The organism is Olivibacter sp. CPCC 100613 (genome assembly GCF_036959255.1).
Taxonomy (GTDB): Bacteria; Bacteroidota; Bacteroidia; order Sphingobacteriales; family Sphingobacteriaceae; genus Olivibacter.
This window is the reverse complement of record NZ_JAWMTI010000002.1, coordinates 634,388-692,058: the sequence shown is the minus strand read 5'-3', so window position 1 is coordinate 692,058 and position 57,671 is coordinate 634,388. Positions and strand designations below refer to the sequence as shown.

Sequence of the window (57,671 nt, the reverse complement as noted above, 5' to 3'; positions counted from 1 at the left end):
AAAAGCTGCTCGCAACATAAAGCCACCAGCTTCGTTTGTTAAATAGTTTGGGATAGAGGAAATAGGCATTTCCATAGAATATGACAATATGAATGATACCGGTTAATGTAAATAACAATCCGGGAATCGCGCCAATTTGGTAATTGCTCTCCGGTGAGCCAATAAGATAAGGCAAAAAAAGTAACGCACTCCAAATGAGGATATGAAGGCCTATATGTATTTGTCTAGCAGTTAAATTTGTCAACATCTGGTCATTTAACAAATCAAAATGAATGTAAGTAAATAGTTTCTTTTATGCAATGCCTGAACAGCACATTGCTACCCACCCTCTTATTTGTGTAGACCGTTTTGTTATTTTTATAGACAAAGAAGTTAAGACTTGCCTACACAGGTTAATGTAGTATTCCTCGCGTTCGCATTTATTTTAAAAAAAGTCTATCTTTGTCGCTACAAACCACAACCTGAGGAGCGTTCGGTCTATATAAACACTCCGCTAAAAAAAATAACCCTTTGTCTACTAAGTCTATCTAGAATTTTCTGAAAGGTGTTCTTTTCTTAACCTATAATTTAATACAATGAATTTTATTACAAAAGAAGAAGTGTTAAGCGCCTGTCTTTCTCCCGAATTGGACAGCCGATTCAAGCATTTATGGCATTTAGTAGGTAATACGCCGATGTTGGAATTGCACTATAGCTACCAGGGAAAAGCCAGTAAGATTTATGTCAAATGTGAGCATTATAACCTAACCGGAAGCATTAAAGATCGAATGGCCCTGTATATTATGTATCAAGCTTATTTGGGATGCCAACTAAAACCAACGGATACCATTATTGAAGCGACGAGTGGTAATACCGGCATTGCTTTTTCAGCCATAGCTAAGGCATTGGGGCACCCAGTTAAGATTATTATGCCGAATTGGCTTAGTCGGGAGCGTATTGATATTATAAAAAGTATGGGAGCCGAAATTGTTTTGGTAAGCAAAGAGGAGGGGGGCTTTTTAGGGAGTATTAAACGTAGTGAACAAATGGCTGCTAAAGGAAATGTGTTCTTACCTCGACAATTCGAAAACCGTTATAACTGCGAAGCACACGAACGGACAACCGGACGTGAAATTTGGGAACAATTGAAAAGCAAAGGTCTGCAACCGGACGCATTTGTTGCCGGTGTAGGTACCGGAGGAACGGTTATGGGCGTTGGAAGCTTTCTGCGCAGCGTGTGTCCACAGGTAAAAATTCACCCATTGGAACCTGCGGAAAGCCCTACACTTTCAACTGGATATAAGGTGGGGTCGCATCGAATACAAGGAATATCAGACGAATTCATACCGGCCATTGTTCAACTCGATCAATTAGACAAGGTTGTTCAGGCGAATGATGGGGATGCGATTTTGATGGCCCAAAAATTAGCTCAACAGCTAGGTTTGGCGGTTGGGATATCTTCCGGCGCGAATGTGATTGGGGCCATCAAGTTAAAGGAGGAATTAGGCAAAGATGCGGTTGTAGTTACCTTGTTATGCGACGACAACAAGAAATACTTGAGTACAGATCTGGTTAAAGAAGAACCGATAAGAGAAGCTTATGTATCTCCGGGAACTGATTTTAGTGGATATCATCCTATTTGCCGTTTAAAAGAACCCATTTTTGGCGCTTACTGAGATAGAAAAGCTAAGGGTTCATGGGGGCTCAGATTTAGATAAGGTATAGGGGAGATTACCCTATACCTTATATCTCCATTTCTACCATACGCGAACTCGTTCGTTATCCGGTTTATAGAGCTTGTCGCCTTCTTTTATATTAAAAGCCTTATACCAACTATCCATATTGACCAATGGACCGATTGTTCGTGCAGTTGCGGGTGCATGTGGATCAACCAAAATCAACTGGGCTGCGGTTTCAGGTGTCGTATTCATTCGCCATACTTGAGCCCAGGATAAAAAGAACCGTTGATCGGGCGTGAGTCCGTCAATTTTTTCATCCGATTGCCCTTGAGGGGTCTTTTTAAACGCTGCATAAGCCATTGCCAAGCCACCTAAATCAGCTAAATTCTCACCTAACGTGAGCTTACCTTTGACGTGTAAGGTGTCGAGCACGGTGTAGCCATTATATTGTTCTACTACCTTATTGGCTAAAGCCTTGAAATTGTCCGCATCCTCTTTTGTCCACCAATCTTTTAAATTACCATCTGCAGCATATTGTCTTCCCTGATCATCGAAGCCATGTGTCATTTCATGACCAATTACTGCACCGATTCCACCGTAATTGACGGCGTCGTCCGCAGCGAAATCGAAGAATGGAAATTGCAAAATACCCGCAGGGAAGGCAATCTCGTTATTTGCGGGATTATAATAAGCGTTGACTGTCGGAGGGGTCATACCCCAGCGGGTCCTATCTACTGGTTTGCCAAGTTGACTCACCATGTCGTTATAATTCCAGATCTTGGCACGACGGATGTTTCCAAAATAATCATCTTTCTTTATTTCAAGACCATCATAGGTCTCCCACTTATCAGGATAACCGATTTTTGGTGTAAAAGCATGGAGTTTTTCAATGGCCTTTTTCTTGGTCGTTTCACTCATCCAATCCAAGGTCTTGATCCGTTCCTCATAAGTTTCAGATAAGTTCTTTACCAGTTCCACCATCCGTTTTTTTGCTTCCGGCTTGAAATATTTGGCCACATATAACTGGCCTAACAAATCGCCGATCGAACGATCGATTACCTCAAAGCTACGTTGCCAGCGCGGCGTCATTTCCTTTTGACCCGTCAGCGCTTGCGTGAAAGCAAAATTGGCATTAACGAATGGTGTACTTAAATAAGGCGCTGCGGTTTTGAGCATATTCCATTGTAAATACGTTTTCCATTCTTCAACGGATTTACTTGTAAGTAACTTAGCAGCTTCTACAAAAAAGGAAGGATTGTTAACGATCACACTATCGACATCGTTCATTTTTAGTGTGCTAAAAGTCTCTTCCCAATTGAGCTCACCAGCCTTCTTCTTCAAGTCGGCTAAGGTAAGTTTGTTATACGTTCTGTAAGGGTCGCGCATATCCTCACGGCTCCACTGTGCTTTAGCGAGCGCAGTTTCCACATCCCATATTTGCTCAAACTTTTTAACGGTTTCCGTATCACTGGTGCCGGCCAACGTAAATAATTGCTGAACATAAGTCTCGTAAGCCTGCTTAATGTCGCGGTTTCGGGTATTATTGACCAAATAGTAGTCACGATCCGGTAAAGTAAGTCCACCTTGCCCGAACTGAGCGATGTTGGCTGCCGTATTTTTTTCGTCCTGATCAATGTAAAAATTATAAAGGGGAGAGCCTATGCCGGCTGTTCTCTGGAAGGCAATTTCCTTTACCACTCCGTTGATATCCTTTATACCATTAATACGCGCAAAATCATCTTTAATCGGATCCTTATCGGCAGAATCGATCCCGACGCTATCCATAGCACTCGAAAAAAAGTCACCCACGCGTTGCTCTACGCTGCCTGTTGCTGCCTCTTTTTTGCTCGATACCTCTTCCAGAATACTCTTAACTGCTTTTGCGTTAAAATCTCGTAATTGATTGAAACTGCCCCAGCGTGTTTCCTTTGCAGGAACCGGGTTGTTTTTTAACCAAATACCACTTGCATAATGAAAAAAATCGTCCCCGGGTTTAAAGGTCGTATCCATGTTGGCTGGATCGATCAGTTTTTCGGGAGTATTACTGAGCGTTTTGCTCTTTTCAGCTTGCGAGCAGCCCTGAAAAGCAGTGAAGGCCAAACTGCAGTACAGTAAAGGAAAATAGTACTTCATGTGTGTTGAATTAATTGTTGTAGAAATTTGGCAAATTGAATCATTAAGTTAAAAATAAATCATTCTATTTTATAGATGCCCAAATGTTTGTTGCTTATTTGGATGATTGCCGATCCTGTGGGTCGACCGATTTTTATGAACGAAGGTAAAATTTTTGTTTTTGATAATGTGTGTATTGGTGTAACAATATTGTAAGGGAGCAAGTGCATGCGTTAATTAGCCGATGTGATGATTAGCGAATGTGATAATGTATGTCTGTGCTAGTTTAACGCTTGGCGCATAGCCCAGAGCTTTCCGGGTAACTCAAAACGAGCAACCGGTAATTCAGGGAAACCAATGTGACAATCAGCCGATGGGTCCATAAACCGTGCTGTTTTCGGGCCAATAGTAAAAAAGCTAAAAAATATTTGTAAATATTAACAGTGTTAACTATGTTTGCGGTGTTATTTGATTGATTTGGAAAAATGGGAATTAAAGAACGCAAAGAGAGGCATAAAGAAGATTTGAGGCAGCGTATTCTGGATGCTGCAAAAGTATTATTCTTAAAGGAAGGTTATGAAGCGACTTCGATCCGGAAAATAGCATCGGCCATCGAGTTTAGTCCAACTACCATTTATCTTTATTATAAAGATAAAAACGATATTATTTATACCTTACAGAAGGAAGGATTTAAGGTGTTGCGTACGAAATTTTCTGCCCTTACTAATGTAGATGACCCCTTTGAGCGCTTGAAAGCGATGGGACGAACCTATCTGCAGTTCTCTATAGAAAATCGTGAATTTTATGAGCTTATGTTTATCATGAAGGAGCCTTTAGAGTATCTTCAGAAAGTTTGCGGTATTGAAGCTGAGCAGTGGGACGATGGGGTGGAAGCATTTAACTTTCTGGTTTACACCATTGCGGAATGTCAACGGGCGGGCTACTTTAAGGGGCACGATACCAAGATGTTCTCCTTGCTGGTTTGGTCGACCGTACATGGCTTATCTACTCTTAACATGCATGGGCATATAACACATGTTGTTGAAAAGCAATTGATTGAATTAAAGGATGGGGCGCAAATTCTTGATGCAGCTTTTGATAGCTACATTAAATTTTTGGAACAGATAAAGGGTTAAATTTTTTATTTATTAAAGAACACTGTTAATAATGAAAACACTGTTTATAATAATTTTTTCTTTGCTCAGCTGCTCTTTATTGAGAGCGCAGACAAGTGCCTTAGCTGCTTATATTGAAGAAGGTATGCATAACAACCTGGTATTAAAGCAGAAAAACATCTCGTTGGATAAGGCAATGTTGGCACTTCAGGCAGCAAAAAGTATGTATCAACCAAGTGTGGCGCTACAGGCAACCTATAGTACGGCTTCCGGTGGTCGGAATATATTGTTGCCTTTGGGTGATTTGATGAACCCCGTTTATACAACCTTGAATCAGCTGACAAATTCACAGAATTTCCCTCAGCTCGAAAACGAATCCATTAATTTCCTGCCAAAAAATTATTACGATGCACGTGTTAGGACAACAGTACCTATCATTAATACCGATATCGGTTACAATAAACGGATTAACGAACAGCAAGTTACTTTACAAGAGTTTGAAGTGCAAACCTACGAACGTGAGTTGATAAAGAACATAAAGTCCGCTTATTTTAATTTTTTAAACGCACATCAAGCTGTCAAAATTTATGAATCAGCGTTGAAGTTAGCAGAGGAGTCGAAGCGGGTTAACGAGCGTTTGTTGGAAAGTGGTAAGGGCTTGCCCGCCTATGTGCTCCGTGCGAACAGTGAAATTGAGCAAGTAAGGGCACAGGTTACGCAAGCAGAACAACAGCAGATAAATGCCCGATTGTATTTTAACGCATTGCTTAACAGGCATGGAGAAACCGCTATCGATACGGTTTATAATGCGGATGATGCGTTGGGGAAAGCAGCTGTGTTGCTTCAATCTGCTCCAGATATCCAGTCGCGTGAAGAATTGAAATCACTTCAAGAAGTCATCGCCATCAATGAGAATGTTATTAAGATGAACAAGAAATTTTCCATTCCGAAAATCAGCGGATTTTTAGATTTGGGATCACAAGCAGAACAAATGCGTTTCAATAATCAATCACGGTATTTAATGGTGGGTTTACAATTTGATTTACCAATATACACCGGTAATAGAAACCGTATCAAAATTAAGCAGTCCCAGTTGGAATTGGCAGACGCAACATTTAACCGTGCGCACGTGCAGCAGCAGTTGGAGGTGAGTTCACAAATCGCCAAAAACAATCTGGTTGCCGCATGGCAGAATTATCAATCTTCTTTAAAACAATTGGAGTCCGCCGCGTCTTATCAGCGATTGATTGAGAAGGGATATAAAGTAGGTACGAATACCTACATAGAGACCATTGACGCAAGAAATCAATTAACCACGGCCCAATTATCTAGCCTGGTTAATAAATATAACGTTTTGTTGGCTGCTGCTGAATTGGAGAGAGAAACAGCCACTTATCCACTAAAAAATTAATATTATGAATAGATTTGGTTCTCTATTAATGTTACTCGCTGCTTTTGCTTCCTGTAAAAGCGCCAGTGACCAGTCGGCAGCGGGTTTCAAAGAAGATACGATCCCGGTAAAATTATTGACCTTATCGCAAGAATCCAATGGACAGCAGGTAAAGACTTCTGGCATTTTTACTACAGATAATGAGGCGGTTCTTTCTTTTAAAAATGGCGGCGTACTCAGCAAAGTGTACGTAAAGGAGGGGGATGCTGTACGAACCGGCCAGTTGCTTGCGGTGTTGAATCCGACGGAAATTGCCGCGAGCGTTCGTCAGGCTAAACTGTCTGAGGAAAAGGCGCAGCGCGATTTTCAACGGGCACAAGCCTTATTCCGCGATAGTGTTGCTACATTGGAGCAATTACAGAATGCGGAAACAGCGTTACGAATTGCACAAGAACAGTTGCGTGCAGCTAATTACAATCAAAATCAAACCGAGATAAGAGCGGCTTCAGCGGGCTATGTACTGAAACGTTTTGTGAACGACGGACAGGTTGTAGGCCCGGGAAGTCCGGTGATTCAACTGAATAGAACGGGTGGGAGTGATTGGCAATTAAAAGTAGGTGTGAGCGATCAACAATGGGCGACTATTGCTGTTGGCGATTCCGCTACCATTTCATCCGATGTGCTTGGTCGTAACGTTTCGGCCTTGGTTTATAAAAAATCCGAGGGAATCGATCCTGCTTCTGGGGTGTTTACGATCATGCTGAAACTGGTTCCCGGAAATTATGATAAAAAGATCGGTGCAGGGATGTTTGCTCAAGCCACTATATATACGAAAGAACGGGCATCGCATTGGCAGATACCTTATGATGCCATTTTAGATGGGGATGCAGGGAAAGCTTTTGTTTTTGTGACAAATGACGGGAAGACGGCCAAACAGGTTGAGGTTGAAATAGATGCTATTCAACAAAATAGGGTGTCGGTGTCGAAAGGATTGGAAGATGCCCGATCGCTCATTATTTCAGGAAGTGCCTATTTAACAAATGGATCACCCATTAGCGTTGTTAAGTAGTCGAGTCGTTGAGTCATTAAGTAGTGGAGTGGGTGAGTAGGGAATTCGTTAAGTAGCGGAAAGCTAATAGCTGACTGCTGAAGCTAAAAACTAAAAAATGAATCTTTCATCATATGCAATAAAGAATAGTCAGTTTACCTTGATCATGGTTATCATGGTAGTGGTTGTAGGCGTGAGCACCATGTTGAGCATGCCCAGAGCAGAAGACCCTGAAATGCAAACACCCATGTTTCCGGTGGTGGTTGTGTATCCGGGTACGAGTCCAAAAGATATGGAGGAGTTGGTGGTTAAGCCACTGGAAACGAAGATCTATGGTTTGGATGATATCAAGCGGATTAAAACTACTATTTCTAATGGGCTGGCCGTATTAACGGTGGAGTATAAATTTGAAAGTGATTATGATAGCAAATACCAGGAACTGGTACGTGAGATTGGTGTGTTACGTCCACAGCTGCCGCAAGATATTTATAACATCGATATCCAAAAAGTAGAACCTAGCGGCGTAAATGTTGTCCAGTTGGCGCTTATTTCCCAAAACGCTTCTCGAAAAGCCATGAAAAAAGTGGCAGAGGACTTACAGGATGAGTTGGAGAAGGTTACTTCGTTAAAAGAGGTGAAAGTAAGTGGTTTGCCTGAACAACTAGTTCGGATAGATGTACATCCTGATCGTTTGGCGCAAATGCATATTCCGCTTAACACGGTTATGGAGGCGGTTCAGAGTGAAGCCGCGAATATTCCGGGAGGTAGTGTCTTGGGAGGCGGGAAATCTTTCAGTATTAAAACCAGTGGTAACTACCAAAGCATCGATGAAATCCGAAATACCATTGTGTTTAGCAGTGAAGGGAAAAACGTATTGTTAAGGGATGTGGCAGCAGTTTATCCTGATTTTGCTCCAGAAGATCATATCACACGCTTGAACGGTTACCGCTGCTTGCTAATTAATGCGGCTCAAAAATCGGGCGAAAATATAAGCAAAACGCAGGAAGCCTATCTTCCGGTTATTGAGAAATTTAAGCAAAGCTTACCAAAAAATATGGACTTGGTGCTGCATTTCGATCAGGCTGAAAATGTCAATCATCGCTTGAGCGGCTTAGGTGTTGACTTCCTCATTGCAGTCTCACTGGTGCTGATTACGCTATTGCCTTTAGGGAACAGGGCTTCCATGGTGGTCATGATAGCGATCCCCCTTTCCCTTTCCATTGGCTTGGTATTACTTCACATTTTCGGGTTCAGTCTAAATCAGCTGAGTATTGTTGGTTTTGTGGTAGCGCTAGGGCTTTTGGTGGACGATAGCATTGTGGTCGTTGAAAATATTGAACGCTGGCTCCGAGAAGGACATTCCAAGTTAGATGCCGCGATAAAAGGAACGGGTCAAATCGCGATGGCCGTTTTAGGTTGTACGGCAACCTTGGTCATTGCCTTTATGCCATTGATGTTTATGCCTGAAGCATCCGGTGATTTTATTCGGAGTCTACCGGTAGCTGTTATAAGCACGGTGATTGCTTCTATGATTATTGCCTTGACGGTGGTGCCCTTTCTCTCCAGTCGCTTGTTAAAAGCGCATGAAAATCCTGAAGGAAATGTTGTATTAAGAACTTTTCAGCGGATCATTCATGGAACTTATGCTGTTTTACTGGATAAAGCGCTGAAAAAGCCATGGATGGCTATACTGGTGGCTGCTATTATTTTTGTTGGATCATTGGGGCTGATTCCGGTTGTTGGTTTCAGTTTGTTTCCCGCCTCCGAGAAGCCCCAATTTTTGATTGATATTTCTGCACCTCAACAGGCGAATATTTTTTATACGGACAGTATTGCCAGGCAAATCGAACAGGAATTAAAAACAATACCTCAAGTGCAATATTATACCGCGAATGTGGGGAAAGGCAATCCGCGTATTTATTACAATGTTGCGCAGCAAAATCAGCGTACGGATTTTTCTGAAATTTTTGTGCAGTTAAAAGATGAGGTTAAATCAGATGAAAAGGTCGCCATTATTGAACGCTTAAGAAAAAAATGGACCCCTTATCCCGGAGCCAAGGTAGAGGTAAAGGATTTTGAACAAGGTGTGCCTATCATATCTCCTGTTGAAGTGCGTTTGTTTGGAGAGAATTTGGATACTTTACGATCATTGGCGGCGCGGGCTGAACAACTATTAAAAGAAACAGAAGGCACCATTTATGTAAATAACCCGGTCAAAAATTATAAAACAGATATTCGCTTAGCCATCAATAAAGAAAAAGCGTTAAGCCTTGGTGTGCCAAGTGTTTCCATCGATAGAACCGTTCGTATGGCATTAGCCGGTATTGATTTAGCTACCTATACAAATCCTGCATCTGACGATGATGATTATCGTATACGTCTTAGCGTACCAAGAGCAGCTTACCCCGATCTATCGGTATTGAATAATCTTTATGTGAATAATGTGCAAGGAACTGCTATACCGCTCAAACAATTAGCTGATATTGGCTTCGAATCGTCGCCTGTTAGCATAAATCATATTAACAAGATACGAACAATTTCGGTTAATGCGTTTGTTAAGAAAGGATACCTAAACGATCGAGTCATCAACGAAGTGATCAAAAAGATGGATGGAATGGCGTTACCCGGCGGTTATCATTATGAAATGGGTGGTGAAGTGGAAAGCAGGCAAGAATCATTCGGTGGTTTTGGCACTGTCATCATGGTTACGGTATTTCTGTTCATTGCCGTGTTGGTGTTGGAATTTAAAACTTTCAAAAGTACGCTTATCGTACTTTCGGTGATACCATTGGGTATAGTTGGCGCTGTACTTGCCTTGTTGGTGACTGGTAATACGCTTTCATTTGTAGCCACCATTGGTATTGTTGCATTAGCGGGAATAGAAGTTAAGAACACCATTTTATTGGTCGATTTTACAAATCAACTTAGGCGGGAGGGGATGCCGTTAAATGAGGCGATAGAGAAAGCCGGCGAAATCCGTTTCTTGCCCATTATATTAACAACTTTAACCGCTATTGGTGGTCTACTGCCCATAGCATGGTCAAGCAATCCGCTTATTTCGCCTTTGGCTATTGTTATGATCGGTGGACTGATCAGTTCAACGCTCTTGTCTCGGATCGTAACTCCTGTGGTCTACAAATTGATGCCACCTCGAATTGATTAAAGGGTTAAACACAGAAATTTATGCAAATATTAATTGCACCTAATGCCTTCAAGAACAGTCTTCCTGCCGATCAAGTCGCTACCGCATTGGCGGCAGGTCTGAAAGAGAGCAGCTTACCTTGTTCACTTTGTTGTTTTCCAATTGGGGATGGCGGTGACGGTACGGTGGAATTATTAATTAGCCACTTGGGGTTGAAATCCATTGCGGTGGATACGGTTGATCCTTTCGGTCGACCAATCAAAGGGAAGTACGGTTACGATCCGCAAACGGCTACCGCTTATATTGAAATGGCCGATGCTTCGGGTATCCGATTGTTGGCGACTGAGGAATTGAATCCTATGCAGGCGAACAGTGTAGGGACGGGTTGGATGCTAAAAGATGCCTTGGATCAAGGGGCAAAACATGTTGTTTTAGGATTAGGTGGTTCCGCTACCGTAGATGGTGCTTGTGGAATGTTGAGTGCATTGGGTGTTGAATTTCTAGATAAAGAAGGAAATGCCTTAAAAGTGTTTCCACAGCAGCTTTTAAAACTTGATAAAATAGACGTGTCGGGATTGGATGAACGAATGAAGTATTGTCAGTTCACGGTTTTAACCGATGTGAAAAATAGATTATTGGGAAAGAAGGGGGCCGCTTTTGTCTTCGGGCCACAAAAAGGGGCGTCAAGTGACGAAGTAGAGGTGCTGGATGACTTTTTAGAACATTTGAATTGCGTATGGAGTACCCAGCTAGGGAAAGATGCGGGGCAACTAGCGGGGGGAGGTGCCGCCGGTGGGGTCGCTGCAGGCTTATGGGCTGTTGTAGACGCTGCGATCATGGATGGAATTGATTACTTTCTGGAAAGTACCGGTTTCGATGAGGAGCTTAAAAAAGCAAATTTGCTCATTACCGGGGAGGGCTCGATCGATTTGCAAACCTTGGATGGAAAAGGGCCTTTCGGTGTTGCGCATAGAGCGAAAAGCTTACAAATACCCACCATTGGAGTGGGTGGGGCCATTCCATTAGCGGTGGATGAGCGGTTAGCTGCTTATTTTGATGTATTGATTCCGATTAACCATCATGTTGCACCTTTTGATGAACTGAAAATATGTACTTTTGAGAATTTGAGACGAACAGGTAAACTAATCGGGGAACTGTTGCAATTGGGATTGAAAAAAACTGTTAAATAAATTTTATTTATTAGGAAACAAATTCTATATTTGCACTCCATTTACAGAAGAATACACTTGTTGAATGGAAAGTTCGGGGTGTAGCGTAGCCCGGTATCGCGCCACATTTGGGATGTGGAGGTCGTAGGTTCGAATCCTGCCACCCCGACAGACAAAAAGCTCTTGCGAAAGCAAGGGCTTTTGTTGTTTTAGCGCGAGCCGAGTTTACTCGAGCGAGCACGTAAAACAACAAAGGGCAGCGCACGTAGTGCGGTTTTTTTCTGTCATCTTCCCCAACAGGATCACCGAGTACAGCGAGGTAATCCTACCACCCCGACCGAAAGACTAACAAAGTCTATCTAAAAGACTCTAAATTAATCATTTAGGGAGGTGCTTTTTTATTCGATATCAAGCGGAATCAGGAACATACCGAAAGTTTGGGGGGTAATCATTTTTAAGCATACAGTTTCATAACTCTGTACAGGAAGAACGTTATGTCCCTTACGCCACGAAAGACGCTCCTGAAGGCTTCGAGCTTTGTATTGAAAGATTCTGCTGAAGCATTGTTGCTTCTGTCCTTTCCTGCCATTCGGTTTTGATATTTCCGATATCATTTACGGGCCTTACCATCGCTGATTCGGTTGCGATACCCTCCTCCGTGGGGATAAGCTCTACCGCAATCCGTGGTGCGACATATGGATTCTTTTTCATTTTTTTCCTTGCTTCATGTTGTTGCATTTTTATTTTGAGCTTTCTACTGGGAATGACGGATGAAAGAGCGAAATGTTCCGAAAAATTTCGCATAAAAAAAGTGCGTGACGGTGAGTCAATTTTCGGCAAAACCGCCAGACAATACGTGCTTCGACTGGTATTGGAGTAGGGGTGTCTACCTCACAATTAACGAGTGTTGTACAGAATAGATTTACACATTTTTAAAAGGTGAAAATAGAAGCGGGACAATCCGCATTGTTGATCGTCCTTATCAAGGAAGGATAGAAAGTACAACTATCTGAAAATCTGTTCTGCGACGTAGCCTTCTTGCTCAGCGTTGTTGATCGGTTGATTACAGTTGTACACAATGTGAGCAATTAAGTTAACTAATAGTATACATTTTAAAAGATAAATGATGAATTTATTAAAAATCCGGAACAGCAAGTTATTGATATTGCTTTCCTTGACAGTTTTAATTGGTTTTTCGGCTTGCAGATCCAGGTCATACCTATATGATTCTCCTGAGGTCCAGGCAACTCGCGACGATCGGTTGATAGCCCCACCTGGCATGGTTTATATCCCTTCGGGTACAATCCTTTTTCAGGGATCCCTAGACAGTAGTAGTAATGTAGGGAAACCGGTAAGCATCAGTGCCTTTTTTATAGATCAGACAGAAGTAACCAATAAGCAATACCGGGCATTTGTAACCTGGGTAGCAGATTCTATCGCGGTAACTGACTATTTAAAGGATGATAAATTTTTTATGGAGGCCGCAGGAGAACAAGTTGGACAACGCCGCATCAATTGGAAAGCAGTGAACAAAATATCACCTATATGGAAGAGCAACGATCCCCTGATTTTAGAGCGTATAGCTCCTATTATAAATAATCGCGGAGGTGATCGGGCTCTGAATCCAGAACTTATTAAATATAGTTTTTCTTATTTGCAGTCAAAACAAAATCAAAAAAGATCCTATGTTACAGAGTCTGTTTCGGTGATGCCTGTTGAGGATATTTGGTCCAAGGATTTTCCGAATTCGCAGATGACAACATTAGATGCAAATTATTTTTTTCATCCTTCATTTGACTACTATCCTGTTGTTGGTGTGACATGGAAACAGGCCCGGGCTTTTACAGATTGGAGGGGCAAAGATATGGCTGCCACGATATTAAACCATTCTTATCTCAAAGGATATAAATTAAGTTTGAGCTTGCCTACGGAAGCCCAGTGGCAATATGCTGCATCGGGAAAATTAAATCCTCAAGATAGTATCGCAGGATATCATATGACATTTAAAGAAAAGAAGGAAAAACAAAAACTAGCCGTAAACTTTAAACAGGGAGAGGGAGATTATTCACGTGATGGAGCTACGTTTACCCTACCCGTAAAGTCTTATACACCGAATGCCTTTGGTGTATACAATATGGCCGGAAACGTGTCTGAGTGGACTTTGGATGCTTATAGCCCGTCAGCCGCTGTTTTTGTCAATGATCTAAATCCGGTGCTTTTATATGATGCCGATCCAAGTGATAGCGATGTACTTAAACGAAAAGTAATTAGAGGCGGTTCCTGGAAAGATAATGGCGAACAGTTGAATACAGAGACACGGAACTATTCGGTGGAGTACGAACCCCATTCTTATATTGGATTTCGTTGTGTTTTGTCCGCTTTTGAGGTACCCAACACCCAGACTAAAACACGTAAGTTCTAAATTTTTAACTTAAGGAGTATAATGAAGAAAATAATGATATTGATTGCGGCTCTTGGAATAGGGGCTGCAATGGCTCAGGAAAAGATCATGTTAGATGATTTAAAGGATTCAGTAGATCAGCCTATTCTCCCGGATACCGTCCCCGTAACCGACGGATTTTATAAGGTTAACAGCATGGAAAATGTAGTTCCATTTGCTTATCCAGAGGTAAATACAAAAAACATTCGGTTTTACAAACGCGTGTGGCGGGATATAGACCTGAAGGATGCGCAGAATATGGTTCTTGCAATGCCTGGAAATTCTCTCATTGAAGTGATCATGAAAGCGATCAAGAATGAAAAGCTATCTTTGTATAGTCCAGATGACGATACTTTTAAGCACCGCATGAGTGCACACGATGGGGTAGCCCGTCTTGCGGATAGTGTATTGGTGCCTATTTTTGATGAAGAAGGTAACCAAATAGATTCTAGAATGACCTTGAATGAATTTGATCCTGCAAAGGTGACCAAGTTCCGCATTAAAGAAGACATCTTTTTTGACAAACAACGTGGCAGACTGGAAAACCGGATCATTGGAGTTGCCCCGTTGATGACTATTACTACTTCGGCAGATCTGGCTGAGTCTATCGGGTCGACCCCCGCATTTTGGCTTTATTTCCCACAGTTACGTTATAGTTTGGTTCAGACTGATATATCAGATCCAGATAGGGAATTATACGAGATGACAATGGATGATTTTTTCGTGCAGGGTAAATATGCCAGTACAATTGTTCGTGAATCGTCGCCAGGAATGCTGCAATATGATACATCAGGCAAGCCATTGGACGGCAAAAAAATTGAAGAAAGGTTGGAAGACTATAAAAAGAAGTTGTGGAGCAATCCAAAAGGCGTGAAAGATCCAGAACCAGACAATAACCTAGCTGACAAACAAAACGGTAAAATCAAAAAGAAAAAATAATTACATAAATGATTCATCATTGCCCGGGCCTTTGCAATAGATTCTGAAGGCCATTAAAGACACTTATCTGCAGCCGGTCATCCAAAAGTTTCCAACCCAATCAATAGCATATGAACGAGCAAACGAAAGACACCCAGATACGGATTATCTCCAATGAACTTTATTTTACAGAAGTACAATGCATGCTGGATGACGGTAAGGAGGTACGTATCCGTATCAAAGGTAACAGTATGCGTCCCTTTATTCAGGACGGAGACACTGTTTTATTATCGGCTTATCAGGGCGGTACCTTACAGCTCGGCAGCAATGTATTGGCCAGGCATCAGAGAAAATATGTTTTTCATCGCTATGTGGGAAAAAAGAATGGTCAGATCGTACTGGCCGGGGATGGCAATCTCGTCCTACGGGAGTATATAAACCCGACAGCTATTATTGCTGTCGCTTTAGTTCATTTTCCGCAAAATTCAGCGAAGGAAATTAATTTAAATCACAGCCACGCAAGATTCCGCGGTTTGATCTGGTATCATATCCGTCTGATTAGACGGATTATCGCAAAATTGAACCGCATCATGCAGTGGTAAAACTGGTTATGCTGATGAAAAATAATTATTAACTTTAATTTTATTTATTTTATTTCGTCCTAACACACCTTAGCTGTCAGGAACATTACACCCGAAAACAAGATATGGCCGTTAACATAAAGATAATTCAGATATGAAATTGAGATCGGATTTAGTATTGAGACCAATTGGTTCAGATCATTTAATTGTTGACCCCAGTCAAGACAACATTGACTTATCCATCGTGTACACGCTGAATAGCTCCGCGGCATGGCTTTGGGAACAACTCAAAGGAAAAGGGTTTGATCAGACAACTATTGTTGAACTGCTCTGCCAAAACTATCAAGTAGACGTAGCGCAAGCGCAATCCAATGTCGAAGTCTTACTTGGAGATTTTGAAAAACAAGGACTTTTGGAAAAATAACCTTTCCATTGATCTATGCAAATGAACAATAACAGCCTGAAACAACATGCGCACTGGGCTTGGTCAATCAGCGAGGGCTATCGCGGCAGATTGCTTCTTTACTTTGTATTGGAGCTGATATGTATCGGCCTCTCCCTCGTCTTTGTATACCTGTCCAAAAAGGCTGTTGATGTCGCAACCTCCCCCGGAGAGTTGCCGCTCAAGTGGCTGTTGGCCGGCATTGTAGGCAGCATCACCCTCAATGTGTTCATTAAGGGCTATTCGGGTCGTTTGTTGGAACGCATCAAGTTGATGCTGACACTCCAGTTACAGCGTAATATGCTCGATGCGCAGATGTTATCGGTATGGCGGTTAATCAAAAACTGGCATACAGGTGATATCCAGATCCGCATTCAGGCAGACTGTGAAGAAGTGGCCAATACCATCACCAGTACCGTACTTTCCTTTATAGTGACGATTATCCAACTATTGGCTTCTGTCGGTTTTCTATGGTATATGGACCCCATGCTCGCCCTGATGACCCTGGCCATCTCGCCTCTCTTTGTCTTTTCAAAGATCTACTTCCGTAAAATGCGCAAGCTTAGCAAGGAAGTCAAAGAGGAGGAAAGTAATTTCTCAAAAGTCCTTCAGGAAAATCTGCGCTTTCGTTTGCTGATCCGTGCCATGGGCATTTTCCCCAAAAGGCGAGCAAAATTAACGGAAAGCCAACAACAGCTTTTTATGCTGAAAATGCGTCAGATCAATTTTTCGACCTATACCCAAGGTGCCATGAAAGTGGCCATGAATGCAGGTTATTTAGTTGCATTTACCTGGGGCGTCTATCGATTACAAACCGGGCAGATCACCTTTGGAACCATGACTGCCTTTCTGCAGTTGATTGCCAGAATTCAAACGCCCATTCTTGCCCTGATCACCTATATTCCCTCGTTCGTCCGATTTCGGGTATCCACAGACCGGCTCCTGGAAATACAGCAAGGAGAGATTGAACCTCAAGTAAAACAGAAGCGCCTGCACAAAACACAAGAACTCCGTATCAGTGATCTCTCCTTTCGTTACGAAGACAAATGGGTATTACAACAGTTAAACCTTTCGCTAAAAGTTGGCGTACCAACGGCAATTATTGGCCCGAGCGGCAAAGGAAAAACAACCCTGATTCGCCTCTTGTTATCACTACTTAAAGCTGAAGCAGGTGATATCACCTTGGTTGACAAAGATGGTGAACGCTCACTAGAAGCAAAACACCGCATAAATTTCGCATATATCCCGCAGGGAAATTCACTTTTCAGTGGCACCATACGGGAAAACCTGCTGCTCCATGTCAAAGAAGATAACCCCCTAGCTATAGATAAAGCGCTTTGGCTCGCCTGCGCAGAGTTTGTATTTGATTTTCCGGATGGCGTGGACACGTTAGTGGGAGAATCTGGTATGGGACTATCAGAGGGGCAAGCCCAACGCATCGCCATTGCACGCGCATTGATGCATGACGGCGATATCTGGCTCTTTGATGAAGTCACTTCAGCCCTGGACCGTACCACTTCGGATACCCTCACCCAACGCCTGCTGGAATATGGAAAACACAGAATCTGCCTATTTGTAACACATGATTTAAATCTGGCTGACCAATGTCAACATCGCATTTACCTCGACTAACAACTATTCAAAATGGCAAAGCACACACAAAACCACATTGGATAGTACATACAAAATTTAAAAGACAAACAGAGCTAACAAGCTCAGATTGTAATTATTGATCTTTGAACCCATGAACTGAATCATGAATATAACGAAATCACGTGAACTAGGCCAAACTTGCTACCGCATCGCAGACTTAATACTGGTATTTAATCATCCTACAAGTATAGTGCTCAACGATATCTTACTTTCATTCGAGGATTTTCAAATCGGAACGACCGAATGTAAGGCTGATATTGTCATTAACCTTAGCTTAACAAAACCGCCAGTTACATCCAACCTAGGCTTATTACGGACTGATGAATCCATCGCCTGGGGAGATCGATTTCGTTTTTATGAAAAAGAGGATGTATTTATTACCGCCATAGTAAATGAGCAGGATAACGGGACATGGTATCAATACAGTAACCGCAACTTTGACCAGTCTACGATATATATACCAGAGAGCTTGGCAGCTGAACGGAATGCGGTCATTACCTGGATGGCGATGATGATATTTGGTCAGGCCAGTCTTCTACATAATACCGTTATGATTCATGCCTCCGTGGTTAATCATGAAGGTAAGGGAATCGCTTTTTTAGGTAAAAGCGGGACCGGGAAAAGCACCCACAGCCGGCTATGGCTCAATAACATCAACAATACAGTTCTGTTGAATGACGACAACCCCGTTATCCGTATAACAGCGGCGGGCATTTTTATCTATGGAACGCCGTGGAGCGGCAAGACCCCCTGTTATAAAAATGAACGGCTACCATTAAAAGCGTTCGTACGCCTACAGCAGGCCCCGGCCAATACATTTACATGGCAGCCTGGCCTCAAGGGCTTTATTGCGGTGCTCCCGAGCTGTACAGCTATCCGATGGAACAAAGATCTCTTTTCAGGGATGAATACAATTCTTGAAAAAATCGTGGAAGAAGTACCCGTAGGTTACCTACAATGCCTGCCCAACGCTGCTGCTGCCCAGCTGTGTCATTCCTCCATATTTGGCAGTAAATAATTCGTGCTGAGACTCCCATTTCATGAAAAGTTCACCGGATAATATGCTTATCTCCTGAGCTCATTATGCTATATTTCTTTCGAAATCTCCACATCTGCATGTAGGAGAATCGCCTATCTACCTCGGGTCTTGATCCGGAACAAGCCCATCCCAATAATCGCATCAGCATCAGTTTACCTTTGCTTTTGCCCCCCATCTTATCCGCAATATAAATAACCTTATCCACATAACTCCCAACATTGTACCGACAGCAAATCAATAAACAACAACCTTTCTATTGATCAGGCCCTCTCCTTTATTTGGAGCGGGCCTTTTTTTAGACCGATTACCCTGTAGCTTCAACGCAATTTCTGCTTTTTCAGGGACAATCCGAGACTTCAACCGTCCTCTTTTTATACCGTATTCACTACATAATCATCTGGCAAGGATCAGTTTTAAACACCGTGAATACCACACTAATTAATTCTATTGATTAAAAAAATTATACGAATGACTAGAGTACCCGTTGTATTTTGTTTTGATGACAACCTGATTTTACCGGCAGGTGTATGCTTGCACTCCCTCCTTTCTCATGCTGATCCAGAGACTTTTTACGATATATTTATCCTACATGGTTCCGATAGCAACTTTCCCGATTCGGGTTTTTTGGAGCGATTGCACGAGCAGTACGACCATTTTAGCTTAACTTACAGAAATGTCGGAAATAGTTTTTCCGGTGCATTTGAGATCCGCAATATAACCTCGGTGACGTATTATAGATTGCTGATTCCCGAATTGATTCCCGAATATGATAAAGTCATGTATCACGATGTCGACGTCATTTTTCGAGGTGATCTCAGGAAAATATTTGAAGCTACTGAGCTCGGCAGCGATTATATCGCTGGCGTGATCACCCCCTCTTATGGTGATGTGGAGTTCACTAATTATCTCACAAAATTAAATCTCAACGTAGCCGATTATGTGATGGCCGGCAACATGATCATGAATATAGATTTGATGCGAAAGCAAAAAGCAACGGCAGTATTTAGAAAAATGGTCGGCGAGTCTACCTATAAATACCAAGACATGGACATTCTTAATATCTACTGTAAAGGAAAGATTAAACGCCTACCTCCTGCATTTTGCGGTACGATAGAAATTTTTGAATTCGCCTCCAACGCAATCCAGCAGTCATTATATTCAGCGCAGGAACTCCACGACGTATTATCCGAAGGAATTATCCATTACAATGGGGCCAAACCATGGAACTCCTGGTGCCCCAATTTAGATATTTGGTGGGCATATTACCGCGGCTCCGTCTTTTATGACCCGAAGTTTTATTTTGATTTTTTCAATCACAAACTAACAGAATACGATAGGCTCCCTCTTAGCAAAAGGATAAAAATCTTATTCCGCTATTTTAAAACACGGCTGTAAAGATCTACCGACATCAGTTATCTTTTTTCGGGACAACTCCACCACTCGATCGTCTTATTTATATAACTATCAACGAGATGAATGAAGCCAAAAAAAAGTACCGAATGGGCTGCATCATGTTTGTCAAGGCGAGTTGATATTTATTTTAAGATACTATAAAAATTAGAAATGAACCCTTTCATATCCGTCATTGTTCCGGTTTATAATGTTCAACAATTCATTGAATGCACTGCACATCATCTATTTCAGCAGGATCTAAAAGAGATCGAATATATTTTTGTTGATGATTGCAGTCCCGACAACAGTATCCTGTTACTCCATGCAGTACTCGAACAGTATCCTGAGCGGCAAGCCTACACAACTATTATTCGCCATGAGCAGAACAAAGGCCTTCCGGCAGCCAGAAATACGGGCCTGCAAAGGGCAACAGGCCAATTCATCTTTCATTGTGACGGTGATGACTGGATCGAGAAAGATGCGCTATCAAAACTGTACACGAAAGCATCTCACGATGGATCAGATGTAGTATGGTGTGATTGGTATCTGTCTTTTAAAGATACTGAACGCTATATGAGCCAGGCCCCCGAACAATCGGATATATTGACCGGCAGGCAGTGTGTCGAACTGATGCTGGGCGGCAAACTACGGTTTAACGTCTGGAACAAACTAGTTAAAAGAAGCCTCTACGAGCAGGCAGGCATTCGATTTCCAGAGGGCTATCCCATGGGCGAAGATATGACAATGATCCAGGTTTTGGCCATGGCATTCAAAGTCAGTTACTTACCTCAAGCCCTATATCATTATGTACAGATCAATACCGAAGCCTATACGAAAAAGAAAAACGACCAGCACCTCAAGCAAATCCGTCACAATGTAGATCAGACCATTGCTTTTTTGCGGCAGCATTATGGTGCATCAATGGACCAACATATTCAATTTTTTAAACTAAACACCAAACTGCCATTTTTGATCTCTTCCGACACGCAGTCCTATCAACACTGGCTAGAATGGTACCCTGAGGCAAACCCCTATATCGGCCAGAATCCGATGTTCAACATGAGAATCCGCCTCATTCAATATGCCGCTCTCAAAAAGCAATATTGGTTGCTCAGGTTATATTACGGCGTCATTATCAAAATGGTATATGGCGTTATTTACAGGTAAAACATGGATCAAAAGCGATGAAGATTATACTGATAATGACAAACATATTACTGACCAGCTGTTACTTCTTTCCATTCGAATTTACTTTTCTACCTGGATTGAACACTAAAATGATGCTGGCTGCAGTGGGCGGGTTGCTGATGCTATATCACCTGATCCGGATGAGAAGTATTATTTTTTCTAAAGAGATCATGATCTCATCGTTGATTGCAATGGTGTTTTCTGTGATTGGCTTATTTGCAGTGGATTATAATAATTCACAGGATTACTCCTATGCAAGTTATATCGTATCTATGGTGACCTGGCTTGCGGCATCGTATACAACTTGTATATCTATCGCATGGATACATGGTAAACTCTCCCCGCGGCTATTGATCAATTACCTTGTCGCTGTATGCCTGCTCCAATGCGCGCTGGCGCTCCTGATTGAGTTTGTACCGGCTGTCAAAATTTTCGTAGACAGCTATTTCAGCATAGGGATCACTGAGTTTTTGAATAAAGTAAAGCGCCTCTATGGTATAGGTGCCGCGTTGGATGTAGCGGGCGTACGTTTTTCTGCTGTACTCCTGATGATCGCCGTACTGCTGGCGAAAGATGAAACCATACGTCATAATTCCCGGGCTATTACCGTATATGTTATCAGTTTTCTACTAATCGCAGGTATCGGCAATATGATCGCCCGGACCACATTACTGGGCATGGTGGGCGGTATTGTTTACCTGCTGTCAACGACGGGCTGCTTTAGCCGGACTATGCAACACGCCAACATCAAGTTGTGGGGCATTATCCTAAGTGCCTTGGCCGTGGTATTCATCATAGGAGCATACTATTACAATACGGATGCCGCCATGCACAAACTTTTGCGCTTTGGATTTGAAGGATTTTTTAGCTGGGCAGAAACCGGAGAATGGCGCACTGACTCTACCGACAAGCTCAATACCACCATGTGGATATGGCCGGAGGTTAATGATACCAAAACCTGGCTCATCGGCAAGGCCGTGTTTTCACAATGGCATGATGTAGGTACTGATATTGGCTATTGCCGCTTTATCTTTTACAGCGGCGCAACAGGCCTTGTTACCTTTATCATTTTTTTCGCCTACCTGTCCGTTACCATGGCTCAAAAGTCTACCGTATTTAAGCACTTATTTATACTGCTTTTCTTATTGCTGCTGGTCAACTGGTTTAAAGTATCCACCGATATATATGTCATCTACGCACTGTTCCTTTCCATGGAAAGTCCCTATCTCAGCCAGCATTATAAAGAGGAAATTGAACATACAAAAGAAAAAAGAAATGAAAATAGTTTACTGTATATCAGGCCTATATAACTCGGGAGGTATGGAACGGGTATTGACCAATAAAGCTAATTATCTGCTCAAACGTGGCTTTGATATCACCATAATTACCACCGATCAACAGCAAAGGCAACCCTATTTTGAACTTGATCCAAGGGTTGACGTGATTGACCTTGGGATTGATTACCAAGATAACAATGGGAGCAACCTGTACCATAAATTATATAGTTACCCTGGTAAACTGCGCCTGCACCGTAAGCGGCTGGAAAACATACTAATGAATTTACGCCCGGATATTACGATTTCATTGTTTGACCATGATGCAGGTTTTCTGTGGAAAATCAAAGATGGCAGCAAGAAACTACTGGAAGTTCACTTCTCCCGGTTTAAACGGATCCAATATGGTAAAAAGGGGATCTGGGGATTAATCAATAGCTACCGGAGCAGGCTAGATCGCCGGTATGCGAAAAAATACGACCGCTTTATCGTATTGACCGAAGAGGACCGTCAATATTGGGGCAAGCTACATAATATTGCCGTGATCCCCAATGCCAATACTTTTGGGTCTGAAAGACAGGCTGCTCTGGACCAAAAGACGGTGATCGCCGTTGGGCGTTATGATCAACAAAAACAGTTTGATCAGCTGATCGAGGCCTGGGCCATGCTGGCCGCTGACTTCCCCGAATGGAAACTTCGCATTTTCGGGCAGGGCGAATTAGCAAATTACCTACAGAATTGCATCACACAGCACGGTTTAGCGCAGGTGGTCCAATTGTGCAGGCCTGTCAAGGAGATTGAACAAGAATATCTCAATAGTTCGATTGTTGCCCTGACATCGCGATATGAAGGCTTGCCCATGGCCTTGCTGGAAGCCCAGGCCTGTGGCCTGCCCATGGTTTCCTACGCCTGCAAATGTGGACCCCGGGATATTATAGCACAGGGCCACAATGGTTTTTTGGTGAAGAAAGATGATCCTAAAGCCTTTGCTGACAGCCTTAAACTGCTGATGAGGAATGATTCCCTGCGCCAGCAGATGGGATACAATGCCAAACTATTCTCACATCGCTTCACCGAAGACACCGTCATGCAGAAGTGGATCAATCTTTTTAACGGACTAGCACATTAACCATGAAAACTATTGTTATATCAGCAGTAAATCTGAACAAGGGAGGTACGCTGACCATCTTACGTGACTGTCTGAGCTACTTATCGTCACTGGCCCAAACGGGCAACTACCGCATTGTTGCGATCGTCCATAAGCGTGAACTGAGTGACTATCCCCATATTGAATATATAGAAAGCCAATGGCCTAAAAAAAGATGGATCAACAGGCTTTGGTATGAATATGTCTCGCTAAAAAAGATTTCCAGGGAGATCGGCCACATTGATCTCTGGCTTTCCCTGCATGATACCAGCCCAAATGTAACAGCCAAGCGCCAGGCAGTCTATTGCCATAACCCATTCCCTTTTTATAAGTGGACCTGGAGCGAGTGCTTTAAGGCGCCAAAAATTGTCCTATTGGCCCTATTCAGTAAATGGATCTATCGCTTCCGCATACACAGAAATAGTCATGTTATCGTGCAGCAGCAATGGCTGAAAAATGAGTTTAAGCAACTGTTCGGCCTATCCAAAGAGAAGCTGGTAGTGGCCTTACCCAATAAGACAGCACCTACATCGGATTTGGTCAAGTTATCAAAGCCTACTACCGACAACTATTCATTTATCTATGCAGCAGCTCCGGATAGCCATAAAAATTTTGAGAGCATCTGCCGCGCAGTAAAGGTGCTGGAGCAGGAATACGGGATCCACAATTTCAAAGTATATATCACTTTCCGCGGAAACGAGAATGCCTATGCCCAATGGATCTTTAACGAGTGGGGTACATTAAAAGCACTCGCTTTTATCGGATTTCAGTCGCGCGAGACACTATTTAATTATTATCAACAAAGTGACTGCCTTCTGTTCCCTTCCAAAGTAGAAACCTGGGGACTGCCTATCACCGAGTTTGCATCATTCGGCAAACCCATGCTGCTGGCAGACTATCCGTATGCGCGTGAGACTGCAGCAGGCAGTATGATGACCGCTTTTTTTGATCCGGATAAGCCGGAGCAGCTTGCCGAGCAGATGCGGCGATTAATAGAAAACGATGAAGCATTCTTGGAAAAGATACCCCATCTCCAGTTGGAGCATCCCATTTCCAAAAATTGGAAAGAATTATTTGAAATATTGTTAAAGGAAGAAAAAAATTAAAGATCATGGCAGACACATTAGAAAGCATAAAAATACTACAATTAGGCAAATTTTACCCGATCAGGGGCGGCGTCGAGAAAGTAATGTTTGACCTGCTTGAAGGAATATCCGAAAAAGAGGTCCATTGTGACATGCTCTGTGCTTCAATGGAGCAATACCCTGCCGGTACCTATATCTTGAATGATCATGCTAAATTGATCGTTGTGCCCACGCGACTGAAAGTGTCAGCAACTATGGTGTCTCCGGAAATGATCAACATCCTGCGCAAAATCGCTCCAGAATATGACATTATTCACATACACCACCCTGATCCCATGGCCGCACTGGCCTTGTCTTTATCGGGTTATCGCGGCAAGGTCGTACTTCATTGGCATTCGGATATCCTCAAACAAAAACTACTGCTAAAATGCTATAAGCCACTCCAGAATTGGCTGATCGAACGCGCGGATTACATTGTCGGCACCACACCGGTTTATGTCCATGAATCCCCTTTTTTGAAAAAAGTACAGCATAAAGTCGGTTATGTCCCGATCGGGGTAGAGCCGATACATATAGATTCTTTAAAAGCACAGCAATTACGCAGGCAATATAAGGATAAGCATATCATTTTTTCCTTGGGCCGCCTGGTGGAATACAAGGGCTACGAATATCTGATCCGCTCCGCCCAATTCTTGAATGACCAGTACCATATCTTAATCGGCGGGAAGGGCCCGATGATGGAAGAGCTCCAAGCACTTATCAATAGGCTGGGGCTACAGCATCGGGTCACTCTACTGGGCTTTTTGACGGATGATGACATTGCGGCCTATTATGGTATTGCGGATACTTTCTGTCTGAGCTCGATCTGGAAAACAGAGGCATTTGCTATTGTACAGATCGAAGCCATGTCTTGTGCTGTGCCGGTGGTGTCTACTGAAATCCCCGGTTCGGGAGTGAGCTGGGTGAACGCGAATGGCTACTCTGGCCTTACCGTGCCTGTAGCGGATGAGCGATCACTGGCCATGGCATTTCGACGTATCAGGGAAGCCCCCCGTTTCAGAGAGCAGCTTGTGCGGGGCAGCCGAACACGCTATGAACATCATTTTACAAGGGATAAAATGATTCACAAATGCATGAAAATCTATATAAAATGCCTTTTAGGAAATAAATAAATCGCATAACAAAATGAAATTCAGAACAGATTTAATCTTACGACAATTTGGCAATGACTATATCATTGTCGATCCGGGACAAAGTGAATTGGATATATCCAAATTGATCCGGTTTAATGAAACGGCAGCACAGGTATGGCGTGATCTGCAGGGGCAGACGTTGACCGTTGCAAAAATTGCACAGGTACTCCAGTCACATTATGAGGTGCATGTTGAGGATGCGGAACGGGACGCTAAAAATTTGATCATCCAGTTCCAAATGAATGCCCTATTCACGGAAGAATAATGTACGAAGATAAAAAAATACAGGCCTTTTTCTCGCTATTGCGCGCCGGTTTATGGAACAGGCCCGTAGACCGCGAAGATTGTTTCCCATTATCGGGCGATAACTGGATCCAAATTTATCAGTATGGCATACGCCAGACGATAGAGGGGATACTGTTTGACGGGATACAGCAGCTACCGCCACAATACCAGCCGCCTAGAGACATCCTGATAAAATGGCTGGTGCGGACCGAAAAAATAAAACAGCGCAACACCTGGATGAATGGTATCATTAAAGAACAGCTTCATTTTTTTGGAGCACATCGCTTGTCTCCTTTGCTATTAAAAGGACAGGGAGTGGCACAATGCTATCTAAACCCCTACCGCCGCCTATGTGGTGATATAGATTGGTATTTTGAGGAGCCCGCAGATTTTCGCCGTGCCAATGAGCTCTTACAGGGCCATGGCATTAAAGTACGCTCCAATCCCGGATATACGAGTTCTTATTACTGGAACAATGCTGAGGTAGACCAGCACCAGCGACTGTTTGATATTCACAATCCTTTCCTGAAAAAATATTTACGGAACCTAGAGGTTACACAGAAACCTTTTTTAAGCGTTTTGACATTAACTCCACACTCGGCTGCCTCCATTCCCTCGCCACTGCTACAGATCGTACAGGTCAGTGTACACATCCTGAAACATTTGTTGTCTTTCGGCGTCGGATTGCGGCAGCTCTGTGATGTAGCCAATCTCTATACCTACTATGCAGGGCAGTTTGACAGTACTGCGCTCAAGCAGATCTATCACAAACTCAAGATCTCGAAATGGATTGATCTATTGCATCAGCTATTAGTTGACTTCTTGGGCGTACCAGAGAAAATTTTGCCCCTGCATTTAAACCGTTCGATCAATGCGGGCTGGATGATGGACGAAATCTGGGGGGGGGGGAATTTTGGTTTTCACGACAAAGCACATATACAGACAAAGGAAGGCATCTATACCGGGCGCAAATCCACAAAGCAGAAGATCTGGCGTAATGTATGGCGCTATTTGCCTTATGCCCCCATGGAGGCGCTCTCCTTCCCCGTGATGCACTACTATTCAGGCCGAGCGAGATCTTGAGAGAAAGCGGTCGCTTATTTTATATTAACTATTCCAAAAAAAAATAAATTTTTCTTCGGGACAATCGAAAGCCCCGGCCGTATTTATTAATGTCTCGCAAGCGCAGACATAGCAATAAAATAGTTAATAAATGAAGATGAAGATGAATAATTTTAAAAAAATGGTCATGCTCAGTTTACTCAGTTTGCTGCTGATGACTTCGTGCATGACATCGAAAAAAATAGTATATGTCAATGACATGGTTCCGGATTCGGCATTAAAAATTCAGGAAATGTCACTGCTCCGTATTCAAAAAAATGACCGCCTCAGCATTACTGTGGGGTCAAAAAATCCGGAATTGGTGGCACCCTTCCTAACCGGCACCGGAACTTACAGCATACGGGATAATGGAGAGATCAAGACAGAGAACAGGGCGAACGCAGGTGGACAGAATTACCTAGTGGACCAGCAGGGCGAGATTACATTTCCGCTCTTGGGCAATCTTCAGGTTGTGGGAATGAGTTTAGATGAGGTCAGGAACCTGATACAGGAAAGACTTATTGAAGAAAAGATCGTTAACGACCCTATTGTGAAAATTGAGATTCTCAATGTCAAGGTTAGCGTCATGGGGGCCGTACGCAATGAATTGGTCATCAGTGTCCCTGATGGACGCATGACCCTCTTAGAGGCTATTTCCAAAGCAGGAGGACTGGAGCCTAATGCTGCACCAGACCGCGTCACCGTTATACGAGAAGGGAATGGCGAGCGCGTCCGGATCCTCAACGATATCGAATCGAAAAAAATATTTGACTCTCCGGCTTATTATCTACAGCAAAATGACATCGTATACGTAGAGCCCAAATCAGCCGCTTATACGCCAAAAGAGGAAAGAAACTTTAGGGTATTCAGCTCTTTATTGGGGGCATTGACATTGATAATTTCTGTTATCAGTATCGCAAAATAGTATAAAATCATGGAAAATATGAAAGCGAGAGACCAGGTTAACCTGGAAAAACAAAACAGTGCTATCAATGTAATCGATATGCTAAGGTATCTGTTTTTCAACTGGAGATGGTATATGCTATCAGTCATCATCTTCGGGTCCTATTTTTACTACCAGTACAGCAAGTCGCCATTTGTGTACAGAAGCTCAGAAATGGTGGTCATCAAAACCCCGCTGAATACGCCTGCAACCGCCCGCATTACGGCTACCAATGCCGCGGTAAATTCGATCAGCGTGACCTCTGAGATCGTTCAGCTCAAATCCAAGGAACTGATGCGCGAAACGGTGAGCCGGGTCGGTGCCGAAACCAGCTACTCGGTGCGGAAAGGGCTTCGTGATATCGAACTTTACAAGCATAGCCCGATCCAGTTAAAACTGGCCAATGCATCACCTTCAACACAGTTTGAAGTGATCGTGACACCAATAGACGGAAAATCGGTGGAACTGACATTCAACGGAAAAGGAGCGGAGAACAAAAAACAAATGGTCACACTGAACAAGGAAGTAAACAGTCCCCTTGGCCGTTTAACGGTGGTACCGACCAGCTATTATCAGGAGCAGGCTTTTGGGCAGGATATTACCGTGCGGCGCCAGGACAGAGACGCCATGGTTAGCCACTTTTTAAACAACCTGAAAGTAACCCAACTAGAAGATGACGCTTCGGTACTGCAGGTCGTGATCGGGGATAGCAATCCAGACCGTGCAGCGGATCTGATCGCGGAGATGGTTAGTGTATACAACGAGATCTCGTTAAAAGACAAAAATCAGATCGGTGTGAATACGGCCAATTTTATCAATGAGCGCCTGGCGATCATCCAAAATGAGCTCGGCTCGGTCGAATCCAATATCGAACAGCTGCGCGAATCCAACCAGGGTGTCAATGTGGAGACTGCTGGCGAGATGTATCTTTCGGACAGCCGTCAGTTTCAGTTGGACCGCACCAAGGTGGAGACCGATCGTAAACTGGCGCAAATGATGCAGCAATATCTGCACAACGGAAAAAAACAGGAAGAGCTGATTCCCAATAATACGGGGCTCGTAGACGCCAGCGTAGAAGGGCAGATCGAAGAGTATAACCGCACCCTGCTTCGCAAGAACCGCCTGATGGAAGGTAGCAGCATGGCTAACCCGGTGGTACAGGATATGAATACCGTCCTGGATGCCATGCGTACCAACATCGGGCGTGCGGTTGACAATGCTGTCGCCGGCTTGGACATCAAGATACAGAACGCCAAAAAAGAAGAAAATCTTGCCCGGGGCAAGGCCCTGCAGATCCCACAGAAACAGCGCATGATGCTGTCTGTAGAACGCCAGCAGAAAGTAAAAGAGGAACTGTATCTCTACTTACTGAACAAGCGGGAAGAAAACGCCCTCAACCAGGCGATGACCGAGGATAATATGCGGGTGATAGACCCCGCATCTGTGAGCGCTGAACCAATATATCCGAGCAAGTTTCGTAAAGTCGCTACCGGTGTAAGCATTGGATTGGTAGCACCTACATTGATCTTGTTACTGACCTTGATGTTCAATACCGGCGTACAGCAACGTCAGGATATTGAAGCGGTGTTGTCTGTCCCATTCTTAGGAGAGATACCCACTTCGCGGGGTCGATCGAGCCAACAATCAGCAATACTGGTCGATAAAACCGGGCGTGATCCACTGACCGAGGCCTTTCGGATCTTGCGTACCAACATCAATTTTATGTCTCATGCCGGCAAGCCGGCCAAAGTGATCACCTTTACTTCGTTTGGTACATCCATGGGCAAAACATTTTCGGCTATTAACCTAGCCGCCATCCTGTCCTTTTTGGACAAGCGCGTCGCTGTGGTGGATCTCGATCTCCGTAAAGGAACCTTGAGCGCACGGATGGGCCTGAGTAATACCAGGGGTGTGAGTCATTTCCTATCAGATTCCAGTGTTAGCCTCGATGACATCATCCATCGTAAACCTGAGCTGCATAACCTTGACTGCTTCCCTATCGGGTTGATTGCGCCCAATCCCGTGGAGCTCCTGCTCGGAGACCGTCTGGACCAGCTGGTCAACCAACTCAAGGAGCGCTATGACTATGTCGTGGTTGATGGTGTGCCGATGGTCATCGTGGCAGACGCGAGCATTGTGGACAGGATTTCTGACCTGACCTTGTTTATGATACGAGCCGGAAAACTCGACCGCAGGCAGCTGCCCGAAATTGAAAAGCTCCATCAGGAGCGTAAGCTGACCAATATGGCCGTTGTGCTTAATGGACTTGACCTGGGAAAAGGTCGCTATGGCTATGGCACATACGGATATGGTGGTTATGGTTATGGCTACGAAGAAAAGAGCAGTCTTTGGAAGTGCTGGCAAAAGAGGATCCAGCGTTTTATTCCATCATAAATTTTTTTTTAATTATTTACTCAAAAACAATCATCAATGAAATTATCATTTGTATTAGTCCCTTTTTTACTTAGTGTAGGCTCGGTATTTGGACAAGTATCCCAAGACAAGGGAATTATTACCCCGATGTATGCCGCAACGGCAAATAATGCGCTCCATATAAACCATGAGGGTTTACGATCTGAACGCATGCCCAACGTTAAGAGAGCCGTTTCAAAAATTGGCTATGGCGGGATGTGGCATAGCCCCGACAATGCCTGGTTTGTCAGTGCTGGTGTGGGGGGGCAGATCTATTTAGGCGACCATAACAAGCAGCAGGGTTTTGGAGCACGGATTGCCCCAAGCTTTGGTGCCTCGTTCGGAAGGTGGCTCAACTACAGCTTTGGCGTGCGCGCCGGAATCACGGGATTTCAGGCCAAAGGGCTTACGCAAAATGGAAGCTATAGCACCGGTAAGGTCTTCGATGAATCAAAATGGCTGGAAAAGCAATCTTTTCATTTTATGAACATACACGCCGATGTGCTTTTTGACTGGACCAATGATATCTACGGCGAGTTTACAGACCGTAAGTACCATTTAATCCCCTATGCCGGGCTTGGCCTTGCCACAGGATTCAATAATCCTTCCAGAATGTCTCTGAGACCCAATATCGGCATACTCCAAACTTTCCGTATTTCACAAAACTTCGATTTTTCCTTCGATGTGCGCGGCAGTATGGTCGGTGATGCTTTTGACGGTGAGGTTGGCGGAAGGGGAGGAGAAGGTATATTATCGACACAGTTTGGTGTGATCTATAACTTTAGATAGTGTAGGGTATTTTGGGTTATGATAGAAAAGCAAGCGGAGAAATTTTGAGGGACATTTCGCTCTTTCATCCGTCATACCCATTAGAAAGCTTATCAAAACGGAATATAATAGCATAGAAAGTCTTTTCTTATACGTGTATACCGATGATGAGCTCCCTTAGCCGGTATACACAAGATGTTCAATAAAATTTGAAAGTTTAAAATAAAAATGAAACAAAATGAAGAAAGAAAAAAAAATGAAAAAGAATCCATATGTAGCACCACTGATTACGGTAGAGCTCATTGCCATGGAGGAAGGTATCGCCACCGGATCGGCGATGGTAAGGCCTGTAAATGATACCGGACAGATTAAAACCGAATGGCAGGAAGGAACAGACATATCTCGAGATATTAATTGGAATTAAAAAAATGAAAAAAATGAAAAAAATTAGAATGTATAGATCCGTATTTTTTTACCTGACTGTCTTATCTTTTATCATTTTCGTTGGTTGTAAAAAGAACGAAGAGAGAGAGTTTTTAAAAGGCGGAGAGGCAATTGTCCGCGTGAATTTAAAAGGAATAAGTTTTGAGCCTGAAAAGCCCAAAGTCAACGCATTCTCGGCCCATAAAGAGAATAGTAAAATTTCAATTCCTATAAACGACAAATACGCCATTGAAGCAACTTTAACCGCTGAAGGGTCTGCAGTAAAACAAGCCTCTGCAAAAACGATGTTAGCTACAGAAGTAAGAGAAAATCTTCCATCAGGTATCAAATATCGTCTTGTAGTATATGAAACAAACGGCAATTTTGTCAGTCAAAAAGTTTATACTACAGGGTCACAAACCTCGGATGATGGGACGGACTTGAAATTAGATGGGGGCAAGACTTATAAGTTTGTCTTTTACTCCTTTAACTCATCAGAAACTCCTATGGAAGCTAATCCGAATAAAAAATTGGAAGAGGCTACTTTAGATGAAATTTCAGGTAAAGATGTTCTTTATCAGGTTATCGAAAAAGGAATTTCAGGAGAGACGACAAATTATCTAGATGTCGTTATGAAACATATCTACAGCCGTATTGATGTAACTATTGATTCAGGAGAACTTGGAAATATATCTGCAATAGAAGCAGTTTTTAGTCCTCATAGAGTTAAAAATAATATTAAGTTATTAAATGGATCGATTACTTATGATTCGAAGGAGGGAAAAGTTCCTTTGAACTTTAACGGATTGAATACAAAGAATCTAACGAGTTCGATAATTGTTTCATCACCTCAAGTTTCAAACGCGTCGTTAACTTTGTCGTCAATTAAAATAGGAACCACAACGTTGAAAAATAAATTAATAAATGGTCTTACTATAACCCCAGGAGTCAAATATAACCTTAATTTGACTGTTAAAGACAATGTTATTCGTAAAAAAAGAGTTTTAACCATAGGCGGATCATGGTATGTGCCAGTAGCAGGTAATGGACTTGAACAAACAAAACTTTTAACTTCTACTGCTAATTTCGGACCTACCGGAACGGTAAAATCTGATGGCTTTGAAATTATTAATGTAAATACCAAAGGGAATTTAACAAAAGATATTGAAAACTATAAGCCTGATATTATCATTCTCGCATACCCATTCACATTATCATACAATAGTGATGCAGATGCAATTTTTCAATTTCTTAAAGATGGCGGAAAAGCAATTCTTTGTATGCAGACGGATCAAAGACCTGAAAGAATTCTTCGTCTGGTAGATGTTTTGAAATCGCAAAGTAATATTCCCTATTTAAAATCATATACTAATTATGTAAAACTTTTGTCGAATATAGATCACCCGATAACTAACGGTCCATTTGGAGATATTCGAGGTAAATTTATAGGGGATGATGTTGATGACACGAATTATATAACACCAGACTTATTGGATAAAACAAAAATTGATATATTATCCGAGAACAATGACGGTGTGATTGGCTTTGTTCACAAACAGTATAAGTTACTTTATTGGACCGATGGCGGTACTCTAGCAGGGCTGGATAGAGGTAGCAAAACAATTTCTCCGCTACTTGTCGATGCGGAGGGAAGACCTCTTAACAAACCATATTATAACGGAGCTGAGGTGAGTAATAGTTTTCTGTTAGCTAATGCTCTTGCCTGGTTTCTTAGAGATTAATGTTCATAACTAATTTTTTATAAATTCAAATGGTGGGGCTGTATAAAAAAGCTCGTTTAAAATCCTTGACACATTTATGTGTCAGGGATTTTAGTATAGTGAAATTCTTTGCTCATTACAATAATCCGGGCAAGTAAGTAAATCCAATAACGTAATTATTAAATAAAAAATTATGACAAGAAATCTTTTTTTTTCAAAACCCATATCGTGGTTTGGATTAATGTTATTCCTATGGCCTACAGGCTGTAAGAAGGATGTAAAATGGGCAAATGTACCTACAAAGGCGGTCGTAGAATGGGATCAGGAGCACCAGAAAATAGACGGTTTTGGTGCCCGTGGCGGTCGTGTTATTCCATTCTTTGAATCTCCGAAGAGGGACAGTATCTTGGCCTATCTCTGGGGCAATTCGGGGCTAAAGTTGAATATTCTGCGGGGCAAGGTGTTACATACTTATCCATTCAATGAACAGAATCGGGTGGTAACCATTAAGCCCGTGGGGGTTGATATCGATGTAGCAGTCAGCAGCCCAGCCTATCAGGCGCTCTCCGCAGATGCACGTGAGGAGCTGGGGCAGCTTTGGATATTAAAAAAGGCCAAGGAAAGATTTCAGGTTCCGATAATTATTGCGAGTGCATGGACACCGCCACTTTATATGAAGACGAATCCCAATAGTATCAGCGCTAAAAAGTTCAATGGACTTAATCTGAATACCTATTCGACGCTTTTTGCCCGTTATCTGGCCGGTTTTGCCAAGGCCTATCAAAATGAAGGCATAGCAATCAATGCCATCTCACCAAGCAATGAACCCGAAAATGTGTTTTCGGATTGGGATGCATCTTATTGGGCACCGAACAAACTCGGCGAGTTTATCACAAAGAACCTAAGACCGGCATTAAATGAAGAGGGGCTACAAAGTACAAAAATCATTGGTTCTGAAAATGCTGCCTGGGGCACAGCCAATATCTTCTTATCTAGCATGGACCGCAGCAATATTGATATTCTAGCTGGCCATGGTTATGTTGAAGTTGCGGATCTAATCTTTGGAAAAAGAGGTTATAATCCGAGTCCCTTAAAGTGGACATTTGATACAGGAGGTAAACCAATGTGGGTAACCGAAGCCTCGGATGATGGCGGACACTATGATGCCGGAATCGAAGGCGGACTGAAGCTTGCTGTTAATATGCACAAATTGATAGCCGAATGTGATGCAAGTGCTTATATATTTTGGCTCGGAATGTTGGCATCGCAAAATAATGAAGCATTGATCTGTACACGAAGTGACGGTTCATTAGAATTCACCAAAGCTTATGATGTGATGGGCCATTATTCCAGATTTATTAAAGCGGATTACAAACGTATCAACGTAGCGGTACAAAATGCCAATGGACTGCTTATATCTGCGTATAAAGATCCTCAGACGGGTAAATTTGCGATGGTCGTGACCAATACAGGTAGTAAGAGTGTGCCATTGGATATCAATCTGTCTGGTTTTGTGGGAGGACAATTATCTAATTACCAGACTACAGCGACCAGTGCAGGGCATTGGGGACTGAAAGGTACTGTTACGCCAACAGCAAGCGGTGTATATAGCTTAACTATTCCTGCCAAGAGCGTGTCAACGCTTGAAGGAACCAAACAATAATTTTATACATCGAAACGTAGGAGTGTTTGAAAGCTTGGACACTCCTACTTTTCTTTGATTTTATTTGTGCAAAAATCCTCGTTGAAAGTAACTAATGTCCAAAGGTTGCCCCTGCTATCTATCGTCATTCCGTCTGTAATGCCTTTGCCTTCTTGATGGCTTAAATCAATGAAAGTTTTTCCATTTCGGACAGTCCTGTCTGGCTCTATTTCATACCGACGTATAAAATGATCAACAGAGCCATTCGCATACTCATACTTTTCATCGGGCGAAGCCGCTCAAGCAGATTTAAAAAACATAAAGGCATCAGTCCGACAAGGTTTCGGAATTCCGTTTAATGCATCCCCTATTCGGTGCACCCGGAGACCGCATGCCCCTTCGCCAATGATCTTATCCAGCACGGAAAATTTCAAAAAATCATTCAAAATGGGGTGGCCTCCATAAATAAGGGCATGAGAAATGTTAAATTCCCCACGGCCTCGACTAACACTTTTAACCACTCAAGGTCTCACTTAGCTACCTAGGCTAAGATGCTACTTAATACTAAAGACGGTTGAACAAGGTAATTGTCCCGAAACATGCCTGAGCCAGGGAAATCCCCTGAGCAGATCGCTCAACGATTTTAAGCCAAGCTGCCTTTTTTTACTGAAAACCACTGCCTTCCAAAATAAAATTTAGATTACGAAAAAAGGAATTCTTCTTATCAAGAAGAGTATTATTTTATGTGAGCGACACCAGTTTAGAAAACAAGCTGCCCCAATAGTCGTGAATGATGTATCCTGCAAATGGATCTGAAGTTGAGTAAAATACGCTTTAATTCAGAACCGTATTGCTTTCAACACCTGTTTCGGAGGTAATCTGAATGATTTAAGATGTGATAAGACCGCATCTGAATAACAGTCTAGAGGTGTAGAATTTAATGTTTTTTAACAATCATGCGGAGGAATAATATGTATACTTGCATATACTGACTTAAAAATTTTAACATGAATATCGTTTCTTCATTGCTCATTTTATTTAAAATCTGGGGTATAAATGCGGCTTCGGGCATATATTATGAAAATAATCAGGTTTACGTAGTGTCGGATAATAGTGCCTATTTGTATCATTACAATATGGAATCAGCTAACATGGACAAAATACTTTTGGTGGCGGAGCAGCGCCAGGAACTCATCGACAAAAAAGATAAGCCTGACTTTGAAGCTATCTGTAATTTGGGTGATGAACTTATGGTTGTTGGGTCGGGCTCAAAGCCCAATAGAGAAAATGCCTATGTATATCACAAAAAATCAAAAAAAGTGGCGAAGCAATCACTGACTGCCCTATACCGGGCGCTACGAGAAGCTGGGGGGCTGGATCTCGATAATTTTAATATTGAGGGGATTGATTACAGAGATGAACAGTGGTATTTTTTGAACAGGGGTAATGGACCAATGAACAAAAATATTGTTTTTACGTTTAAGGGCGGGCGTGACTTGTCTCATATCCCTAAAAAGATCGAGGTGCATGAGGTTGCCTTACCGCAATTGCAAAACTGCCCAACGGGTTTTTCTGATGCCACTATTGTGGACAATAGGCTTTATTTCATTGCCACGGCTGAAGATAAGGCCAGTACATATAACGATGGGATTAATAAGGGTAGCTATCTTGGATATATCGATCTCAAAACATGGTCATTAGGTTCCACCCGCAAGCTATCAACGACACAGAAATTTGAAGGCTTGACCCTTTACAAAAAATCGGATACTGCCAGTTTCTTTTTGTTATGTGAAGACCCTGATGATATTTCTGTCTTGCAATCCCCTATATATTCTTTTGATTTTGTAGATCAATAAAAGACAGCAAATCGTAATTAAATCTATATCGGCGCTGCTACCCGGCCTTTCCAGATCGGGGTCTAGGATTTCTAAATCACTGCCATTAGGAATTGATAAAGCCAAATCTGCCAGATTCTCCTTTCTAATGGTGCTTCCACTCATATTGTGTGCTGCGTTTAAAATGATAATGGATATGAATGGGCAGCAAATGTTGTCTTCCGGCGATACCTTGAATTGGACTTCCCTCGTAGCCGGATTTGTTGCAGTATTTTTTGCAGGTATTTTTGCCTGCAAATGGATGATAACTTTGGTAAAAAAATCTAAACTTACCTATTTCGCAATTTATTGTCTGCTTGCAGGGGCAGCGGTGACAATCTATGGTTTCCAGTGAAGCCAACTTCTATAAAAGTGTGGGATGTATAGCTATTAGCATACTGATTTATTTAATTTCATTTATCGAGCATCTTCTTCGCTAAATATTCTAAGATCCATAGAATCCGATATGAAAAAAGACCAAATGCCGAATGGAATTTGGTCCTTACGATCTGCTATCAAAAAATTCGATGAGAAAATCGGGTTTGTCTCTTAAAAACGGTAAGATACTCCGGCCTGAACAATTCCTTTAGTCCCAATATTTGGCTCAACAAAAACAGCAAATTGTGATCCATAACGGATGCCTATGGGTGTGATATTAAAACCAAAAATGGTATCAGTTATTTTTTCATCACCGTTAGCTGCATTTTTAATTGTACCCCGATTTAAGTACACCCCTACTGATACGCCTGAATACAATCTCAACTTTCTATCGCTCCCGCTCCAAAAATAATCTGTCCTCGGCATTATGGATAAAGTTGATTTCTTGCTATACCCTGTATTTTTAACAGTATAAAATTCAGAAACAACATCTAGTCCATACCGCCATTTTTCCTCTTTACTGTATATCAAAGCAGAAACTCCCAGTGCTCCAAAGCTATTCGGAGACTCGGCATTCTTTAGGACAATATTGGCAAGAGCATTTCCAAAATCATTGGTGACACCATAAAGCGATGGCGCACCAAAGCCCGCAGAAATTTCAATTTTTTGAGCAAAAACAAAAGTACTGCTGATAATAAGTAGAGATAAAATAAATAATTTTTTTTTCATAACATGAACATTTTAAAATATAAATTTAAGATACAAAATCCACTAGTAAAGAGATACTGTTATTAAATATAAAATTTTTAATTTAAAAAATATAAAATAATAAAAAAACCGTTAAGGACAAGAGTGTCCTTAACGGAGAAACTTACTAATACAATCACTTATTAATAAATTTCTTTTTTTTGTTAAAGGCAGCAACAACTTCCTAAATACAAGACGATATCTTACCGCGATTGTCCCAAAAAAAAATGAAATAAACTTTTTCGGGACAATTGGCTCCTCCAATCGTCTAATTAAATATTCAAGGGGCTTCATCTCCCACTTGAATATTAACTATCGGCCGCCCGGGTGCAAAATCCCGGGTGGCTGTTTTATTCGAGGAGAACATTAAAAGCAAAGTTTGATATCAACAGCCTTGTCAATGACATATTGGTCCTGTTGTATATATTTCTTCTCTTTGATATCGTAAAGGTAGTAAGATCCCTGATGATTATGGGCTGCCTCAACGTTGAATGTCGCTACGCCAACACTTTTGATATCACCATCAGAACCTTGAAATAGATTCCAGGAACAAATATTCCCAGTACCGTCATCGGGAAGTCTCAGATAGGGTTCTATATTCAATTGACCAATCTCAAAACGATACACGTTACGCCCTTTGGCGAAATACCAATACCCTGCATGATAAATAAAACCTACCCCGTCAATCATTTCAGGAATAACTTTAGATACCTTGACAGGGGGATCTATGTAATTGCCAGGGCCATGTGTGTTAAAAGTGACAAGAGCTATTTCATCTCCTTTTTGTAACAAAAACTGCCAGTCTACCTGCCCTCCCTGCCTAAAACAGGTGGCAGCAACAAAGACATGTTCCTTGGTCAATTGTGGAAAAGGATAATCGTCATAATTACCGTAAAAAAAACCTATGGTATTTGTAAAAAATATGCGAATACGTCCATTCCTACGGTCAAAACCAGCGATTAAAAATCGCTTCTCTGATTCTTCATATAAAGCTGCCCGCTCACCAAAATTATAATCCAATAAATCCGTGGGATAGATATTCGGGCTGATCACCCCGCTCTCCACATAGTGACATTTGCCATTAATGATGACCATTCCGGTGAAGTGTTCTTTATCAACTCCCGGACCAGCATCCTGTAAGTAGTAGCTTGGCCGCAAAAGTTCGCCCGAGAGAACCGAACCAGCTAACGGAAATAAATAAGTAGGTTTTAAACTGACCAGATCTACTCCAAACATAGGATATTGTCCCTCGCGAGTCGTAAAGAGTAACTGATTATAATAGGTAAGGGTATCCTGCGTACTATAATTGACATTGAGCTGTAGCGGTTTATCGCCCAGTGCATAACCACCAAAATTCTGGTAGAAAATATAATTCGATCTACCGTCAGGACTGACCATTACCAATTGACTCTCGTTAGCGCCCCCCTCAGTCAAGATAAAGGACCCTTTCGCAAGCCCTGCATATACTTTCAGCGTAAAAGCATAACTATAAGAAAGCGTTGTCTGCTTGTCAACCACCATTAATTTGCAATTATATATACCGGGCTCATATCTGGAAGCGCTGACCTTCCAGACCTTGTCGCGATCGACAATATCTCCATCCTTTGTCCAATAAAAATCGAGTTGATCATTAGGTAATGGAAATAAACTTCCTGTTACCTGCGGTGAGAGCACAAAATCCTGCCCTTTTTCCTGCTGGTAAATCGCACCGTCGATCAAACGCCCATATTGATCTACAACCTCAAGCTCATTAAGATCCTGATAACGATAGTTGCCCTTATCCTTGGAACAGGAGATAAGCATCAAACCTGTCAATATGTATAAAAAAATGCTTTTCATCAGGGTACGTAAATGCGCGGTCTGTTAGGGTCATCATCGGGATAAACCGCATGATCCCGAAAATACTGCTGTAATTGTCCAATGTAAAAAAGAGTTAGCGGGTAATAGTTCCGGTAGAAAAAATCCGGCATATTATTCCAGGCATAATGGGGCTTATCCTCTGGCCTGACCGGTGGAGTAAGGTCGGCTCCCGGATAGTAAATTTCAATCCACTTCTTATATACTTCTTTTCGGTATGCTCCAAAAAATGAACTCCAGTCTGACCACCAATAAGGCTCGCTCAGCTGATCTGTAATGGATAAATGGATACTGGAGCGAGATGATGCGGCTAAATCGAATGCTTCATTTTGATATAATTCACCAGCCAACTGATAGCTGACTTTTTTCAAAACCGGGCTTCTCTTCAATCGAATAAATAAGGTATCCTGAAAGTAATTTGACCGAATTACCGGCGGAACCACCCGATATAGGCTATCAGGTAGGGTTGTTTGTTCTTTTATAATCCGAAAGCCAACCGATCGGTCATGAGCATCTCTTTGGCCAACTAATTGTATAGGGAAGGAAAGAATTTTTTCCTGCAGGCTATCATCTTCATAAGCAAAAGAAAATTGCAGGGAATCCGGATCATCGACCGTATTTCCGATATTAAACACCGATTTTTCAAAATAAATGAAGGATTGATCTACATCGTATTTTTCTATTCCCTGCTTCTGACAGGAGCTCAACAATAGGACCATAATGCTTAATAATAAAATATACCTCCACATTTGTCTATTTTTTAATTCCATATCCCTGATTCAGTTGCTGCTCCTCAACTGGAATCGGTAGCATAAAGATTTTCCTGTCGGGATCGATCGACCCTGTAGACCTATAAATCGTATGATTAAGATGCTTGTAATAAGTGAACAGATAGCCCTCACCTAGGTACTCTCGCCTGACCTCGTCCAGCAAATTCTCTGCCAGCTTTTCTTTTGTCCACTTATCAGAGAATTTTAGTTCAGGCAGCTGCCTCGCTCTACGGACCGTATTTAAATAATTCAATCCTTTTTCCAGATCCCGATCTAAAAAAGCCTCAACCAAAATAAAATATATTTCAGGCAAATTGATTATCTGTGCTTCATAAAGATCCGGATCATAACCACTTGCCGTCATAGTAGGAGCCATAAATTTCTGAAGAAATACGGAAAACATCCCCCAGGCGCTGACGCGCAGATCCGTGCTCGTACCAGTATCCTTTGCATATAAATAGATTAAAAATGAATTAAAATCAAGAGGAAGTGCCCGATTAGGGGCAATATCACCGCTGGGAAAATAGTCCTCTGTTACCTCATCCATATCATTGATATATAAGCCAAAGATATTCTCTTTTGTAAAACGGATATTTCCACCAATGGCTTCTGAAGGCGCTATAAAACGAACCGCCTGCGTGTCGCCGAGCTGATCCAAAAGAAATCGCGCCCGGACAGCAGCCTCGCCCATATTTCCCTCCCACTGTGCTTTACGGGCTAATAGGGCTAATACGGCATAATAGTTGAGATGGATGCCACGCCTGTCGATCAATGAATTGTAACGATCGCCGACATGATTTCCATCCGCCTCCCGCCCACGGGTAATAATAGGGTCTGCTTTCAATAGGATTTTTGCTGCTTGCAGATCCTGTTCCATCAACGCAAAACATGCCCGGCTGCTCAGAAATTCCTGCACTTCTCTGCTGCTTGAGCTATAATAAGGAATGGCGCGGGTATCTAGCCCTTCTTGCTTGATAATAGGACCAAATAGTTTGAGCAATTCAAGATGCAGAAAAGCCCGTAACCCTAATGCTTCTCCTTTGATCAAGTCGTAATAGGGATCAGATTTAATCTTATCCACCTGATCCAAGATTACATTACAATCGTGAATAGCACGATACAGACCTGACCAAATGCCCGCAATACGCCGCTCTGAAGATAAGGAATGATAATCGAAATTGTAGTCCGGATAATATTCGTGCTGTTTATTGATCTTCCAATAGCCCACCATCACATCAAGCATGCCAAATTCAAGCTCCCGTCCATAGAGTGTTGCACTGCCCATCTTATAATATATCCCTGCCAAAGCCCTTGAGAAACCCTCACGATCAGTCAATACATCGACTACATATGTACTTTCATCCGATTTGGTTTCCACCCATTTTTTACAAGAAAATATACTGGTCAGAAGCACTATTACACCTATTATAACTCTTGTTCTCATAGTATCTCATGCTAAAACTGAATCATACATCCTATATTGAAAGTACGTGCAAAAGGGTAATCTAAACCGCGCTCCATTTTAACCGTACTAATCCTCAACAAACCATTGACTGAAAAGTTTAGCCGCAGCCGCTGTAGTCTATATTTTTTGATCCTTTCACCCAAAAAATCGTAATTAATCATCAAGCATGACAGCTGTAGCGTATTTTCACGCTGTACAAAGCGGCTTGTCAGACCCGTTTTTTCTACATTTCGAATATCTTTAAATGCGGCCTGATCTCCGGGTTGTCGCCAACGGTCATAAAAGGCCCGGATGTCTGTATTCAATCGGGGATCACTATTTTCGACCCGATCAGCCAACGTGTGATTATAAATATCTCCGCCCAAAGTATAACTGAAGTAGGCCTGTAAACTGAACTGTCTAAAATTGAAGGCACTATGGATATTACCAAATAATTTTGGCTCTCTATTGCCAATAACGGTAATATCATTTATATCCCATTCATTGGTCAATCGCCCGTTGATCTTTTGAAAGATCTCCTGTCCCGAAGCCGGATCTATGCCCAATGAACGTACACCTTTGATATTATTAATGGACTTCCCTTGCTCATAGTAAACGGTCTGTTTATATAAACCCTCATTAGTTCGCACAAGATTGGATGCATTCAACTGACGCAAGGCCTCAGATATCTCTATCAACTTCCCCTGATTACGATTTGCAGATGCGGTAAGATACCAGCTCAATGTTTTTTTGCTATTCTCCATAACTTTAATCGTAGCAGCCGCTTCAAATCCCCTGTTCTGTACCTTTCCCATATTCTCAAAATAGGAATCATTTGGTAGACCAACTGATGGTGCAACAGTAATCAATGAAATCATCCGATCTGTCACTTTGCTATAATAAGCATACGAAAATGCTATGCGTCCATCAAACAACTTTCCTGTGCCCCCAACACTCCAAGAATGTATCTGCGGCCAGTGCAGGTCAGGGTTTCCTTCATTAAAATAGCTGAGGCCAAACTCTTTATAATAGACCTGTCCAGGCGATAACACATAGGATGACAGCGTCATATTAGCCAGAAAAGCATCGGTCCCATTGACACCTGTATTAGTAAATAATCGTAATTCCTGTATCCAGTCCCGTTTGAAAAAGTGCTCCTGATGAAGATTGTAACCCAAACCGAGGCTCCAAAAATTACCATACCGTGCATTCTCACCAAACTTTGAGGAGCCATCCATTCTATAAGAGGCATCTAAAATATACTTCTGATCATAGGTATAATTTCCGACAAACAGAACCCCAAGCAGCCTATTTTCTATATCTCGATGGACCAGCTGATTGCTCTTGGCATATTTTGGCAATGATGAACGTTCCAGATCTGCAGTAAATCCTATCAATTGACGCGTATCTTGTTTAAAGCTTGAACTTTTGACCTCCCCGATCAAACTTGTACTAAAAGCATGCTTTTTGCGTGTTTTAAAATAGGTTATATTGACATTGGCAGAATATCCATTCCCATTGCCTTTGCCACTACTGTATTGACCTATACTATCTTGGTCTGCACGGGCAAATCTAGAATGTAAAGGAGATAGATAGAATTCGCTTTTACTTGTGTTTTTCTCTAAGACCGCCGTAGACCGCAACTTCAGCACTGGTGAAATATTCCATTCGAGCGAAAAATTATTGGTCAGGATGGTCGCATACTCATCTGCACGATGGGGTAAACCAGCATCATACAGCGGATTATACTGTAACTCTTCCAACGATTCGTCAGCATACTGCCGAACAAGGTCACCACTTTCATTTCGAAGTGGTTGATATGGATTCATTTGCGCATAACGAGAGAAAGGACCATAGGGAGATTGGTAGGCCTTATTGGAAAGATAAGTCAGATTATTGCGTAATAAAATCTTTTGGGGCTTTCTGTAAACAAGGTCAAAAGTGCTTCCTATGCGCCTACGGCCCGAACCTTTCATGGCCCCCGCAAGGTTGTTATAATTACCTTGAATACCGTAACGGATCCGACCCACGCCCCCTTCGGCCCGTATACTGTGCGCTAAAGACAAGGATGAATGTGTGGGTTGGGATAGCCAATCTGTTTCCACACCACGAATCATATTGGCTTTTCGGCGATTATAAAGATTGTCAAGACGGGCCTGCTCTATATTTTCTTCGGCTGGAGGAAATGTACCTGCTGTAACCGTATATACTCCTGCCAATTTTTCAAAGTCAAGCTTTTCGGCAGCATTCATCAAATGATAATCGCCAACGTCTACTGCTGTTACCGTAGATCGCATGTCATAGGATAATGTCAACTTCTCTGCTGTGCCCGGGCGTGTCTCGACTACTAAAACGCCGTTCCCTCCTCTAGAACCATAAAGGACGGTAGAACTAACGTCCTTGAGTAGTGTAATGCTTTCAATTCGGTTAATATCAAGATCATAAAGACGCTCCAAAGAAACCTCAAAACCATCAAGAATGACCAAAGGAGAATTTATAGCGTATTCCCCCACATTATTGATGCCCCTGATGGTGACGTCGGGAATAATATTAGGGTTAGATCCCGCAAATAGATTTTGGTCGATATGAAATGTCGGATCTATACTCTGAATAACTGTAAAGATATTGTTGCTGTTAAATTGTTCCAGCTCCCTGCGTGTAATACTTCTTGAAGCGCCAGTCATGGATAGGGGTTTTCGAGAATCGTAACCTCTATGAATCAGGACCTCCTCCATCATTTGCTGTTGTGATTTGAGCTGTACATGAAGAGCAATCTCTCCATTGAGTTTTAGCCGAAGGGGTTCATAGCCCACCATCGAAAAAAGAAGCTCCTGATCAGTATCAACTCTAATCTGGTAGCTCCCATCTGATTGCGTTGTTACAGCACGATAGGGAGGAATTAGTGAACGTATATTGACATTTTCCAGTGGAAATCCATTTTCATCTTTTACTGTTCCCGACAGCAATTTGCTTGTCTTCTCCTCTTTTGCCCGTAATTTAGCTGCCTCAATTACAATAGCGTCCCGATAGAGCGATAAGCTGAAAGGTTGCCCATCAGAGAGCTCGTGAAGTACCTGAGCCAGATCACGGTTCTTTACATCAATCGAAAAGGGTTTAACACCCTTCAACAGATCGAAATCTCCAAAAAGATCCAATTTGGATTGATGCTGAATTTCTCTTAAAATCTCCAAGAGTGGACTCTTGTCCTTCTTAAGTGTAATAGACTGTGCGGCAGCTTGATCGGTAAAAAAAATAAAAACAAAAAAAAGAACAATCAATCTTAATCCATTCTTTAGCGAGATGAATAAATAAAAATCAAAACTGTTCTTCTTCAATTCCAAAACACCTTGAATATAAATAGAATAGCGTTACCGTTCGGTGATCATAACTTTATTATCTTTTAACATATATCTGATAGGAAATACTTTTGCTACAATATCCAGTACATCGACCAGATCTTTTTGTCTGTTGATATGCCCCAAAAGTAATTTATTTTGCAATTCAGCAGCTACCTCAACCTCAACACCATACCAATTTGATAATTCTTTGCTAAACTCACCCAGGCTCATCCCTTCAACATCAAAATAGCCCTCTTTCCAGTCTATATAACGGTCGATATTGGGATCAGAAACAAGTTTTTCTCCTACATAAACCTGGCCGGGCTGCATCACAACCGCCTGAGGAACTAACGTTTTCGATTCCAATGAGGACCCTTGATTGCTTAAAGCGATCTTACCCTCCAAGAGAGCAATTGAATTATCTTGGTAATTAGCATTAAATTTAGTCCCAAATACTTGTATGGTCTGTCTATCTCCCCGAACTAGAAAAGGAGCAGCCTCCTTACCTTGGCCCGTCTTCGCTACTTCAAAATAGGCCTCGCCGGATAGCTTAACTTCCCTAACCGCAGCAAAACGAACGGGATAGCGAATTTCTGAATTCGCATTCACCCAAACAGAAGAGCCATCTGAAAGCTTTATACTAACTCCTCTTCCTGCTTTTGTACGCAGCGTATGGTAAGGTGCTTCTCCAGTCTCACGCATATCCACGTACTGAAATTCGCCGTCTTCTGCACGGGCAAGGGCATAGCCACTCGCACGCAGGGTGTCTCCCACCTTTACATCATCCAAATTGTAAGCTTTCTGATCCTCCAATACCAAAAATGCTTGTGAGGTGGTCGGAGCTTTGATATCAGAAATGTCAGCAATAACATTTACTTGTGCAAGAGGCTCTGTCGTATATTGATACATAACAATGCCAACAACGGCACATAAACATGCCGCAGCTAATGTTGTCCAAATGATCCTATCTGGTTTTTTGGTTTTAGGAACGATTTTCTTGTCCAATCTCGCTACAATAGCATCGAGCTTTTCGTCCGAAATGCTAGCATTGCTTTCGACCTCCTCAAACCAAGCCTCAACAAGGTTACTTTCCTCCATCGTACATTGACCAGAAGCATATCGTTGTAAAATATCCTTTTCAATCTTCATTTATTCAAAATTAATTCTGCGCCCTTATTTTTATCTAAAACCCCATTTGACTATTATCAAAACAATCCCTTCTAAAAAAGCAAAAACAGCAGCAAACAAACTAAGACCATTATCTGTGTGAATTTCGACTTCAGATACTTTATAATTGTTGATTGTTTGTTACGCACCGTCTTCTCTGAAACATTCAGATGTGCTGCAATTTCATGATTATTATAGCCATCCATCCGTAAGCGTACAATAGTAGGAGCATTAACACTATGTTTGTCTAATAACTGCTCAATATTTTCCCAAAAAGAGTCTTCCCTGACCTTATAATCAGCAGGACTGCTGAACATCTGTTCAGAATAGGACTCCAGTGAATCTAAGTATTGCTGCGCGTACGTGGATCGCGCAAAATGATCAATTATCCTATTGCGTAAAGCCTTGAATATATAGCCTACAAATCGGCCCTTCAGTTCGATCTTGCTACGATTGACCCAAAGTTTGACAAATACATCATGCACAATATCTTCGGCGGCTTCTTCTTCTTTGATCTTTTTTAGCGCATAAACTAATAGCGGACGTTTAAACCGTTCGTACAATTCTGTATACGCACGCTCATCATCATTTTTCACATGATCATAAAGTTCTTCATCCGTTAATACACTTAATGACTCTACCAGCATATTTGAGAATTAGGGGTATATCACCCAAAGGTACTGTATCGTACACTTATTTCCTAATTATAACAAAACTTATGCCTTGAGCCGCAATCATATAGACCCTTAGCTACAAAGTCGCTTAACAGACCTGATGATGGCCTGTCCGAGCTGTGCTTTCATTTTCTTCATCCATATCCAGCACTGGGGAATCAGCCAAGATCTTTTCAATACACAATGAACAATGAGTTTATAATGCCATGGCAATAGACTTACTGCGATATATTTATTCGCTTCGGGAAATATGCCCCGCCATTGCACTAATGTGTCAATCCCATCCGCATTAATTAAAAGATTTCGCTTGGCCTCCAATTTAAGCATTGCCAGATCACGACTTAAAACCGGAACCTTTTTTGATTTCAAAAATGCCTGAATACCCTTCACGTTCGCTATGCGGTCTGAACTGACTTGCCTGCTTTTTTTGAAATTCGCTCCACTTATTGAATTCGTACGTGATGTGACATAAAAATACAATGGCTGAGGAATGTGTACTATGCGAACGGCATAGTAGAACAACTGGACAACAGTCCTTAAGTCTTCCAACATGGATAATCCCTCAGGAAATCTGATCGCGTGCGCCTCAAAAAGTGCCCTCTTAACTAACTTATTACATACACTCCCTTGTGATCTACCCCAAAATAAATCTACTAAGTATTCAACATAAGTGTCTCGCTTGATTTGCGGGTAGACAGATAGCTGATCTCCCCATACATTGTATATATCACAAAAAACAATATCTGCGTTTCGTTTGACAGCAGGCAAAACCATACGTTCGATCATATCCAATGCGGCCCAATCATCACTATCAAAATGTAGAACATAATCTCCTGAAGCTACCATTAAACCGGTATTACGTGCGCTGGGTAAACCCTTATTTTCTGTATGATGCAATAGATGTATAAAGGGCTTCCGAAGAGGGTATTCGGCTATGACTGCCGTCAAAATCTCCAAACTATTATCCGTGGTACAATCGTTGACAAATATATACTCTATATTCTGATAGGTTTGCTCGAAAAGTGACCTGGCACATTTTTCAATGTATTCCCCAACATTATAAATGGGTACGATTATGGTAATTAATACACTCATGACTCTTATCATTGTAAAATTAAAATTATACTTTATAAGTGGACTGGACCTCGTATTCCTACAATGGGTCGTTGTACCTACCCTCTACATTATCCACTATATTTCTTCTTTAATTTATCTAAAAAATAACGCAATGCTTTCTTATCAATCCGAAGGAATAAAGCAAGTATAAAAATCCCCACACCTACAATAAGGCAATTAAGCATTAATGTTAGCCATGAATCGACCTCGACCAATGCGGCTCTTTTCCAGGCAAATCCAACCATCACCAAGACGATGAAGCTAAATAAACCAATTATGATCTTTGAAATAAAGTAGCCGCGGTTTTCCTGCAAACAATGTGAGGCATACAATGGCGTAAAAACAAGATGGCTGGCCGCTCCCGTCACTAAAGCAGCTAGAGGAATTGAGTAGATACCTAATGTACTATAACGGCAAAATACCAAAATAAGACCTACATTAACGAGAGCGACGAATATTCCCCAAATGGAGGCAGGCTTCAATTTATTGGTAATGACGAATACGTGATAAACCGTCTCTATCGTTGCGTGTACAATAATGGGACCTAATGTAATCAACGAAATCAGGTATAAGGCATAATGATCTTCACCCGGCAACCAAAGTTTAAAAAACTCCTCGCCATAAACGAAAAATACTGCCAAAGGAATAAGAACAACAAAAAACACCGCCTTAAATGAAAAATCAAGATGCAACTTTAACTTTTCCATGTCTTCATTTGCGTAAGCTTTGAGCATATCAGGCAAGAATATAGGCACAACAACACTCAATAACAACTGTGTAGAAGTCGGAACAAACTTGGTCAACGAGAGCAATCCCATAGCCGAAGTATCGAAAAATTTATTAGCAAGCAAGAGGTCCAGCTGTGAATTAATGACATTGGACAATGACAAAATGGAATTCCAAATGCCGGCCCCCATTAATAATGACAAAGCACTCCAGGAGAAAAATTCAGTACTTATTCTGATCTGTGGCAACAGTTTTTTTGTGTTTTTATAGCTAACCGCAAAGAAATAAATAGATGTAACAAGGGTCACCGCACCTAAATAATAGATTTGTGGCTTAAAAAAGTAAAATAATGTGATCGTAAGTGCCAATTTAATGATATTCATCATGATATTATTAAAAGCCAGAATGTCAAAACGATTTAATGCAAATGCAGCAACCGAAAAAGCAGAAGAAGACAGACTAATTACGAGACCCATAAAAACACAGGCAAATAATAATCGTACATCAGCTAGCATTACACCTGGAATATCAAGAATAGAAGTAATAAAGACACAAAACAAGATACTCAACAGAAAAAAAAGCAATGCGAAGAATAAATTACCAAATAAAACGGAATTAAAATACACGTTAACTTCACTTATGTTCTGTTGTTCTAGACTTATCGTAATATATCGACCGGACATCGAGTTCAATGCCGCAGTGAGAATACCCGTATAGGAAAGAAAGTTGGTGGATAATGGATAAAAAGCATAAGCTTCCTTTCCTAGGGTACCTACAATGTAAGGTGTGAGAAAAAAAGAAATACATAGCCCCGAAAGTACGCTCAATAAATTCGAAATTAAATTGATGAACATTCTTCGCTTATCCATCAGATCTTGTCTATGGGAAACTCTATTGAGATCATCCTGCTCAAACCTTCCTCCAGCGTAAATGGAGGCTCAAATTCTAATGAAGCAACCTTGGCAGCATCAAATACGGTGAAAGCACAGAACTTTTTCACCCGCACGGAACTGATATTCAGTTTTTTCCTAGTCAAACAGGCTAATACGTCAAATCCATATCCGCCTAACATACCTAACCAATAAGGGATACGTCTTGTGGCAATGGTCTTATTCAGAGATTTGCAAACTAAAGAAACCAGCTCATTTGTATTGAAATCAGGCTTATCTACATAATTGTAGACATTGTAACCTTCCAATTGTTTGCTCGTCAAGTAAGCCAAAAATGCGACAATATTCCCGACATAGGCCATAGATTTTCGATTATCTCCCTTGCCGATCATCATAAATTTTCCAGAGGCTATCTGTTGGAAAAGATTGTATACATTACCACGGTTTCCTTCTCCAAAAATAACCGAGGGCCTCACAATATTAATATTCCAATCTTCATGACTTTTGTACCAATCTTGAAGCACTTGTTCCGCCTGCCATTTACTAATACCATAGTGATTAAATGGGGCTGCTGCGGTACATTCGTTGGGATTATCCTTATCAAGACCATAGATCGCTACAGAACTAACAAACAAGAGTCTTTTGATTGAATTTGCTTCCATTGCAGCTAACGTATTTTTCATTCCCACTACATTAACGTCATAATACAACGAGACGGGGTTTACATCATCTCGGTGCTCTGCCGCTAGTAGAATAACAATATCACTCCCCTTCAATTGCTGAGTTAACAGATCCCTATTCAATACATTTCCGAGTGTGCTGATAGCAGCATGCTTTTTACTCGGCGCCTTATCTATATTTAACAGGTCATTCATGTCGGACTCATAAAATTGTGTGAGAAGATGTGTTCCAACAAAACCTGAACCGCCTATTATTGTTATTTTCATTTTTCTATTTATTTAATTACTCCATTCGCAGCAAAAAAGTGCTTCCGAATCCGATTATTCTCTACGATTTAGATCGCTATTTTATTAATATAAAGTTTTTAGAGACCTGCATATTGATGGGCAAAGACTCTTTATCTTGATCCTTTGATACATTCACCTTTTCCTTCATTTTGACCCGCTCTTTTTCTAAGCCAGTACATACTTTGAGAAACACTCCCCATAACAGTAGATCGGCCAATACAACAAAGCTGGTATGGATCAGCCTGACAGCTACGATATTAAATAGGCAGAAGAACAATGTCAATAATAGAATAGACAACATGGCCTTACGTGGCGATAGCCCCAATCTCAACAGAAAATGATGTAAGTGATTACGATCTGGTTTAAAGATTGGTTTCTTTTGGAACCAACGCACACACATGACACGGGCAACATCCAAGACCGGTACAATGAGTGTTGATAATGCGATAACAATAGCCCCATCTGTTAACGGCTTAATGTAGGTATTGTTCATTGCAAAGCTGATGACAAGAAAAGCCATCGAATATCCCAATGTCATACTGCCAGTATCCCCCATAAAAATCTGCCTGCGACGATGCGTAACACCATACACATTGAAAAAGAAGAATGGAATAAGTATCCCCAATGTGATCAAAGCGAAGAGGGCGTGAAGCCAAGCCCCGTAATAGACAAATAACCCGCCCAATACCAAACAACCAACACCAACTATCCCTGAACAAAGGCCATCCAATCCGTCAATCAGATTGACGGCATTAATAATCAATATGACCATAAAAACAGTAAAGGGAATCCCTATCCAAGGTGATAAACTATGAATAAAAAATACACCATAGAAATCATTGATCCATAATCCTGATAGCGGAAAGAAAGAGGCCACTAATAGCTGAATCATAAATTTCCACTTATAGTCTATACTGATCAGATCATCGCCAATACCAACAACAAAAAGAGTGAATAAACCACAGAGCAACAACATGAAACTAGGAAGAATTGCCCAAGATGCTACATTCAGATCCAGATGTAGTATTTTAATCATCACGACCAGAGATAGGATGAACACACAACATTGAATAGGAGCAAAGGCAACTCCGCCCAAGCGTGGAACGATCCGTTGATGTATTTTGCGTTCATCAATCGGATCAAAAAGCCGCTTTTTGTACGTCACCAAAATAATAAAAGGAATAAAGAACCTGCTCACTAGTATGGCTAACAATACGGGGATAAGTGTATAGAAAAAATTCATTTTAGACTCTTGTTTTAAAATCAATAACTATTCAATTTTTCGAACCAATGCGCTGTTCAGTAACTTTTGTTGCGCACATACGAACTTCGTTTATAAGGAAGACGACCGAAGAAATGATTTGTCCCTAAAAATTAAAACAATGATATCACTCCCCAAATACTAGGCAAGTTGCCGAACGGTGTAAATACTCCTGCTGCTATACAACTTTGAGTGCCACTTTATGTGTTGACATATAGATCTAGATAATTAATCGGTAATACAGGAATATTAAGTTAATAGTTTGAAAATGATCTAGTTATGTCCTGAATAAATATTCGGACATAAAAACTCCATTTAGGGATAATATGTCCACTACCAGTGCACGGCCCTTGATTAACTACATAGTCTCTACCAACCTTTCATTCATGTTGTTCCCAAGCGGTGATTTCCAAAAGAGCATTTTTGCCGATGCCAACAGTAAGCGCAGCAGCGATGTATTCGCTAAGATCTACCAAAAGCTCTATAGCCGTTCATTTTTACAGGACAGCTGGAATAAAAGATTGCCGGTAAAGGATCTGTATATTGTGGATTCCACCACCATCAGCCTTTTCAGTGATGTGCTCAAAGGTGTTGGACGTAACCCGAAAGAAGGAAAGAAGAAAGGGGGCATCAAAGTGCATACCATGGTTAATTCACGGGAAGATGTACCCTCGCTGGTATGTTTTTCATCGGCAGCCACCCATGACCATGTATTCCTGAAGGAACTGGAGCTTAAAAAGGGATCCCTTGTGGTATTTGACAAAGGCTATGTTGATTATGCGCAATACGCCAGCTGGGATATGGAAGGAGTGTTCTTTGTGACCAGACAGAAGGAAAATGCTGTTTATGAATCTTTAGAACAATTTACTGTCCACCAAAAAGATGCGGACCAGGTGATGGAAGGTGAAGTGATCAGTATAGGGGTAAAAGGCAGCCCTTTATTATAACGAAGGGTATTCTATTACGATCATGCAAATGACAGTATCTATGAGTTTCTCTCCAATAACTTCGAGCGGGAGGCTACCGCTATTGCCGATATTTACCGGCAAAGGTGGCAGATAGAATCGCTGTTCAAAAGGTTAAAACAGAACTTCCCCCTTAAATACTTCCTTGGGGAATCTCAGAATGTCATCGAGATGCAGATCTGGGTATCCCTGATCGCGCAGCTCATCCTGTTGGTGATAAAGGGAAGAACAAAACACAGATGGGCTTTTTCAAACATGGTATCTTTTATCAGAAACCATGCTTTAACTTACATTAACCTGTTTAAGTTCCTGGATAATCCAGATGTGAAATGGGATAGGTTAAACAAGGAAGATCAAAGTCAGTTAAATATCTTTCAGACGTGACCATGTTATCGGCCCCGGGCAGAAAAACATCGCTCAAAAAAAACAATCAGGCTTTTTAGGCCTGTTGAAAATTTAACCGAACAGTATTGATATTTTATGAAATTTAATTATTTTAGAATATGAAAAAATTCGTCTTATTCTCGTTCGCCGTCATGATGTTAGCTGCATGTAATAACCAACAAAATAATACGACCGGCCATGTTGAGGAACAAACCAACAAAGAGGGCACGGCAGTTGGTGGCCAAAAAGATGACCATGGCTGTCTTGTTGCTGCCGGTGAAACCTGGAGTGAAATCAAACAGAGCTGTGTTCAGATTTTTAATGTCGGTCAGCGCTTAAACCCCCTGAAGATCCAAGAAGGAGAAGCTGTGATCAGTGCTTTTGTATTATTTAATGACGATCGATCAAAACTTGAATTGTTTTTGCCAAATGAAAGCAAAACGATTGTGTTGAATAAAGATGTAGGAGAAACCTATCAAAACGAGGTATATAAGTTTGATGCCAAGGAATCGGTTTTATATATTGATAATGAAAAGGAATACGAAGCTGAAAGTAAGTGATTTTTTGGAAAGATCTTCCTTATTGTAGCTAGCTATTCTATTTTTCGTAAATTCTCATCATAGAGTCCAATCAGTAAGCTGTTTCCATTTTTGTCGATTTTCAAACCACCGTATTTTGCTTTTTCATATTTTTTCGCCTTACCTTCCTGAAAGAAGAAGGATTCCGCACCGATGTTTATATTCCATCGATTCGATCGTGTGTAAGCTATTGGGTATTCGTTGCTCCTTGTCGGTGTGATTTCAGACTGATACCTTACATCTTTCACAATATCTCTTGCGTCAAGCGTTACGACACAGTAGCCGCGTCTTTTTAGACTATCGGCAGGTATATTACTCGAAATTTTATAGCGTAAGGCCATGTAGTCACCCTGCATGAGGGAACGTGGATCTACAGGTGCAAGTTCCAACAAAACAAGTCTTCCCTCCTTTAGCAGTTTTTCCTTCTTCATGACCGAATGATTAATGTAAACCAATGCGAGTAGCAGGTTTAGTATAATAATAGGAATGATGTACTTTTTCATTTGTTATCGATGTTTTTTAAGAAAAAGAAATAAATCAATAAAAAACTAATTCCAGATGAAGCGAGTAATACAGATTTAATCAGCAGGGTCAGGTTCAAATCATAATAATATTGTGAAATAAAATAAACCAATGCAATAATACTGATGACAAAGCCTGTTCGATAGTTCACTAAGAAGCTCAACAACATCAAAAGCACGGCGCCGGATATAGCTGGAGAAGAGACCGTTGGTAACAAGATGACAATGGTCAACGTATACGCGCAAACTTTGTGCATTGTACGCTTAATCTTTAAAATGGGTAGGAGCGTAGACATCAAAAATGCAATTGCTGTAATAATAAGCATGGATGTAACCCAAGTATACCCCATTGATAAGGGAATAAGCCCTCTTTTTCCGAGATAAACCAAACCGGATAGAAAAGAGAAGACAAGACCTGCTCTTATTGGGGTGTATTGCGCTGAAAATGTTTTTTTCATATGGATAATACCCGCTTCTTGACGCAAAAAAAAGTAGAGTAATACCGTGAGACTTGATACATATATTTGCATCAGACTATAAGATCGCGTTGACAGTATAAGTGCTAAAATACTTCCGTTCATGATGAAGATCGCTGCGAAATTAAGTATATAACCCCGGGTCGATAGGAGGGAGCAAAGAGACAGGATGCTATAGATCAGGTAGCGTAAATTTTCATGGACGCCCAGCTGATCCAAGCCAAACCAGAGTAAAATCAAGCCAATGATAAATGAGGAGATGCTTAAGGTATCCAATATAACCTTGTTGTATTTGTTATTGATCCAAATGGCGGCTATAATACAAGTTACTCCGAAGCCTAACAAGCCATAGACGGATTGATATATTCCCGTGATCACCAGAAAACCGGAAAAAGCAAGGCTTGTCAATAATCCGCCAAAAATAGCCATCATCTTTACAGGTAAAGTCTGCGGTACACCCTGCTTTTGATAAGCCGCGATGATACGATCTTCGTCAAATAGCGGATTCCCATTGTCGGTAGACCGTAAATAATCGATCATTTCTGTTATATTATCTTTGCTTTTCATACGGTTGTTCTTTGTGCATATGAATGAGATTCCGAACGACTAAAGTTGCGCTTGCCATGATGAATATGCTGATTAATAAAAACATCCATTCGTTCTCCGAAATCTTGACTAACAGCGCTGATATCAGTACAATCAGACTAAACGGAAGGACGGAAAGGTAAAAACCACTTTTGATCTTTATACCATAGTAAATACCACCTAAAAATGCCGGTGTATAGCTAAGTATAAGAAGCGAGGACTCCCGCCAATCGAATTGAAAAATATAACCTATGAGTCCACTCGTTGCAAAAGTTACGGTTGCTAATGCCATGATGTTTAGAAAATAAATCGGGATGTTTAAATTACCGATCCGAAATCGCTGAATGAGTGTAGAAGTGATAAGGACGGTGCCATTTATCAAAAATAGCAACGTAAATAGCCAAGTGACGGACCAATCAGCTGCAACTTGTTGCTGGTATAGAATGAGCGTTGTATTGATCAACAGAAAGTAAAGAAGCCAAAGCGGGGAGAAGTCTGTAACAAGCACCCAGAGCGTGATAAACAATGTCCAAGCTAAAAAGAAGTCATATGCATTTGCGCCGGTTTGATAGATTTGTCCAAACAGGGCAAACAAGACACCAATAAGAAGCGAACATCCCGTTATCATCAAGTTTCTGGTGCGTTTATCGATCTGCGGAAGTAAGGCTATGATCATTGTGATGATAATGAGTCCCTCTACCAGGCCCAGTTTAACAAACTTATGCAGTGCTGTCCAATTATAGGCAAAAAAGAAAACGATTCCCAATAGGGAAAAGCCAATGCCAAATACGAAGAAAAAGAGCTTCAGGAACTTGAACCATGATTCGCTCGTGGGATATACTTTTTCTCTCAGTGCTTTTGCAATACCCTTTTGAGAGAGGGTACTGTGTCTGCTGATAAGATGGATGTCTTCACGTTCCATATTTTTCATCTCCGGTTATTTTTGAGTTTATTAGTTATGAAGATTTAAAACCCCACAGCCCTACCTGGTAGGTGCTGCGAGGTTACCGCTATTTATAGGTTTTTATCTCCAAATAGTTTGGCGTCACGCGTATTCTTTTGAACAGCAATTGCCGAAAATACACTTAGCGCAAAGGACATTCCATAAAATCCTTTTTCACTTAACGTGAGATCGGCATTCCACAAGCCAATGATCAATAACACGATGGCTGCTATAGTTGCGAACCAGCTCAAACCATAATATAGTTCTGTTACAGCCAATCCTTCGGCTTTATCCCTCACGCTCTTTTGTACTGAAATTACGGCGAATAGGCCGAAAAGCAGAATAGTAAAATAATAGCCCTTTTCATTCAATTCCATGCTCGCATTCCATAGGCCAATACAATAGCCTACTGTGCCGGCAAGTAGCGCCATCCATGAAGCGCCAATAAAGGCACCTGTTGGTTGAAAAGGGTTCTTTTCTTTTTCATCGAGTTTTGTCTTGGACAAATTTTCTTCGTTTGTTTTTTCTAGCGGTTCCATTTTTTTCTTTTTAATGCATTTTACTTACAAACCCAATTTGACGGGCCCTTTTTATGATTAATAACGAAGACAAAATTGCACTGTAAAATTTAGCGCTTCAAATCAAAATTTTATTAAAAATGACGATATAAATTTTTATTTTATATTTGTGATTTATCGAAATAGATCTCTATGGATACACTTTCAGAA

At 41.6% G+C, this 57,671-nt stretch carries 48 protein-coding genes, 1 tRNA gene and 2 pseudogenes (2 of these 51 running past the window's edge); 32 read left to right on the top strand and 19 right to left on the bottom strand.

What is annotated here, in order from left to right:
• Nucleotides 1-247 carry the 5' end (the start) of a sensor histidine kinase gene (locus RYH73_RS09380; RefSeq protein ID WP_335313158.1) on the bottom strand. It extends 779 nt beyond the left edge of the window, so 247 of the gene's 1,026 nt are visible here — the first part of the coding sequence; it begins with the start codon at nt 245-247; the stop codon falls past the left edge of the window.
• 328 nt (nt 248-575) lie between these two features.
• Between RYH73_RS09380 and RYH73_RS09375 the strand changes: the two genes are divergently transcribed.
• Nucleotides 576-1,655, top strand: coding sequence for a PLP-dependent cysteine synthase family protein (locus RYH73_RS09375; protein ID WP_335313157.1), 1,080 nt, complete (start codon nt 576-578; stop codon nt 1,653-1,655).
• A gap of 81 nt (nt 1,656-1,736) precedes the next feature.
• Here the strand turns inward: RYH73_RS09375 and RYH73_RS09370 are convergent, their stop codons facing one another.
• Entirely contained in the window at nt 1,737-3,791 is a 2,055-nt protein-coding gene (locus tag RYH73_RS09370) for a M13 family metallopeptidase (protein WP_335313156.1), read from the bottom strand.
• Between the two features lie 464 nt (nt 3,792-4,255).
• Between RYH73_RS09370 and RYH73_RS09365 the strand changes: the two genes are divergently transcribed.
• The 6 genes from RYH73_RS09365 to RYH73_RS09340 all read left to right on the top strand — a co-directional run bounded on the left by RYH73_RS09365 (nt 4,256) and on the right by RYH73_RS09340 (nt 11,803).
• Nucleotides 4,256-4,906 (top strand): TetR/AcrR family transcriptional regulator, encoded by a 651-nt coding sequence (locus RYH73_RS09365; RefSeq protein WP_335313155.1) that lies wholly within the window; start codon nt 4,256-4,258, stop codon nt 4,904-4,906.
• Nucleotides 4,907-4,937: 31 nt separating this feature from the next.
• Nucleotides 4,938-6,296, top strand: a complete 1,359-nt coding sequence (locus RYH73_RS09360; RefSeq protein ID WP_335313154.1) for a TolC family protein — start codon at nt 4,938-4,940, stop codon at nt 6,294-6,296.
• Nucleotides 6,297-6,300: 4 nt separating this feature from the next.
• Nucleotides 6,301-7,344, top strand: a complete 1,044-nt coding sequence (locus RYH73_RS09355; RefSeq protein ID WP_335313153.1) for an efflux RND transporter periplasmic adaptor subunit — start codon at nt 6,301-6,303, stop codon at nt 7,342-7,344.
• Between the two features lie 97 nt (nt 7,345-7,441).
• Complete coding sequence (locus RYH73_RS09350; RefSeq protein WP_335313152.1) at nt 7,442-10,486, top strand: efflux RND transporter permease subunit; 3,045 nt, start codon at nt 7,442-7,444, stop codon at nt 10,484-10,486.
• A gap of 20 nt (nt 10,487-10,506) precedes the next feature.
• Nucleotides 10,507-11,655 carry a glycerate kinase family protein gene (locus RYH73_RS09345; protein ID WP_335313151.1) on the top strand — a complete coding sequence of 383 codons (1,149 nt, stop codon included), beginning with the start codon at nt 10,507-10,509 and terminating at the stop codon, nt 11,653-11,655.
• 74 nt (nt 11,656-11,729) lie between these two features.
• Nucleotides 11,730-11,803, top strand: a tRNA-Pro gene (locus RYH73_RS09340).
• 332 nt (nt 11,804-12,135) lie between these two features.
• On the opposite strand, the gene RYH73_RS26670 is transcribed toward RYH73_RS09340, so the two are convergent.
• Nucleotides 12,136-12,345, bottom strand: coding sequence for a hypothetical protein (locus tag RYH73_RS26670; RefSeq protein WP_442946067.1), 210 nt, complete (start codon nt 12,343-12,345; stop codon nt 12,136-12,138).
• Nucleotides 12,346-12,757: 412 nt separating this feature from the next.
• On the opposite strand from RYH73_RS26670, the gene porK reads away from it, so the two are divergent.
• From porK to RYH73_RS09235, 20 genes are all read left to right on the top strand, one after another.
• A complete protein-coding gene (porK, locus tag RYH73_RS09330) occupies nt 12,758-14,056 on the top strand; it encodes a type IX secretion system lipoprotein PorK/GldK (protein ID WP_335313150.1) in 1,299 nt (432 codons plus the stop codon).
• 21 nt (nt 14,057-14,077) lie between these two features.
• Nucleotides 14,078-15,013, top strand: a complete 936-nt coding sequence (gene porN / locus RYH73_RS09325) for a type IX secretion system ring protein PorN/GldN (RefSeq protein ID WP_335313149.1) — start codon at nt 14,078-14,080, stop codon at nt 15,011-15,013.
• A gap of 110 nt (nt 15,014-15,123) precedes the next feature.
• The gene (locus RYH73_RS09320; protein ID WP_335313148.1) at nt 15,124-15,594 is read left to right on the top strand and encodes a S24 family peptidase; all 471 of its coding nucleotides are present in this window, start codon (nt 15,124-15,126) and stop codon (nt 15,592-15,594) included.
• Between the two features lie 133 nt (nt 15,595-15,727).
• Nucleotides 15,728-15,997, top strand: coding sequence for a PqqD family protein (locus RYH73_RS09315; protein ID WP_335313147.1), 270 nt, complete (start codon nt 15,728-15,730; stop codon nt 15,995-15,997).
• 21 nt (nt 15,998-16,018) lie between these two features.
• Nucleotides 16,019-17,647 (top strand): ABC transporter ATP-binding protein, encoded by a 1,629-nt coding sequence (locus RYH73_RS09310; RefSeq protein ID WP_335313146.1) that lies wholly within the window; start codon nt 16,019-16,021, stop codon nt 17,645-17,647.
• A 124-nt stretch (nt 17,648-17,771) separates the two neighbouring features.
• Entirely contained in the window at nt 17,772-18,686 is a 915-nt protein-coding gene (locus RYH73_RS09305; RefSeq protein WP_335313145.1) for a hypothetical protein, read from the top strand.
• 489 nt (nt 18,687-19,175) lie between these two features.
• Nucleotides 19,176-20,102: a glycosyltransferase family 8 protein gene (locus RYH73_RS09300; protein ID WP_335313144.1), complete on the top strand. Its 927-nt coding sequence runs from the start codon at nt 19,176-19,178 to the stop codon at nt 20,100-20,102.
• 168 nt (nt 20,103-20,270) lie between these two features.
• On the top strand, nt 20,271-21,266 hold the full coding sequence (locus tag RYH73_RS09295; RefSeq protein WP_335313143.1) for a glycosyltransferase family 2 protein: 996 nt from the start codon (nt 20,271-20,273) through the stop codon (nt 21,264-21,266).
• Between the two features lie 17 nt (nt 21,267-21,283).
• Nucleotides 21,284-22,597: a hypothetical protein gene (locus RYH73_RS09290; protein ID WP_335313142.1), complete on the top strand. Its 1,314-nt coding sequence runs from the start codon at nt 21,284-21,286 to the stop codon at nt 22,595-22,597.
• Between the two features lie 10 nt (nt 22,598-22,607).
• A complete protein-coding gene (locus RYH73_RS09285; RefSeq protein WP_335313141.1) occupies nt 22,608-23,690 on the top strand; it encodes a glycosyltransferase family 4 protein in 1,083 nt (360 codons plus the stop codon).
• Between the two features lie 2 nt (nt 23,691-23,692).
• Nucleotides 23,693-24,814 (top strand): glycosyltransferase family 4 protein, encoded by a 1,122-nt coding sequence (locus tag RYH73_RS09280; protein WP_335313140.1) that lies wholly within the window; start codon nt 23,693-23,695, stop codon nt 24,812-24,814.
• A gap of 5 nt (nt 24,815-24,819) precedes the next feature.
• The gene (locus RYH73_RS09275; protein ID WP_335313139.1) at nt 24,820-25,965 is read left to right on the top strand and encodes a glycosyltransferase; all 1,146 of its coding nucleotides are present in this window, start codon (nt 24,820-24,822) and stop codon (nt 25,963-25,965) included.
• Between the two features lie 13 nt (nt 25,966-25,978).
• Nucleotides 25,979-26,251 carry a PqqD family protein gene (locus RYH73_RS09270; protein WP_335313138.1) on the top strand — a complete coding sequence of 91 codons (273 nt, stop codon included), beginning with the start codon at nt 25,979-25,981 and terminating at the stop codon, nt 26,249-26,251.
• Complete coding sequence (locus tag RYH73_RS09265) at nt 26,251-27,354, top strand: nucleotidyltransferase domain-containing protein (RefSeq protein WP_335313137.1); 1,104 nt, start codon at nt 26,251-26,253, stop codon at nt 27,352-27,354. Before RYH73_RS09270 ends, RYH73_RS09265 begins: the two co-directional genes overlap by 1 nt.
• A 142-nt stretch (nt 27,355-27,496) precedes the next feature.
• The gene (locus RYH73_RS09260; RefSeq protein ID WP_335313136.1) at nt 27,497-28,297 is read left to right on the top strand and encodes a polysaccharide biosynthesis/export family protein; all 801 of its coding nucleotides are present in this window, start codon (nt 27,497-27,499) and stop codon (nt 28,295-28,297) included.
• Nucleotides 28,298-28,306: 9 nt separating this feature from the next.
• Nucleotides 28,307-30,709, top strand: a complete 2,403-nt coding sequence (locus tag RYH73_RS09255; RefSeq protein ID WP_335313135.1) for a GumC family protein — start codon at nt 28,307-28,309, stop codon at nt 30,707-30,709.
• 36 nt (nt 30,710-30,745) lie between these two features.
• Nucleotides 30,746-31,516: a hypothetical protein gene (locus tag RYH73_RS09250; RefSeq protein WP_335313134.1), complete on the top strand. Its 771-nt coding sequence runs from the start codon at nt 30,746-30,748 to the stop codon at nt 31,514-31,516.
• A 217-nt stretch (nt 31,517-31,733) separates the two neighbouring features.
• Nucleotides 31,734-31,919, top strand: coding sequence for a hypothetical protein (locus RYH73_RS09245; RefSeq protein ID WP_335313133.1), 186 nt, complete (start codon nt 31,734-31,736; stop codon nt 31,917-31,919).
• Nucleotides 31,920-31,932: 13 nt separating this feature from the next.
• Nucleotides 31,933-33,660 carry a fimbrillin family protein gene (locus RYH73_RS09240; RefSeq protein ID WP_335313132.1) on the top strand — a complete coding sequence of 576 codons (1,728 nt, stop codon included), beginning with the start codon at nt 31,933-31,935 and terminating at the stop codon, nt 33,658-33,660.
• 172 nt (nt 33,661-33,832) lie between these two features.
• A complete protein-coding gene (locus tag RYH73_RS09235) occupies nt 33,833-35,302 on the top strand; it encodes a glycoside hydrolase (protein WP_335313131.1) in 1,470 nt (489 codons plus the stop codon).
• A 44-nt stretch (nt 35,303-35,346) separates the two neighbouring features.
• On the opposite strand, the pseudogene RYH73_RS26665 reads toward RYH73_RS09235, so the two are convergent.
• Nucleotides 35,347-35,562: pseudogene (locus RYH73_RS26665) on the bottom strand (SMP-30/gluconolactonase/LRE family protein); the annotation flags it as partial.
• A gap of 726 nt (nt 35,563-36,288) precedes the next feature.
• On the opposite strand from RYH73_RS26665, the gene RYH73_RS09230 reads away from it, so the two are divergent.
• Nucleotides 36,289-37,137 carry a DUF6929 family protein gene (locus RYH73_RS09230; RefSeq protein ID WP_335313130.1) on the top strand — a complete coding sequence of 283 codons (849 nt, stop codon included), beginning with the start codon at nt 36,289-36,291 and terminating at the stop codon, nt 37,135-37,137.
• On the top strand, nt 37,130-37,510 hold the full coding sequence (locus tag RYH73_RS09225) for an undecaprenyl-diphosphate phosphatase (protein ID WP_335313458.1): 381 nt from the start codon (nt 37,130-37,132) through the stop codon (nt 37,508-37,510). Before RYH73_RS09230 ends, RYH73_RS09225 begins: the two co-directional genes overlap by 8 nt.
• Before the next feature lie 194 nt (nt 37,511-37,704).
• Here RYH73_RS09225 and RYH73_RS09220 read toward each other — a convergent pair whose 3' ends face one another.
• From RYH73_RS09220 to RYH73_RS09170, 11 genes are all read right to left on the bottom strand, one after another.
• Complete coding sequence (locus RYH73_RS09220; protein ID WP_335313129.1) at nt 37,705-38,262, bottom strand: hypothetical protein; 558 nt, start codon at nt 38,260-38,262, stop codon at nt 37,705-37,707.
• Nucleotides 38,263-38,646: 384 nt separating this feature from the next.
• Nucleotides 38,647-40,119, bottom strand: a complete 1,473-nt coding sequence (locus RYH73_RS09215) for a PKD-like family lipoprotein (RefSeq protein WP_335313128.1) — start codon at nt 40,117-40,119, stop codon at nt 38,647-38,649.
• The gene (locus tag RYH73_RS09210) at nt 40,119-40,886 is read right to left on the bottom strand and encodes a DUF4843 domain-containing protein (RefSeq protein WP_335313127.1); all 768 of its coding nucleotides are present in this window, start codon (nt 40,884-40,886) and stop codon (nt 40,119-40,121) included. The genes RYH73_RS09215 and RYH73_RS09210 overlap by 1 nt, the downstream gene beginning before the upstream one ends.
• Before the next feature lie 4 nt (nt 40,887-40,890).
• Entirely contained in the window at nt 40,891-42,351 is a 1,461-nt protein-coding gene (locus RYH73_RS09205; RefSeq protein WP_335313126.1) for a RagB/SusD family nutrient uptake outer membrane protein, read from the bottom strand.
• A gap of 11 nt (nt 42,352-42,362) precedes the next feature.
• Nucleotides 42,363-45,686 carry a SusC/RagA family TonB-linked outer membrane protein gene (locus tag RYH73_RS09200; protein WP_335313125.1) on the bottom strand — a complete coding sequence of 1,108 codons (3,324 nt, stop codon included), beginning with the start codon at nt 45,684-45,686 and terminating at the stop codon, nt 42,363-42,365.
• 33 nt (nt 45,687-45,719) lie between these two features.
• Nucleotides 45,720-46,838, bottom strand: coding sequence for a FecR family protein (locus RYH73_RS09195; protein ID WP_335313124.1), 1,119 nt, complete (start codon nt 46,836-46,838; stop codon nt 45,720-45,722).
• Nucleotides 46,839-46,909: 71 nt separating this feature from the next.
• Complete coding sequence (locus RYH73_RS09190) at nt 46,910-47,503, bottom strand: RNA polymerase sigma factor (protein ID WP_335313123.1); 594 nt, start codon at nt 47,501-47,503, stop codon at nt 46,910-46,912.
• Between the two features lie 99 nt (nt 47,504-47,602).
• Nucleotides 47,603-48,625: a glycosyltransferase family 2 protein gene (locus RYH73_RS09185; RefSeq protein ID WP_335313122.1), complete on the bottom strand. Its 1,023-nt coding sequence runs from the start codon at nt 48,623-48,625 to the stop codon at nt 47,603-47,605.
• A gap of 89 nt (nt 48,626-48,714) precedes the next feature.
• Nucleotides 48,715-50,241 carry a lipopolysaccharide biosynthesis protein gene (locus RYH73_RS09180; protein ID WP_335313121.1) on the bottom strand — a complete coding sequence of 509 codons (1,527 nt, stop codon included), beginning with the start codon at nt 50,239-50,241 and terminating at the stop codon, nt 48,715-48,717.
• Nucleotides 50,241-51,209, bottom strand: coding sequence for an NAD-dependent epimerase/dehydratase family protein (locus tag RYH73_RS09175; RefSeq protein ID WP_335313120.1), 969 nt, complete (start codon nt 51,207-51,209; stop codon nt 50,241-50,243). Before RYH73_RS09175 ends, RYH73_RS09180 begins: the two co-directional genes overlap by 1 nt.
• A gap of 76 nt (nt 51,210-51,285) precedes the next feature.
• Nucleotides 51,286-52,473 carry an MraY family glycosyltransferase gene (locus RYH73_RS09170; protein WP_335313119.1) on the bottom strand — a complete coding sequence of 396 codons (1,188 nt, stop codon included), beginning with the start codon at nt 52,471-52,473 and terminating at the stop codon, nt 51,286-51,288.
• Between the two features lie 344 nt (nt 52,474-52,817).
• On the opposite strand from RYH73_RS09170, the pseudogene RYH73_RS09165 reads away from it, so the two are divergent.
• A pseudogene (locus RYH73_RS09165) lies at nt 52,818-53,840 on the top strand (IS4 family transposase).
• Nucleotides 53,841-53,959: 119 nt separating this feature from the next.
• Nucleotides 53,960-54,400, top strand: a complete 441-nt coding sequence (locus RYH73_RS09160; protein WP_335313118.1) for a hypothetical protein — start codon at nt 53,960-53,962, stop codon at nt 54,398-54,400.
• Nucleotides 54,401-54,432: 32 nt separating this feature from the next.
• On the opposite strand, the gene RYH73_RS09155 is transcribed toward RYH73_RS09160, so the two are convergent.
• The 4 genes from RYH73_RS09155 to yiaA all read right to left on the bottom strand — a co-directional run bounded on the left by RYH73_RS09155 (nt 54,433) and on the right by yiaA (nt 57,482).
• Nucleotides 54,433-54,921 (bottom strand): GDYXXLXY domain-containing protein, encoded by a 489-nt coding sequence (locus RYH73_RS09155; protein ID WP_335313117.1) that lies wholly within the window; start codon nt 54,919-54,921, stop codon nt 54,433-54,435.
• Complete coding sequence (locus RYH73_RS09150) at nt 54,918-55,982, bottom strand: DUF4401 domain-containing protein (protein ID WP_335313116.1); 1,065 nt, start codon at nt 55,980-55,982, stop codon at nt 54,918-54,920. Before RYH73_RS09150 ends, RYH73_RS09155 begins: the two co-directional genes overlap by 4 nt.
• A complete protein-coding gene (locus tag RYH73_RS09145; protein WP_335313115.1) occupies nt 55,966-56,931 on the bottom strand; it encodes a DUF2157 domain-containing protein in 966 nt (321 codons plus the stop codon). Before RYH73_RS09145 ends, RYH73_RS09150 begins: the two co-directional genes overlap by 17 nt.
• Before the next feature lie 83 nt (nt 56,932-57,014).
• Nucleotides 57,015-57,482, bottom strand: coding sequence for an inner membrane protein YiaA (gene yiaA, locus RYH73_RS09140; RefSeq protein ID WP_335313114.1), 468 nt, complete (start codon nt 57,480-57,482; stop codon nt 57,015-57,017).
• A 171-nt stretch (nt 57,483-57,653) separates the two neighbouring features.
• On the opposite strand from yiaA, the gene RYH73_RS09135 reads away from it, so the two are divergent.
• A protein-coding gene (locus RYH73_RS09135) for a hypothetical protein (protein WP_335313113.1) crosses the window boundary here: on the top strand, nt 57,654-57,671 show its 5' end (the start). 1,488 nt of this gene lie beyond the right edge of the window; the window shows 18 of its 1,506 coding nt (coding positions 1-18); the start codon lies at nt 57,654-57,656; the stop codon falls past the right edge of the window.

Bases quoted from the DNA above. Each gene is read 5' to 3' on its own strand.
- RYH73_RS09375 (WP_335313157.1), top strand. From the start codon at position 576: ATGAATTTTATTACAAAAGAAGAAGTGTTAAGCGCCTGTCTTTCTCCC.
- RYH73_RS09370 (WP_335313156.1), bottom strand. From the start codon at position 3,791: ATGAAGTACTATTTTCCTTTACTGTACTGCAGTTTGGCCTTCACTGCT.
- RYH73_RS09365 (WP_335313155.1), top strand. From the start codon at position 4,256: ATGGGAATTAAAGAACGCAAAGAGAGGCATAAAGAAGATTTGAGGCAG.
- RYH73_RS09360 (WP_335313154.1), top strand. From the start codon at position 4,938: ATGAAAACACTGTTTATAATAATTTTTTCTTTGCTCAGCTGCTCTTTA.
- RYH73_RS09355 (WP_335313153.1), top strand. From the start codon at position 6,301: ATGAATAGATTTGGTTCTCTATTAATGTTACTCGCTGCTTTTGCTTCC.
- RYH73_RS09350 (WP_335313152.1), top strand. From the start codon at position 7,442: ATGAATCTTTCATCATATGCAATAAAGAATAGTCAGTTTACCTTGATC.
- RYH73_RS09345 (WP_335313151.1), top strand. From the start codon at position 10,507: ATGCAAATATTAATTGCACCTAATGCCTTCAAGAACAGTCTTCCTGCC.
- RYH73_RS26670 (WP_442946067.1), bottom strand. From the start codon at position 12,345: ATGAAAAAGAATCCATATGTCGCACCACGGATTGCGGTAGAGCTTATC.
- porK (WP_335313150.1), top strand. From the start codon at position 12,758: ATGATGAATTTATTAAAAATCCGGAACAGCAAGTTATTGATATTGCTT.
- porN (WP_335313149.1), top strand. From the start codon at position 14,078: ATGAAGAAAATAATGATATTGATTGCGGCTCTTGGAATAGGGGCTGCA.
- RYH73_RS09320 (WP_335313148.1), top strand. From the start codon at position 15,124: ATGAACGAGCAAACGAAAGACACCCAGATACGGATTATCTCCAATGAA.
- RYH73_RS09315 (WP_335313147.1), top strand. From the start codon at position 15,728: ATGAAATTGAGATCGGATTTAGTATTGAGACCAATTGGTTCAGATCAT.
- RYH73_RS09310 (WP_335313146.1), top strand. From the start codon at position 16,019: ATGAACAATAACAGCCTGAAACAACATGCGCACTGGGCTTGGTCAATC.
- RYH73_RS09305 (WP_335313145.1), top strand. From the start codon at position 17,772: ATGAATATAACGAAATCACGTGAACTAGGCCAAACTTGCTACCGCATC.
- RYH73_RS09300 (WP_335313144.1), top strand. From the start codon at position 19,176: ATGACTAGAGTACCCGTTGTATTTTGTTTTGATGACAACCTGATTTTA.
- RYH73_RS09295 (WP_335313143.1), top strand. From the start codon at position 20,271: ATGAACCCTTTCATATCCGTCATTGTTCCGGTTTATAATGTTCAACAA.
- RYH73_RS09290 (WP_335313142.1), top strand. From the start codon at position 21,284: ATGAAGATTATACTGATAATGACAAACATATTACTGACCAGCTGTTAC.
- RYH73_RS09285 (WP_335313141.1), top strand. From the start codon at position 22,608: ATGGAACGGGTATTGACCAATAAAGCTAATTATCTGCTCAAACGTGGC.
- RYH73_RS09280 (WP_335313140.1), top strand. From the start codon at position 23,693: ATGAAAACTATTGTTATATCAGCAGTAAATCTGAACAAGGGAGGTACG.
- RYH73_RS09275 (WP_335313139.1), top strand. From the start codon at position 24,820: ATGGCAGACACATTAGAAAGCATAAAAATACTACAATTAGGCAAATTT.
- RYH73_RS09270 (WP_335313138.1), top strand. From the start codon at position 25,979: ATGAAATTCAGAACAGATTTAATCTTACGACAATTTGGCAATGACTAT.
- RYH73_RS09265 (WP_335313137.1), top strand. From the start codon at position 26,251: ATGTACGAAGATAAAAAAATACAGGCCTTTTTCTCGCTATTGCGCGCC.
- RYH73_RS09260 (WP_335313136.1), top strand. From the start codon at position 27,497: ATGAATAATTTTAAAAAAATGGTCATGCTCAGTTTACTCAGTTTGCTG.
- RYH73_RS09255 (WP_335313135.1), top strand. From the start codon at position 28,307: ATGGAAAATATGAAAGCGAGAGACCAGGTTAACCTGGAAAAACAAAAC.
- RYH73_RS09250 (WP_335313134.1), top strand. From the start codon at position 30,746: ATGAAATTATCATTTGTATTAGTCCCTTTTTTACTTAGTGTAGGCTCG.
- RYH73_RS09245 (WP_335313133.1), top strand. From the start codon at position 31,734: ATGAAGAAAGAAAAAAAAATGAAAAAGAATCCATATGTAGCACCACTG.
- RYH73_RS09240 (WP_335313132.1), top strand. From the start codon at position 31,933: ATGAAAAAAATTAGAATGTATAGATCCGTATTTTTTTACCTGACTGTC.
- RYH73_RS09235 (WP_335313131.1), top strand. From the start codon at position 33,833: ATGACAAGAAATCTTTTTTTTTCAAAACCCATATCGTGGTTTGGATTA.
- RYH73_RS09230 (WP_335313130.1), top strand. From the start codon at position 36,289: ATGAATATCGTTTCTTCATTGCTCATTTTATTTAAAATCTGGGGTATA.
- RYH73_RS09220 (WP_335313129.1), bottom strand. From the start codon at position 38,262: ATGAAAAAAAAATTATTTATTTTATCTCTACTTATTATCAGCAGTACT.
- RYH73_RS09215 (WP_335313128.1), bottom strand. From the start codon at position 40,119: ATGAAAAGCATTTTTTTATACATATTGACAGGTTTGATGCTTATCTCC.
- RYH73_RS09210 (WP_335313127.1), bottom strand. From the start codon at position 40,886: ATGTGGAGGTATATTTTATTATTAAGCATTATGGTCCTATTGTTGAGC.
- RYH73_RS09205 (WP_335313126.1), bottom strand. From the start codon at position 42,351: ATGAGAACAAGAGTTATAATAGGTGTAATAGTGCTTCTGACCAGTATA.
- RYH73_RS09195 (WP_335313124.1), bottom strand. From the start codon at position 46,838: ATGAAGATTGAAAAGGATATTTTACAACGATATGCTTCTGGTCAATGT.
- RYH73_RS09190 (WP_335313123.1), bottom strand. From the start codon at position 47,503: ATGCTGGTAGAGTCATTAAGTGTATTAACGGATGAAGAACTTTATGAT.
- RYH73_RS09185 (WP_335313122.1), bottom strand. From the start codon at position 48,625: ATGAGTGTATTAATTACCATAATCGTACCCATTTATAATGTTGGGGAA.
- RYH73_RS09180 (WP_335313121.1), bottom strand. From the start codon at position 50,241: ATGGATAAGCGAAGAATGTTCATCAATTTAATTTCGAATTTATTGAGC.
- RYH73_RS09175 (WP_335313120.1), bottom strand. From the start codon at position 51,209: ATGAAAATAACAATAATAGGCGGTTCAGGTTTTGTTGGAACACATCTT.
- RYH73_RS09170 (WP_335313119.1), bottom strand. From the start codon at position 52,473: ATGAATTTTTTCTATACACTTATCCCCGTATTGTTAGCCATACTAGTG.
- RYH73_RS09160 (WP_335313118.1), top strand. From the start codon at position 53,960: ATGAAAAAATTCGTCTTATTCTCGTTCGCCGTCATGATGTTAGCTGCA.
- RYH73_RS09155 (WP_335313117.1), bottom strand. From the start codon at position 54,921: ATGAAAAAGTACATCATTCCTATTATTATACTAAACCTGCTACTCGCA.
- RYH73_RS09150 (WP_335313116.1), bottom strand. From the start codon at position 55,982: ATGAAAAGCAAAGATAATATAACAGAAATGATCGATTATTTACGGTCT.
- RYH73_RS09145 (WP_335313115.1), bottom strand. From the start codon at position 56,931: ATGAAAAATATGGAACGTGAAGACATCCATCTTATCAGCAGACACAGT.
- yiaA (WP_335313114.1), bottom strand. From the start codon at position 57,482: ATGGAACCGCTAGAAAAAACAAACGAAGAAAATTTGTCCAAGACAAAA.